50 protein-coding genes (2 of these 50 only partly in view) are annotated in these 57,481 nt (G+C 65.3%); 13 read left to right on the plus strand and 37 right to left on the minus strand.

Annotated features, from left to right (window positions below):
* On the minus strand, positions 1-45 hold the beginning of the coding sequence (gene purL / locus ACQR1B_RS10940; RefSeq protein ID WP_434830926.1) for a phosphoribosylformylglycinamidine synthase subunit PurL. 2,166 nt of this gene lie to the left of the window's left edge; only the first 45 of its 2,211 coding nucleotides appear in the window; the start codon lies at positions 43-45; its stop codon lies beyond the left edge, outside the window.
* A gap of 198 nt (positions 46-243) precedes the next feature.
* Between purL and ACQR1B_RS10945 the strand changes: the two genes are divergently transcribed.
* Positions 244-726, plus strand: a complete 483-nt coding sequence (locus ACQR1B_RS10945; protein WP_434830925.1) for a PaaI family thioesterase — start codon at positions 244-246, stop codon at positions 724-726.
* A 165-nt stretch (positions 727-891) separates the two neighbouring features.
* On the opposite strand, the gene ACQR1B_RS10950 is transcribed toward ACQR1B_RS10945, so the two are convergent.
* From ACQR1B_RS10950 to purC, 6 genes are all read right to left on the minus strand, one after another.
* A complete protein-coding gene (locus ACQR1B_RS10950) occupies positions 892-1,629 on the minus strand; it encodes a tetratricopeptide repeat protein (protein ID WP_434830924.1) in 738 nt (245 codons plus the stop codon).
* Positions 1,630-1,865: 236 nt separating this feature from the next.
* A complete protein-coding gene (locus ACQR1B_RS10955) occupies positions 1,866-3,176 on the minus strand; it encodes a DUF1236 domain-containing protein (protein ID WP_434830923.1) in 1,311 nt (436 codons plus the stop codon).
* 116 nt (positions 3,177-3,292) lie between these two features.
* The gene (gene purQ, locus ACQR1B_RS10960) at positions 3,293-3,994 is read right to left on the minus strand and encodes a phosphoribosylformylglycinamidine synthase subunit PurQ (protein ID WP_434830922.1); all 702 of its coding nucleotides are present in this window, start codon (positions 3,992-3,994) and stop codon (positions 3,293-3,295) included.
* The gene (locus ACQR1B_RS10965) at positions 3,991-4,245 is read right to left on the minus strand and encodes a hypothetical protein (protein ID WP_434830921.1); all 255 of its coding nucleotides are present in this window, start codon (positions 4,243-4,245) and stop codon (positions 3,991-3,993) included. Before ACQR1B_RS10965 ends, purQ begins: the two co-directional genes overlap by 4 nt.
* A gap of 3 nt (positions 4,246-4,248) precedes the next feature.
* A complete protein-coding gene (purS, locus tag ACQR1B_RS10970) occupies positions 4,249-4,491 on the minus strand; it encodes a phosphoribosylformylglycinamidine synthase subunit PurS (protein ID WP_434830920.1) in 243 nt (80 codons plus the stop codon).
* A gap of 13 nt (positions 4,492-4,504) precedes the next feature.
* Complete coding sequence (gene purC, locus ACQR1B_RS10975) at positions 4,505-5,272, minus strand: phosphoribosylaminoimidazolesuccinocarboxamide synthase (protein WP_008974302.1); 768 nt, start codon at positions 5,270-5,272, stop codon at positions 4,505-4,507.
* A gap of 313 nt (positions 5,273-5,585) precedes the next feature.
* Here purC and ACQR1B_RS10980 point away from each other — a divergent pair, with 313 nt between their 5' ends.
* Positions 5,586-5,903, plus strand: a complete 318-nt coding sequence (locus tag ACQR1B_RS10980) for a DUF1476 domain-containing protein (protein WP_434830919.1) — start codon at positions 5,586-5,588, stop codon at positions 5,901-5,903.
* 79 nt (positions 5,904-5,982) lie between these two features.
* On the opposite strand, the gene cynS is transcribed toward ACQR1B_RS10980, so the two are convergent.
* The 7 genes from cynS to ACQR1B_RS11015 form a co-directional block, all read right to left on the minus strand.
* Positions 5,983-6,471, minus strand: coding sequence for a cyanase (gene cynS, locus ACQR1B_RS10985; protein WP_434830918.1), 489 nt, complete (start codon positions 6,469-6,471; stop codon positions 5,983-5,985).
* A 56-nt stretch (positions 6,472-6,527) separates the two neighbouring features.
* On the minus strand, positions 6,528-7,430 hold the full coding sequence (locus tag ACQR1B_RS10990) for an ABC transporter ATP-binding protein (RefSeq protein ID WP_434830917.1): 903 nt from the start codon (positions 7,428-7,430) through the stop codon (positions 6,528-6,530).
* A 288-nt stretch (positions 7,431-7,718) separates the two neighbouring features.
* Positions 7,719-8,558, minus strand: a complete 840-nt coding sequence (gene ntrB, locus ACQR1B_RS10995; protein ID WP_434830916.1) for a nitrate ABC transporter permease — start codon at positions 8,556-8,558, stop codon at positions 7,719-7,721.
* A gap of 181 nt (positions 8,559-8,739) precedes the next feature.
* The gene (locus tag ACQR1B_RS11000) at positions 8,740-10,125 is read right to left on the minus strand and encodes a CmpA/NrtA family ABC transporter substrate-binding protein (protein WP_434830915.1); all 1,386 of its coding nucleotides are present in this window, start codon (positions 10,123-10,125) and stop codon (positions 8,740-8,742) included.
* 96 nt (positions 10,126-10,221) lie between these two features.
* Positions 10,222-11,097: a sulfurtransferase gene (locus ACQR1B_RS11005; protein ID WP_434830914.1), complete on the minus strand. Its 876-nt coding sequence runs from the start codon at positions 11,095-11,097 to the stop codon at positions 10,222-10,224.
* Positions 11,098-11,144: 47 nt separating this feature from the next.
* Positions 11,145-12,266 carry an acyl-CoA dehydrogenase family protein gene (locus ACQR1B_RS11010; protein ID WP_434830913.1) on the minus strand — a complete coding sequence of 374 codons (1,122 nt, stop codon included), beginning with the start codon at positions 12,264-12,266 and terminating at the stop codon, positions 11,145-11,147.
* 34 nt (positions 12,267-12,300) lie between these two features.
* Entirely contained in the window at positions 12,301-12,843 is a 543-nt protein-coding gene (locus ACQR1B_RS11015) for an OsmC family protein (protein WP_434830912.1), read from the minus strand.
* 260 nt (positions 12,844-13,103) lie between these two features.
* Here ACQR1B_RS11015 and ACQR1B_RS11020 point away from each other — a divergent pair, with 260 nt between their 5' ends.
* A complete protein-coding gene (locus ACQR1B_RS11020) occupies positions 13,104-13,784 on the plus strand; it encodes a TetR/AcrR family transcriptional regulator (protein ID WP_434830911.1) in 681 nt (226 codons plus the stop codon).
* 29 nt (positions 13,785-13,813) lie between these two features.
* On the opposite strand, the gene ACQR1B_RS11025 is transcribed toward ACQR1B_RS11020, so the two are convergent.
* The 7 genes from ACQR1B_RS11025 to ACQR1B_RS11055 all read right to left on the minus strand — a co-directional run bounded on the left by ACQR1B_RS11025 (position 13,814) and on the right by ACQR1B_RS11055 (position 23,768).
* Complete coding sequence (locus ACQR1B_RS11025; RefSeq protein WP_434830910.1) at positions 13,814-14,029, minus strand: hypothetical protein; 216 nt, start codon at positions 14,027-14,029, stop codon at positions 13,814-13,816.
* 35 nt (positions 14,030-14,064) lie between these two features.
* Positions 14,065-15,183 (minus strand): DUF2336 domain-containing protein, encoded by a 1,119-nt coding sequence (locus tag ACQR1B_RS11030; protein WP_434831201.1) that lies wholly within the window; start codon positions 15,181-15,183, stop codon positions 14,065-14,067.
* 149 nt (positions 15,184-15,332) lie between these two features.
* Positions 15,333-16,751, minus strand: a complete 1,419-nt coding sequence (locus ACQR1B_RS11035; protein ID WP_434830909.1) for an HlyD family type I secretion periplasmic adaptor subunit — start codon at positions 16,749-16,751, stop codon at positions 15,333-15,335.
* Between the two features lie 10 nt (positions 16,752-16,761).
* On the minus strand, positions 16,762-18,879 hold the full coding sequence (locus tag ACQR1B_RS11040; protein WP_434830908.1) for a type I secretion system permease/ATPase: 2,118 nt from the start codon (positions 18,877-18,879) through the stop codon (positions 16,762-16,764).
* A gap of 433 nt (positions 18,880-19,312) precedes the next feature.
* Entirely contained in the window at positions 19,313-21,028 is a 1,716-nt protein-coding gene (locus ACQR1B_RS11045) for a C2 family cysteine protease (RefSeq protein WP_434830907.1), read from the minus strand.
* A gap of 442 nt (positions 21,029-21,470) precedes the next feature.
* Complete coding sequence (locus tag ACQR1B_RS11050) at positions 21,471-22,304, minus strand: hypothetical protein (RefSeq protein WP_434830906.1); 834 nt, start codon at positions 22,302-22,304, stop codon at positions 21,471-21,473.
* 264 nt (positions 22,305-22,568) lie between these two features.
* A complete protein-coding gene (locus tag ACQR1B_RS11055) occupies positions 22,569-23,768 on the minus strand; it encodes a TrmJ/YjtD family RNA methyltransferase (RefSeq protein ID WP_434830905.1) in 1,200 nt (399 codons plus the stop codon).
* A 301-nt stretch (positions 23,769-24,069) separates the two neighbouring features.
* Between ACQR1B_RS11055 and ACQR1B_RS11060 the strand changes: the two genes are divergently transcribed.
* The 4 genes from ACQR1B_RS11060 (at position 24,070) to ACQR1B_RS11075 (ending at position 27,087) form a co-directional block, all read left to right on the plus strand.
* On the plus strand, positions 24,070-25,284 hold the full coding sequence (locus ACQR1B_RS11060) for an NADP-dependent isocitrate dehydrogenase (protein ID WP_434830904.1): 1,215 nt from the start codon (positions 24,070-24,072) through the stop codon (positions 25,282-25,284).
* Between the two features lie 100 nt (positions 25,285-25,384).
* The gene (locus ACQR1B_RS11065) at positions 25,385-25,888 is read left to right on the plus strand and encodes a DUF3455 domain-containing protein (RefSeq protein ID WP_434830903.1); all 504 of its coding nucleotides are present in this window, start codon (positions 25,385-25,387) and stop codon (positions 25,886-25,888) included.
* A gap of 217 nt (positions 25,889-26,105) precedes the next feature.
* Positions 26,106-26,663 carry a DUF3990 domain-containing protein gene (locus ACQR1B_RS11070; RefSeq protein WP_434830902.1) on the plus strand — a complete coding sequence of 186 codons (558 nt, stop codon included), beginning with the start codon at positions 26,106-26,108 and terminating at the stop codon, positions 26,661-26,663.
* A 31-nt stretch (positions 26,664-26,694) separates the two neighbouring features.
* Complete coding sequence (locus ACQR1B_RS11075; RefSeq protein ID WP_434830901.1) at positions 26,695-27,087, plus strand: hypothetical protein; 393 nt, start codon at positions 26,695-26,697, stop codon at positions 27,085-27,087.
* 65 nt (positions 27,088-27,152) lie between these two features.
* On the opposite strand, the gene ACQR1B_RS11080 is transcribed toward ACQR1B_RS11075, so the two are convergent.
* From ACQR1B_RS11080 to ACQR1B_RS11095, 4 genes are read right to left on the minus strand one after another with little or no spacing between them, the layout of a single operon-like run.
* Positions 27,153-28,445, minus strand: a complete 1,293-nt coding sequence (locus ACQR1B_RS11080) for an NAD(P)/FAD-dependent oxidoreductase (protein WP_434830900.1) — start codon at positions 28,443-28,445, stop codon at positions 27,153-27,155.
* 17 nt (positions 28,446-28,462) lie between these two features.
* Positions 28,463-29,194: an amino acid ABC transporter ATP-binding protein gene (locus ACQR1B_RS11085; protein WP_434830899.1), complete on the minus strand. Its 732-nt coding sequence runs from the start codon at positions 29,192-29,194 to the stop codon at positions 28,463-28,465.
* Positions 29,191-29,844, minus strand: a complete 654-nt coding sequence (locus ACQR1B_RS11090) for an amino acid ABC transporter permease (protein ID WP_434830898.1) — start codon at positions 29,842-29,844, stop codon at positions 29,191-29,193. The genes ACQR1B_RS11085 and ACQR1B_RS11090 overlap by 4 nt, the downstream gene beginning before the upstream one ends.
* A gap of 7 nt (positions 29,845-29,851) precedes the next feature.
* Positions 29,852-30,610: an ABC transporter substrate-binding protein gene (locus tag ACQR1B_RS11095; protein WP_434830897.1), complete on the minus strand. Its 759-nt coding sequence runs from the start codon at positions 30,608-30,610 to the stop codon at positions 29,852-29,854.
* 164 nt (positions 30,611-30,774) lie between these two features.
* Between ACQR1B_RS11095 and ACQR1B_RS11100 the strand changes: the two genes are divergently transcribed.
* Positions 30,775-31,434: a helix-turn-helix domain-containing protein gene (locus tag ACQR1B_RS11100; RefSeq protein ID WP_434830896.1), complete on the plus strand. Its 660-nt coding sequence runs from the start codon at positions 30,775-30,777 to the stop codon at positions 31,432-31,434.
* A gap of 6 nt (positions 31,435-31,440) precedes the next feature.
* On the opposite strand, the gene ACQR1B_RS11105 is transcribed toward ACQR1B_RS11100, so the two are convergent.
* Together ACQR1B_RS11105 and ACQR1B_RS11110 are read right to left on the minus strand one after the other, a co-directional pair.
* Positions 31,441-33,099: a copper resistance D family protein gene (locus ACQR1B_RS11105; RefSeq protein WP_434830895.1), complete on the minus strand. Its 1,659-nt coding sequence runs from the start codon at positions 33,097-33,099 to the stop codon at positions 31,441-31,443.
* Between the two features lie 16 nt (positions 33,100-33,115).
* A complete protein-coding gene (locus ACQR1B_RS11110) occupies positions 33,116-33,481 on the minus strand; it encodes a copper resistance CopC family protein (RefSeq protein ID WP_434830894.1) in 366 nt (121 codons plus the stop codon).
* A gap of 337 nt (positions 33,482-33,818) precedes the next feature.
* Between ACQR1B_RS11110 and ilvD the strand changes: the two genes are divergently transcribed.
* Complete coding sequence (gene ilvD, locus ACQR1B_RS11115) at positions 33,819-35,657, plus strand: dihydroxy-acid dehydratase (RefSeq protein ID WP_434830893.1); 1,839 nt, start codon at positions 33,819-33,821, stop codon at positions 35,655-35,657.
* Between the two features lie 510 nt (positions 35,658-36,167).
* Here ilvD and ACQR1B_RS11120 read toward each other — a convergent pair.
* Entirely contained in the window at positions 36,168-37,076 is a 909-nt protein-coding gene (locus ACQR1B_RS11120) for an amino acid ABC transporter substrate-binding protein (RefSeq protein WP_434830892.1), read from the minus strand.
* A 192-nt stretch (positions 37,077-37,268) separates the two neighbouring features.
* Here ACQR1B_RS11120 and ACQR1B_RS11125 point away from each other — a divergent pair, with 192 nt between their 5' ends.
* Entirely contained in the window at positions 37,269-37,556 is a 288-nt protein-coding gene (locus ACQR1B_RS11125; RefSeq protein ID WP_434830891.1) for a DUF3303 domain-containing protein, read from the plus strand.
* Between the two features lie 186 nt (positions 37,557-37,742).
* Here the strand turns inward: ACQR1B_RS11125 and ACQR1B_RS11130 are convergent, their stop codons facing one another.
* The 3 genes from ACQR1B_RS11130 to ACQR1B_RS11140 form a co-directional block, all read right to left on the minus strand.
* The gene (locus ACQR1B_RS11130; protein WP_434830890.1) at positions 37,743-38,942 is read right to left on the minus strand and encodes an adenylate/guanylate cyclase domain-containing protein; all 1,200 of its coding nucleotides are present in this window, start codon (positions 38,940-38,942) and stop codon (positions 37,743-37,745) included.
* Positions 38,943-39,146: 204 nt separating this feature from the next.
* The gene (locus ACQR1B_RS11135) at positions 39,147-40,490 is read right to left on the minus strand and encodes a carbohydrate porin (RefSeq protein WP_434830889.1); all 1,344 of its coding nucleotides are present in this window, start codon (positions 40,488-40,490) and stop codon (positions 39,147-39,149) included.
* A gap of 518 nt (positions 40,491-41,008) precedes the next feature.
* Positions 41,009-41,716: a hypothetical protein gene (locus ACQR1B_RS11140; RefSeq protein WP_434830888.1), complete on the minus strand. Its 708-nt coding sequence runs from the start codon at positions 41,714-41,716 to the stop codon at positions 41,009-41,011.
* 122 nt (positions 41,717-41,838) lie between these two features.
* Between ACQR1B_RS11140 and ACQR1B_RS11145 the strand changes: the two genes are divergently transcribed.
* The gene (locus tag ACQR1B_RS11145) at positions 41,839-42,213 is read left to right on the plus strand and encodes a hypothetical protein (protein ID WP_434830887.1); all 375 of its coding nucleotides are present in this window, start codon (positions 41,839-41,841) and stop codon (positions 42,211-42,213) included.
* A 545-nt stretch (positions 42,214-42,758) separates the two neighbouring features.
* Here the strand turns inward: ACQR1B_RS11145 and ACQR1B_RS11150 are convergent.
* The 4 genes from ACQR1B_RS11150 to ACQR1B_RS11165 form a co-directional block, all read right to left on the minus strand.
* Entirely contained in the window at positions 42,759-45,719 is a 2,961-nt protein-coding gene (locus ACQR1B_RS11150) for a bifunctional [glutamine synthetase] adenylyltransferase/[glutamine synthetase]-adenylyl-L-tyrosine phosphorylase (protein WP_434830886.1), read from the minus strand.
* A complete protein-coding gene (locus tag ACQR1B_RS11155) occupies positions 45,716-47,176 on the minus strand; it encodes an ATP-binding protein (protein ID WP_434830885.1) in 1,461 nt (486 codons plus the stop codon). Before ACQR1B_RS11155 ends, ACQR1B_RS11150 begins: the two co-directional genes overlap by 4 nt.
* Complete coding sequence (locus tag ACQR1B_RS11160; RefSeq protein ID WP_434831200.1) at positions 47,160-47,840, minus strand: winged helix-turn-helix domain-containing protein; 681 nt, start codon at positions 47,838-47,840, stop codon at positions 47,160-47,162. The genes ACQR1B_RS11155 and ACQR1B_RS11160 overlap by 17 nt, the downstream gene beginning before the upstream one ends.
* Positions 47,841-48,098: 258 nt before the next feature.
* Positions 48,099-49,685, minus strand: coding sequence for a Do family serine endopeptidase (locus tag ACQR1B_RS11165; RefSeq protein ID WP_434830884.1), 1,587 nt, complete (start codon positions 49,683-49,685; stop codon positions 48,099-48,101).
* 1,301 nt (positions 49,686-50,986) lie between these two features.
* Between ACQR1B_RS11165 and ACQR1B_RS11170 the strand changes: the two genes are divergently transcribed.
* Together ACQR1B_RS11170 and ACQR1B_RS11175 are read left to right on the plus strand one after the other, a co-directional pair.
* Entirely contained in the window at positions 50,987-52,504 is a 1,518-nt protein-coding gene (locus tag ACQR1B_RS11170) for an AAA family ATPase (protein ID WP_434830883.1), read from the plus strand.
* 24 nt (positions 52,505-52,528) lie between these two features.
* Positions 52,529-53,386: a DUF4435 domain-containing protein gene (locus ACQR1B_RS11175; protein ID WP_434830882.1), complete on the plus strand. Its 858-nt coding sequence runs from the start codon at positions 52,529-52,531 to the stop codon at positions 53,384-53,386.
* 516 nt (positions 53,387-53,902) lie between these two features.
* On the opposite strand, the gene ACQR1B_RS11180 is transcribed toward ACQR1B_RS11175, so the two are convergent.
* On the minus strand, positions 53,903-55,912 hold the full coding sequence (locus ACQR1B_RS11180; RefSeq protein WP_434830881.1) for a HAMP domain-containing methyl-accepting chemotaxis protein: 2,010 nt from the start codon (positions 55,910-55,912) through the stop codon (positions 53,903-53,905).
* 842 nt (positions 55,913-56,754) lie between these two features.
* A protein-coding gene (locus ACQR1B_RS11185) for a methyl-accepting chemotaxis protein (protein ID WP_434830880.1) crosses the window boundary here: on the minus strand, positions 56,755-57,481 show its 3' portion. 617 nt of this gene lie beyond the right edge of the window; 727 of the gene's 1,344 nt are visible here — the last part of the coding sequence; its start codon lies beyond the right edge, outside the window; its stop codon occupies positions 56,755-56,757.

Below are 57,481 nucleotides of genomic sequence, written 5' to 3' on the forward strand. Positions count from 1 at the left end.
GTGGGCCGCGACGAGCTCGGGGGTGATCTGCGGTTCATTGCGCATGGAGAAATGCCTTTGCCCCGTGGGCCGCTGGTCCCTTAAACCCTGCTTCATAGATACAGAGGCCAAGTGCGAAAAGGCCTTTTACGGCCCTATTCCGCCCTGTCCAGAGCTTTGGCCCGGCACCGCCGGGCGGGATATTTGCAGATTGGCGACCGATCGGATTTAAGACGGTAAATCAACAGTTAAAGGCCCCGACACGTGCACGACCTGTCCCGTTCCGCCTTCGAGAACCGCCCCGGCATCCACATCGCCACATCAGGCGAATTCGCCGGCTGGCGGACCTGGATGCGCGACAGCTACGAATCCCACACCGGCCCGTTCTGGCACCGGATGGAGGACGACGGCTCGATCCGCTGCGCCTTCCGGGTCGAGAAAAAGCATCTCAACGGCGCCGGCAACGTCCATGGCGGCTGCCTGATGACCTTCGCCGACTACTGCCTGTTCGCCTTCGCAGCCCCGATCCTGCAGGGCCCGGGCGTCACCGTGTCGTTCTCGTCCGAATTCCTCGATGCAGCCCGCGAGGGTGAATTGATCGAGGCCACCGGTGAGGTCACCCGTGCCGGCGCCTCGCTGATCTTCCTGCGCGGCATGCTGCATTCCGGCCCAAAGCCGCTGTTTTCGTTCTCGGGCACGATCAAGCGCGTGAAGCGGCGGACGCCGGAGACGGCAAGCTCGCCGTAGCCGATGGAGGGGCCGTAGGGTGGGCAAAGCAGCCGCCGCAAGGCGGCAGCGCGCCCACCGTCGCGCAGCGCGCTTGGTGCGAGACGGTGGGCACGGCGCCACTACGAGCTGGCACGAGGATGGGCCACGAATTCGCCTTTGCCCACCCTACGGCACCTCGCTTTGTCACCCCGCAATCTGTTTCTCTGCGAGCGTGATCCACTCGGCCTGGGCCTTGCGGACGTGACGCGGCGCGCGCTTCATCTGGATCAAGAGCTCGGTGAACACGACCTTGGCTTCGTCGATCCGGCCGACCAGCTTGAGCAGCAGGCCGTAACGCGCCTTCGCCTCGCTGCTCGGCGAATAGTCCAGCAGTGCCCGATACTCTTCCAGAGCCTCGTCGGTGCGGCCGGCCTCCTGCAGCGCCCGCGCATACAACAGATGCGCCTCGGCGGAGTTGTAGTCCGGCCAAGCCTTTTGCAACTCGTCCAGCGTCGCCAGCGCATCCGCCGGACGCCGGCGCGCGAACTGCGCCTTGGCCTTGCCGAGCGCGAACAGCGGCTCATGGCCCATCGGCAGGCTCAGGATGTGGTCGTAATGCTGCTCCGCCTCGTCATAACGGCCGACCACGACGCATTCCTCGGCGAGCGCGGCGCGGTTGGCGATCGTGTCCGTCACCGCGACGCGGTCCGACAGCTCGCGATAGTATTTCTCGGGATCGAGCTTGCTGGCAACGCGCTTGCGCGCCTTCTGGACGTCGTGGCTGCCGAGCCATTCCGGCACCAGCTCGACCACGATATAGGCCAGCGCGCCGATCAGCGGCACCATCAGGATGATGAACGCCCAGGGCTGCAGCCGTCCCGTGCGCGAAGCATGATAGATCAGCGAAATGTCGAGCAGCAGAACGACAAGTGCAACAGGCAAGGCAGACCCCCACTCACGGCCGGAACCGACACGCCGACGTTGATAGCGCGGCCGGCATTGGCCGACAATCCCGCTGCAGCGCAGGCCCAATCGCCGATGCCGGTTTGACGCATCCCGACGACGGTTGGTTCAAACACGACATGAATCGTGTTCGCTGGTCGGACGGCAGCCCGCACGAAAACAGGCGGAAGCGCGCTGCGCTCCCGCCTGTCGAACCTTGGCCTGCAGCAACGTGATTATTGCTGCTGGTCGATCACCTGCACCACCTTCTGATCGCGCGGATCGATCAGCACCACCTGCTCGCCGATCGCCAGATACTGGTAGTTCGCGAGCTCGGGATTGCTGCGAGCCAGCTCATCGGGCACGCGGCGCAGGCTGAGGCAGCTCGGGCCGGACGACGAACTGGACGTCGTCGAGCCGACCGTGGTCGTCTCCGTCGCCGCGCGGCGGAGGATCTGGCGCTGATCGTCGGACAGAACGATGCGGGTCGAGCTCACGCCATAGCCCCCACGGTCATAGCCCCGATCGGCGCGCATGCCGTTCTGCGGAATGACGTCGACGATCTCGCGGCTGCGCGGATCGATGATCGCGATCTCGTCATGCACCACCGTATAATCGTAGCCGCGATATTCGGGTACGATGGTCACGATCTCCGACGGCAGCGGACGCGGCCGCACGCGTTCCGGCAGACGCTCGCCGATGTTGATGCGGATGTTGACGTCGGTGCGGGCGCGGTCGAAATCACGATCGCGCCGCAGCTCGTCGACGACGCGCGTGCGCTGCTGATCGTTGACCGACGCCGTGGCGCCGGGACGCTTGCCGTCGGCCGGCGTCTGGTTGACGGCCTGCCCGGCCGCATCCGGCTTACGCGCATCGGTGCCGGCGGGACCGGCTTTGGGATCCTGCTGCGCCGTCGATTTGGTGTCGGCGCCGTTCGGCTGTGTGGCCTGCTTGCTGCGGTCGGCGTCCGGCTTCTCGACGGTCTTGCCGGACTCGCGATTGCTGCGATCGTCCTGGCTCTGGCGGGCCTTGTCGCCGCCGTTGCGCTCGGCCTCGCGATCGGACTTCCGATCCGTGGCCCCGGACTTGGTCTCAGCCGCGCGATCCTCGGCCTTGCGCTCCTCGGTGCGGCCCTGCTGCTTCTCGGCAGCCTTGTCTTGAGCCTTTTCCTGGACCTTGCTCTTGCCGTCCGCCTGCTTGTCCTCGGCGCTCTCCTTGGCGTCACGAGCGCGCTCGGCAGCAGCCGGCCCGCGGTCGCCCTTGGTCGGCTGGGCGCCTGGCTTGCTGTCGGGCGCGGCGCGCTCCTGGGCCGTTTCGCGTCCCGCTGCGGGCGACGACTCGCCGCGGCGCTGCTCCTGTGCACCCTGCTTGGTTTCCGCTGCTGCAGCGCCGCCCTTGGCCTCGGCAGCCGGGCGAGCCGCTTCGCGCGGAGCCGCTGCGGCAGGCCCGCCCTCGCGCTTCATCTCGGATTGTGCGGACGCAGCACTCGCGCCGGTACCGATCGCCAGAATGATCGCGGCCGTTCCCAGCCAATGTTTCGTCGTCATCTCAAATCCTCCTTGGTTCCCAGCCCCTTGGGAATTCGGGCGGACAACGCCAACTGCCGCCCGGCGTTGCCGGGCGGCGCGAGAAAAAAGCTGCGGAACGATTCTTGAGGAAGCGATCAGGCCGCGCGGTCGAGATGGGCGACGAGGCCGGCGAACAGGCCGCGGCCATCGGTGCAGCCCATGATGTCCTCGACGTGATTCTCGGGATGCGGCATCATGCCGAGCACATTCCCGCTCTCGTTGACAATCCCGGCGATCGAATGGGCGGCACCGTTGATGTTGCTGAGGTCGCCAACCTCGCCGTCGGCCGAGCAGTAGCGATACAGCACGCGTCCGTCGCCATTGAGCCGCTTCAAGGTCTCCTCATCCGCGGCATAATTGCCCTCGCCATGGGCGACCGGCACGCGGATGACCTGGCCGGCATTGTAGCCGCGGGTGAACGGCGAATCCGAACTCTCGACCCGCAGATGCACGTCCTTGCAGATGAATTTGAGCCGGTCGTTGCGCATCAACACGCCCGGCAGCAGGCCGGATTCGCACAGGATCTGGAAGCCGTTGCAGACGCCGAGCACGAGGCCGCCTCGGGCTGCGTGATCGCGCACTGCGTCCATCACCGGCGCCCGCGCCGCGATCGCGCCACAGCGCAGATAGTCACCGTAGGAGAAGCCGCCGGGGACGACGACGAGGTCGGTCCCCTTCGGCAGCGCCGTCTCGGCGTGCCAGACCATCGCCGGCTCATGGCCGGAGATCATGCGCAGGGCCCGCGCCATGTCGCGTTCGCGGTTGATGCCGGGGAAGACGAGGACGGCGGATTTCATAGCGTAGGAACATCGTTGAGTTCGAGACGCCGCTCGATTCGGTCGAGACGGCCCTCGTGGCGAACCAAAGTGGCGTGAATGCCAGAGAGCTCCTGGTGAATTCCAGTGATCTCCTGGCGGAGAGCGATCTGAGCAGTGCGCGCGGCCTGTTCTGCCAACTTGAGCTCGTCGATTTTGCCGTCGACTTGTGCAAGCCGCGCCTGGATCGACTTCAGAACCTCGTACATGAGCTCGTTGGTAATCGCGGCCATCGCCTACCCCAACAGCTCCACCCGGTAATTCTCGATCACCGTGTTGGCGAGCAGCTTGTCGGCGGCGGCCTTCAGGGCCGCCTCCGCCTGGGCCTTGTCGGCGCCGGCAAGCTCGATGTCGAACACCTTGCCCTGCCGGACCGACGCGACGCCGTCGACGCCGAGCGACTTGAGGGCGCCCTCGATCGCCTTGCCCTGGGGATCGAGGATGCCGGATTTCAGTGTCACCGTGACACGCGCTTTCACGTCTTGATTCCTCTTAGCTCTTGACCAGGACCGGGCCGGAGCCGGCCGGACGCTCGTTTTCCATCAGGATGCCGAGTCGCTTGGCGACCTCGGTATAGGCCTCCAGAAGGCCGCCAAGATCACGACGGAAGCGGTCCTTGTCGAGCTTCTCGTTCGACTTGATGTCCCACAGCCGGCACGAATCGGGGGAAATCTCGTCGGCGACGATGATCCGCATCATCTCGTTCTCGAACAGCCGGCCGCATTCCATCTTGAAGTCGACCAGGCGGATGCCGATGCCGAGGAAGAGACCGGTCAGGAAGTCGTTGACGCGGATGGCGAGCGCCATGATGTCGTCGATCTCCTGGGGCGTGGCCCAGCCGAACGCGGTGATGTGCTCCTCCGACACCATGGGGTCGTTGAGCTGGTCGTTCTTGTAATAGAATTCGATGATCGAACGCGGCAACTGGGTGCCTTCCTCGATGCCGAGGCGCTGCGACAGCGAGCCCGCCGCGACGTTGCGCACCACGACCTCGAGCGGGACGATTTCGACCTCGCGAATCAGCTGCTCGCGCATGTTGAGGCGGCGGATGAAGTGGGTCGGCACCCCGATGTCGTTGAGGTGCTGAAACAGGTACTCCGAGATCCGGTTGTTGAGGACGCCCTTGCCTTCGATCACCTGGTGCTTCTTGGCATTGAAGGCGGTGGCGTCGTCCTTGAAGTGCTGGATGAGGGTGCCCGGCTCGGGACCTTCGTACAGGACCTTGGCCTTGCCTTCATAAATGCGACGCCGACGGCTCATTGGGATGTACCGTGTTTTGTTGAAATCCATGAAATTGGTGGGCTCCGGATGACTTTGGACAGGACCACGACGGAGCTGCCGCGAGGGCCTGGATCCGACGGAAACAGAACAGGAACCGGGCCTGTGGGCAACCTATCTCATTGGTGTCCCGAGCACAATCGATCCAGACCTGGGGAGCGGGGTTTTACCGCCCTTCGCTGCGGCCTCGTGCCCGTTGTATTGGCAAGCCGTTCCAATTATTTAGGCGTGCGGACACCGCCTCGCAACCGCCTCCCGCGGTTAACCCTTTTCGGCAACACTGGAAGTTCCGGCCATGACGACGTTCGACAAGCGTGAAGACGCCTTCGAGAGGCAATTCGCCCATGACGAGGAATTGAAATTCAAGGCGGAAGCCCGCCGCAACAAGCTCCTCGGCCTGTGGGCGGCCGAAAAGCTCGGCAAATCCGGCGCTGACGCCGATGCCTATGCCAAGGAGGTCGTCGCGGCCGATTTCGAGGAGGCCGGCGACGCCGATGTGCTCCGCAAGGTGCTGGGCGACCTCGCCGCCAATGGCGTCACCGAGGCCGAGATTCGCGCGAAAATGAGCGAGCTGCTGGCGACGGCGGTGGCCCAGGTCAAGGCGGGATCGTAAGACGCGAATAGCGAGCGGCGAGTGGCGAATAGTGGAGACCCTATTCGCTACTCCCTATCCGCTACTCGTCCCTCGCCTACTACTCTTCCTTGAATCCATACTCCGGCACGTTGCCGCTGGCGCCGTAATATTTGTACGGCAGGAACTTGCCCGACATCGTGATCTTGACGCGGTCGCCCTTGGCGTTGGGCAGACGCTCCATCACCATGTCGAAATCGATCGCCGACATGATGCCGTCGCCGAACTCCTCCTGGATCAGCTCCTTCCAGGCCGGGCCGTTGATCATCACGAGTTCGTAGAACCGGTAGATCAGCGGATCGGTCGGCGGCATCTGCACGCCCTCGCCGCGCATCGGCGTCTCGTTGAGCATCGAGATTTCGCTCTTCGACAGGCCGAACAATTCGCCGGCATTGGCGGCCTGCGGCTTGGTCAGCTTCATCTGGCCGAGCACGGCGCCGACGATCAGCACCTCGGAATAGCCGCCGATCTGCTCGCAGATGTATTTCCAGCTCCAGCCCTTCTCGCGCTTGATGTCGAGCAGCTTCTCGGTGAGGTCGGATCGCTTCATGCTTGGTCTCCCTTGATGGGTCTTCGTTGACGATGTTGCTCAGAGCCGGATGACGGTCAGCGGGCGATCGCCTGCGGCGCGTCGCTGCCGGTTGGCTTGGACGCGACGATGGTCGGCTCCGTACGCCCGATCTTGACCACCGGTACCTTGCGTGGATCGTGATCCGGCGTCTCCGAGGTGAACGTCTTGCTGCGGCTGACCAGGAAGTCGATGATGTGGTTGCGCAACGCGTAATACAGCGGATGGCGATGCAGGTCGAAGCGCAGCCGGTCCTTTGGCAGCGGGTTCTCGACGATCTCGGCCAGCACTGCGCCCGGACCGTTGGTCATCAGCACGATCTTGTCGGCGAGATAGATCGCTTCATCAACGTCGTGGGTGATCATGAACACGGTCTGCCCGGTCTCCACGCAGATCCGCCGGACCTCGTCCTGCAACGTGCCGCGCGTCAGCGCGTCGAGCGCCGAGAACGGCTCGTCCATCAGCATGATCTTCGGCGTGATCGACAGCGCGCGAGCAATGCCGACGCGCTGCTTCATGCCGCCTGAGAGCTCCGACGGCCGCTTGTGCTCGGAGCCGGCGAGGCCGACCAGCTCGATATATTTCAGCGCATGCGCCTTGACCTTGGCGCGATCCCATTTGCGCCATTTCGACGAGACCGCATAGGCAACGTTGCCGAGCACCGTCCGCCACGGCAGCAGCGCATGGCTCTGGAAGATGACGGCGCGGTCGAGACTCGGCCCTTCGATGGCCTGGCCGTCGACCACGACCACGCCCTCGCTCGGCGCATCGAGCCCGGCCAGGATGTTCAGCACCGTCGTCTTGCCGCAGCCGGAATGCCCGATCACGCACACGAACTCGCCGCGCGCCATGCCGAGCCAAAGGTTCTCGAAGATGGTCGTGCTGCGCGTGCCATCATAGCGCTTGGCGATGCCCTCGATCGAGATGAACTTGTCGGTCATGGCAAGGCCGCTCCGTTTCCTCTCCCTCCAAGGACAGGTCTATCACCTACGACGCTCGGAGTTCTGTGAACGCCTGTCTCTCCGCCGTCATGGCCGGGCTTGTCCCGGCCATCCACGTCGTTCGGCATTCCGGGAAGGACGTGGATGCCCGGGACAAGCCCGGGCATGACGGAGTTACGAACAGGCAGGGGCGCGCGTCGAGATTGCCCCGTATCCTTCAAGGCGACAGCCTTGCCCCAGGTGAGGAGAAGCGCAGAGGCCGCATGGGTTCGAGCGGACATCATCGCCCTACTCCGGAAACGTCACGAGCCGCGAGACGCGGGCCAGGATCTGATCCAGCACCATGCCGACGAGGCCGATCAGCAGGATCGCGATGATCACGTTGGTGATCGAGAGGTTGTTCCACTCGTTCCAGACGAAGTAGCCGATGCCGGTGCCGCCAACGAGCATCTCGGCGGCGACGATCACGAGCCACGCAATGCCGATCGAGATCCGCATGCCCGTGAGGATGGTCGGCGCCGCCGCGGGCAGGATCACCGTGAAGGCGCGGCGGAAATTGCCGACCTCCAGCGTGCGGGCGACGTTGATCCACTCCTTGCGCACGCTGGCGACGCCGAAGGCGGTGTTGATCAGCATCGGCCACACCGAGCAGATGAAGATGACGAAGATCGCCGACAGGCTGGAATCCTTGATGGTGTAGAGCGCGAGCGGCATCCAGGCCAGCGGCGAGATCGGTTTGAGGATCTGGATGAACGGATCGAGCGCCTTGCTCATCAGGGGCGACATGCCGATCAGGAAGCCGAGGGGAATGGCGACCGCCACCGCGATCAGATAGCCGAGCATCACCCGCCCCAGCGAAAACGCGAGCTGGATGCCGAGCCCCTTGTCGTTTGGACCATTGTCGTAGAACGGCCGCTTGAGATGCTCCCACAGCTTGGCGCCGACATCGAGCGGCCCGGGCATCGCCGATTTGCCCTGCGTGGCCGTCATGCCCATCAGCTTGGCGTATTCCGGACTCATGCTGGCGGCCGTGCCCGTGCCGCGCGTGGCGAGATGCCAGGCGCCGAGGAACACGACGAGCAGCACGATCGAGACGATTGAGGCGCGAAAGCGGAGTGAGGCGGTCATCAGCGGCCCCACCCACAGCTGTCGTCCCTGCGAACGCAGGGACCCATAACCACCGAACTTAGTTGATGGACAAGAAAGTCGCCACCGCCCCTGCCCCAAGACAGGTCACGGCGTATGGGTCCCCGCGTCCGCGGGGACGACACCGTTGATGGGGTCGGCAGCGTCACCCTCTTCGCCCCCATCACGACGCCTTCTTGATCTTGAAGCTGGCGACGTAGTCGTCCGGCTTGGTCGGATCGAACGGCTTGCCCATCACCGAGAACGACTTGTAGGAGTCCTTCGGCGGCGAGAGCCCCATCTCGGTCATGACCTTGCGGGTGTCGGTGGCGAGATAGATCTGTTCGGCCACCGCCTTGTAGTCGACGTCGCCCTTGATCTGGCCCCAGCGCTTCATCTGGGTCAGCATCCACACCGCGAAGGACTGCCAGGGGAACGGATCGAAATCGACGCGCTTCGGATCGGTCTTCACGCCACCGAGACCGTCGGCATACGTGCCGGTCAACACCTGCTCCAGCACCGTGACGGGCGCGTTGATGTAGTTGGCCGGCGCGATCGCCTCCGCAATCTGTTTGCGATTCTCGGCCTTCGCCGCATAGGCGGTGGCGTCGACGATGGCGCGGGTCAGCGCCGCAAAGCTGTTCGGCGCCGTCGTGATGAACTCGCGACTGGCGGCGAAGCTGCAGCAGGGATGGCCGTCCCAGATCTCCTTGGAGAGGATGTGCAGGAAGCCGACACCGTCATAGATCGCGCGCTGGCAGATGTTGTCGGGCGCGAGGAAGCCGTCGATGTTGTCGGCGCGGAGGTTCGCGACCATCTCCGGCGGCGGCACCGAGCGCAACTGCACGTCGGTGTCGGGATCGATGCCGTGCTCGGCGAGATAATAGCGCAGCAGGTAGTTGTGCATCGAATAGTCGAACGGAATGGCGAACTTCAGGCCCTTCCAGTCCTTCGGATCGCGCTTGTCCTTGGACTTCATCGACAGCACGATGCCCTGCCCGTTGATGTTCTCGATCGCAGGCACGGTGAACGGGATCGGCTGCGCACCGAGACCCAAGGAAATCGCGATCGGCATCGGCGCCAGCATGTGCGCGGCGTCATATTCCTTGTTGATGGTCTTGTCGCGGACCACAGCCCAGCCGGCGGTCTTGACGACCTCGACGTTCAGGCCGGCCTTGGCATAGAAGCCGAGCGGCGCCGCCATGATGATCGGCGTCGCGCAGGTGATCGGGATGAAGCCGACCTTGAGGTCCTTCTTCTCGGGCGGGCCTGCTTCGGCGAAGGCCTCGGTCGCCGTCTTCAGCGGGAAGAATTGCGAAACGGCGGCGAGCGCGGTAGCAGCACCGACGGTTTTCAGGAAAGCACGCCGCGTCGCGGCTTCCGGAAACACCGCACGCAGCACGGCAGAGGCCACGACGTTCTCATAACGCTTCTCATGGGACTCGACGACCGGCTCACAGCGCAGCGCCAGCATGGCGTGGTCATGTTCGGCGGGGCTCTGATGCTGACCACAGATACAACCGGCATTCACGCGTGAACCGGCATCGAACGGATCATCGAAAATCGACATGTGCTGCGCCCCTTTGTCACACCTGCGCTATCCGCGCCTTCAAACTGCTCATCCGGCCGCATTTTTCAGCGGCCGGACGTGCATATCATGCAGCTTTTATGCCGCCTTGCTGGTCATCGCCGGCATCGGGAGACCTTCCTCGATCGGCAGCGACGGGTCACGCGACCACTCGTTCCACGAGCCGAAATACATCCGCACATCCTTCACACCGGCATTCTTCAGCGCGAGGAACGTGTTCGAGGCGCGCGCGCCCTTGAAGCAGTACAGATACACCGGCGTGTCGATGGTGATGCCGACGGTGGCGCATTCGGCGAGGATCTCGTCCTTCGACTTGAAGCGCGGGCCTTCGGCGGTCGGCTTCATCATGCGGTACCATTCCAGCCAGACGGCGCCGGGGATGCGGCCCTTGCGCGGGCAGAAATCCTTGCCGTAGGGCGAGGAGGAGTCGCCGATCCACTCATCGACATCGCGCACGTCGAGGATCGCGATCGACGGATTGCTGACGGCGGCCAGCATGGCCTTGGCGTCGATCAGGATGCTGCCCGCCTCCGGCACGATGGCGAACGAGGCCTTGGCCGGCGACGGCACGTCGGTGGTCACGGGCATGCCCGCAGCGACCCAGGCTTCGTAGCCGCCATGCAGCACCTTGACCTTGGGATAGCCGAGCATCGTGAGCAGGAAGTAGCCGCGGCAGGACTGGCCGAAGCCGGAGTTCATCGACTGCTCGTAGACGACGGCGGTTTCGGCACCCGACAGGCCGGCCGCGCCGAACGCGTCGGCGAACTTCGTCTTCAGTTCTTCGATGCCCTCCGGCGTCGACGTGGCGAGATAGGTGAAGATCTCGTGGACGTTGACGGCGCCGGGAAGATGTCCCGCACCATAGGCATCGGGATTGCGCGTGTCGATGATGACACACGGTTCTTTCTTGATGAAGTCAGCGAGTTCGCCGGCAGTAATCAGAACGTCCGTCATGGCAGGCCTCTCCTGGTGGATGTGTTGGTTTGCCGTTCTCGCCGGCGTCAGCCGTCGGCGAGCATCTTGCGGAGCTGCTTGGTCGCGGGGGTCACGATCGCGACGAAATAGGCCTCGCGCAGGCGACGTTCGGCGCGATTGCCCTTGATGTAGCCGCGGGCTCCGCAATGGAGCATCGCGGCATGAGCCGCAGCGACGCTGGCCTCGCCGGCACGAAGGCGCAGCGCGACAACCTTGCGCCAATAGGTCTCATCCGTGTTGTACGGATCGCTGGCGAGGATCGCGGTCTCCTTGGCGAGTTCGTCGGCGAGCGCATGAAAGTCGACCGGCTGCTGCGGCAGATAGCGGTTGACGTGGCCGAGGGGCGCCTCGACCTCCTGCATGATCTTGATGCAGTCCCTGATCAGGCCGAGCGCCATGCCTGCCTGCAGCAAGATGAAGCCGGCGCGGATCCTCTTGACGAAGGGACCAGCCGGATCGGCGAGGATCAATTCATCCGGCACGAACAGATCACGGAACTGGATGCCGTAGGTACCGGTTCCGTCCATCGCCAGGAACGGCTGGCACGGCTGCAAGGTCACCGCCGGCTCCGAGCAGTCGGCGATGAACATCACGATCTCGCCTGGCGCATCCTCGCGTTCGAAGATCGTGCCGAACATGTGGTCCGGCCCGAGATTCGAGACCCAGGGCAGCGCGCCGCGCACGACGTAGCCGCCCCCGACCTTACGGCCCTTCAGCTTGAGCTTCTCGATGCCGAAGAAGCTCTTCATCGGGTTGGAAAGCCCGGTGCCGCCGAGCAGCCTGCCGCTCGCGGCATCGTCGAGCAGACGATCCTTGAGCGCCTCGTTGCTCGAATTGGCGATGTACCAGACGAGCGTGCTCTGGCACCACGCCATGAACGCCGAGGCGCCGCAGACCTCGCCGATCGCACCGATGGCGTCGATGGCGCAGTTGAGGTCCGCGACACCATTATCCGGCACGTGGCTGCTCCACGCACCGACGTCGCCGAAGCGGCGGAGCATTTCGGCCGGATACACCGTCCCGGCGTCGATGCCGCAGGCCAGCGGCGCGAGCTCGTTGCGCGCGATCGCCGCGACCTGCTCCACGGTCGACGGCACGGGCATCACGCCCGCCCCATCGACCGCCAGATGCTGTCCGAGTGAACCCATCACGTCCTCCGCTACTCCAGGCGGTCAGCCCGGTTCAGATGCCGACTTCGAGATTGACCGGGCGCGTGAAGGTGTTCGCGACCGGCGACCACTTCTTCACATGGTCGACCAGGGCCTGGATCTCTTCCGGCGGGACGCCCTCACATTCCATGTCGACCTTGACGCGCACGTCGGTGAAGCCGACCGGCTTCTCGGAGACGTCGCCGGTGCCCCACACCGCGGTGATGTTGAGATCGCCCTCGAGCTCCAGCTCGAGCTTGTTGACCGTCCAGCCGCGATGCACGGCGTTGGCGTGCAGGCCCACCGCGAGGCACGAGCCCAGCGCGGCAAGCGAGGCCTCCGACGGATTCGGCGCAGTGTCGTCGCCCAGCAGCCCCGGCGGCTCGTCGACGATGTAGGGCGCGAGGTTGCGGATGTAGTTGGCGTGGCGGAACTTGCCCTCGGCCACGGTCTTGCACTTCAGGGTCTTGATGACCTTGGGATTGGCCTTGCCGTTGGCGATGAGCTGTTCGAGCCCGCCTTTGTCGATGGGTGCGAGGCACCCCGTCAGCGCCGTCTTCTGAACCACAGCGGTCATCTCTTTTCTCTCCCTGGGATCGAGGATACCGAACGGTCTGTTTCCTGCACGAAGCGTGCCAGGGGCGCTGAAATTCAAAAGCCGGAATGTTCCTCGCGGTTTAGGGAAAGATGGCAAAATGCGGCCGTCCCTCGCCTGCCCAAGCGCGATGCAGAATGCTGCCATGTCAGATCAAAATGAGCGCAGCGCTGCCTCATCGGCATCAGCGGTCTTGCTGACTCAGGCGCACAGCGATTAAGCTTGCACGCATGGGCAGATCCATGGGCAAGTCAGCTGCGGGCAAACAGACGGCGAAGAAGCAGGCGATCGCGCGACCGGTCGCCGCGGGCGATGATGAATCCGCGCGCGGCCGTCTGCTGGGCGCCGCCACGCATCTGTTCTGCAAGAACGGCATCAACGCCACCGGCATCGATGCCATCATCAGCGAAGCCGGCACCGCGAAGACCACGCTCTACAAACTGTTCGGATCGAAGACCGCGCTGGTCACCGCCGTGCTCGAGAGCGAAGGCAAGCAGTGGCGGGAATGGTTCATCGGTGCGATGGAGAGCGGCGGCGGCGATGCCGAGACCAAGCTCACGCGGATCTTCCCGGCGCTGAAGAGTTGGTTCGGCGAGGAGCGCTTCTACGGCTGTCCCTTCATCAACGCGGTCGGAGAGCACGACAAGGACCAGAAGCAGTTCCGCACCATTGCGATGCGCCACAAGAAGGTGGTGCTGGCGCATATCGAGAAGCTGGCCCGCGAGATGGGAGCGATCGATCCGGAAAGCTTCGCGCATCAGCTGGCACTGCTGATCGACGGCGCGATCGTAGCGGCGATGGTGTCGCGCAATCCGGAGGTCGCGGACATCGCGGGGATTGCGGCCGGCGCGTTGTTCGAGCCGGCCAAGCACAAGACCGGAAAGCGCGCCGGCAAGGCCGATCCGCAGCTTGCCGCCGTGTGAGCCCGTCTGCGAGCGGTGTACCCGTCCGTCTAACGGAAGTAGTCCGTGACCAGTTTCACGTCGGCCTGATCCGCGACAGTGCCGTTCAGGTTCGAATCGATGACGCGGCGGCACGCGGCAACCACGGCCTCGTCGCCGAGCTCGTTGGCCGCTTCGAGCACGTGCCAGGCCGCATCGATCGCCGCACGATCCGCCGGCGCATCGCGACGGCCGGACGCCCGTTCACGGCGAAGACGAGGTCCCATGCCATTCATCCGCGATCACCTCCCTCACTGCAGACTCAATGGGCGGCGGCACGCGGCGCACGCGCCGGGCCGCCCTTGCCGGGATTCTTGCGGGACTGATAGAATTCGAGCACGCTGCGCGAGGTCTGCGCCTGGAGCCTGGCATAGTCGCGCTCCATGTCCTGCAGCTCGCCTGCCGTGATGCGGTTGTCGCGGGCGCCGAGAAAGGCGAGCGCCATCATCGTGTCCCAGCTGAAGCCGAGCGCCTTGGCCAGCATCAGCAGCATCTCGCGGTTGCGGTCGAACAGCGCGCGCTCGACGACGTCGACCGGCAGACCCGACAGCAACGCGAGACCGATCGTCACCTCGTCGATCTTGTGCGCCGTGGCATAGCCGGCAATGCTGCTCTCGTGCAGATTGCCCATCCGGTGCTGGATCGAGACGGTGCGCTTGGCGACGAAGTAGTTGCGCGAGCCCGGACCGAACTTCGACTGCAGATCGCCGGCGATGTTGGCAACCGAACTCTCGATCTCGCCGACGAGCTCCGGCCGTTCCCCCGCCAGCCGCCGGCCGACGTCGTCCGACGCCTTGGCGATCAATTGCTGGAACAGGTGACGCGGGATGTCGAGCCGCCGGCCGAGGTGCTCGGCAAGGATCGAATCGTTCTCGGCACGCTGCACCATGTGCAGGAAGCCGGCGCCGGAGAACTGCGCGCCGTGATTGCGCGCCACCGCCGTGGCGACGGCACGATTGCCGCGCGTGGCCAGCACGTCGGTCACGGCCGGGCTCAAGCTCTTGCGCTCGGCGATCGCGAGCAGATGGTCCTGGCTCTTGGTGCTGGCGTTCTCGACCAGCGTGGCGTCGTCGAGCCGTTCGGACTCGCGCAGCACCGGGCCGGCGACCCAGATCTCGTCATCGAAGGCGAGCTTGCGGATCACGCTGGACGGCGAATACTCGATTTTGGCGAGGCGATCCGCGAGCTTGGCGCGCGCTTCGACCTCGATCTCGTCGGCGAGCCGGCCGATCACCTCGCCGAAGGTCGCGATCTCCTCCTCGCAATAACGTCCCGCGATCAGAAGATCGGTCGCATGCCACAGTGCACGCTCGCGGCTATCAGCGGTTCCTCGCGCGATGGCGTCTTCGAGGTCCCGCAGCACCGATCCAGTTTCGTTCATCATGAAAACCGCAAACTTTCTAAGAGGAATGGCAATGCCGGAACATACCGCTCGAACGCGAGTGTTCCGTAACCCGGCGCGCGAGGATTTGACCGGGCCTTTTCGTTCAAATGCGCAAAGACCCGTTAAGCACGGCAGACCTGTCTCCCTCAGCGCTCGCGCATCGCGTCGTGGACGTGCTCGCGCAGGGGCGCCAGCAGGAAGTCGATGATGCGCCGCTTGCCCGTCAGGATCTCGGCCTTGACCGACATGCCCGGCACCAGCGCGGCCGACCGGCCGTCGACCTCCAGCGTGCTGCGATCGAGCGCGATGTGGACCATGTAGCGCAGGCGCTCACTGGCCTCGACCCGGTCGGTCTGGTCGGCCTGGCGCTCGGCGCCCTGGACGCCGTTGGGATTGACCGGCGCGGCCTCGGCGTCGCGGTCGACGGCGGTCACCTTGCCGCCGAGCAGGCCGTAGCGCGTGAACGGAAAGGCGTCGATCTTGAGCTCGACGCGCTGGCCGGCCTCGACGAAGCCGACGTCGCGGTTCTCCACCACGGCCTCGACCTCGATCCTGTCGTCGTCGGGAACGACGGACATGAGCTGCTGCGCCGGCGTCACCACGGCGCCGGCGGCGGCAATGTGCATCTGCTGCACCGTGCCGTCGATCGGCGCGCGCAGGGTCTGCAGTTCGGCGCGTCGCGTCGCCTTGGCGAGCGCCTCGCCTGCGCCCCGCGCACGCTCGCGCGCCGTGGACAGATCGCGCATCGCCTTGTCGCGGATGTCGGCTTCTGTGGCTGTGATCTTCTGGTCGAGCCCGGCGATGGTGGCATCGAGCGCGATGATCTTGGCCTTGTTGATCTCGAGCTCGGAGCGGGTCTCGACCAGCAATTGCTGGCTCTCCAGCCGGGCGATGATCGAGGCATTGCCGATCTCGCTCGCCTTAGTGCGGATGTCGGCGCGCTGCGCCACCATCGGCAGCGTCTGCTCGTATTTGGCGGTCGTCTGCTGCAGCGCCTCGCGCTCGGCGACGTGCTGCGCCCGCTCCTGCGCCAGCGCCGCGAGCTGGCTGGCGCGCATGGACGCTTGCGCGGAGAGCTGCGCCTGGGCACGGGAACGGTCGAGCGGCGCAGCGCCGATCACGACGTCGAAGGGCGCCGTGGTCACGCCGTCGAGAAACGCCGCCAGCCGGACCTCGTCGAGCAGGCTCGCGATCAGATCGCTGCGGGCACGATCGGCCTCAGCGGTCACCGCCGTCTTGTCGAGTTCGATCAGTGCATCGCCGGCACGCACGCGCTGGCCGGGCTGCACCATGATCGCCTTGACGCTCGCCGTCTCGAACGGCTGAACCACCTGGGTGCGGGTGTGCGAAATCACCTTGCCGCTGGCGACCGCGACGATGTCGACCTTGCCCAGCACCGCCCAGCCGAGTGCCGCGAAGGTGACCGTGCACAGCGCCAGCGCAGTCATGCGCCCGAGCGGGTTGGGCGGTGTCTCCGTAATTTCCAGTGCGGCTGGAAGGAATTCGCGCTCGGACGCGCCGGCGCCGAACGACAGGCCGCGCAGAAGGCTCGCAGGTATCGTCATTGCCTTCTCCTCAGCGGCCCGCGGACTGGATCCGGTGCAGCGTCGCATAGCGGCCGCCGCCGGCCACCAGTTGCTCATGCGTGCCGTCTTCGATGATGACGCCGTTCTCGATCGTCAAGATTCGGTCGGCGCTGCGCACGGTCGAGAGCCGGTGCGCAATGATCAGCACGGTGCGGCCATCAACGATGTCGCGCATGTTGGCCTGGATGATGCTCTCGGATTCGTAGTCCAGCGCCGAGGTCGCCTCGTCGAAGATCAGGATGCGGGGATCGCCGACCAGCGCGCGCGCGATCGCGATGCGCTGGCGCTGGCCACCGGACAGCGACACGCCGCGCTCGCCGATCTTGGTGTCGTAGCCCTGCGGCATGCGGCAGATGAACTCGTGGGCGCCGGCGAGCTTCGCCGCCTCGACGACCTTCTCCATCGGCAGCGCCGGATCGGCGAGCGCGATGTTCTCGCGCACCGAGCGGTTGAACAGCACGTTCTCCTGCAGCACCACGCCGATCTGGCGCCGCAGCCAGGACGGATCCAGCACCGCGGTGTCGATGCCGTCGACCAGCACGCGGCCGGCTTCCGGCTGGTACAGCCGCTGCGCCAGCTTGGCGATCGTGCTCTTGCCCGAGCCCGAGGGGCCGACGATGCCCACCACCTGCCCTGCCCCGATCTTCAAGGACACCTCGCGCAGCACTGGCTGGGTGTCGAGGCCGTAGCGGAAGGTCACACGCTCGAACTCGATCGCGCCTTCCAGCGGCGGCAGGTTCTGCTCGGCGCCGCCGCTATGCGCCTCGACCGGCGTGTTGAGGATGTCGCCGAGCCGCTCGACCGACAGCCGTACCTGGTGGAAGTCCTGCCAGACCTGCACGAGGCGCAGCACCGGGCCTGAGACCTGGTTCGCGAGCATGTTGAAGGCGACGAGCTCGCCGACGGTCATCTTGTTCGCGATCACGAGCCCGGCGCCGACGAACAGCGTGATGGCACCGACGCCCTTGTTGAGCAGGCTCGCGGCCTGGCTCGCCCAATTGCCGATCTGCGCGGCCGAGAACGAGGCGCCGACATAGCTCGCGAGCTGCTCCTCCCAGCGCCGCTGCATCAGCGGCTCGACCGCCATCGCCTTGATGGTCTCGACGCCGGTGACGCTCTCGACCAGGAAGGCCTGGTTCTCGGCGCCGCGGCGGAATTTTTCGTCGAGCCTCGTGCGGAATGCCGGCGTGGTGGCGAGCGACAGCAGCGCATAGACGGGCAAGGTCGCGCAGACGATCCAGGCGAGCGTCGCGCTGTACAGGAACATCACGCCGATGAACACCGCAGCGAAAGCGAGATCGAGCACCAGGGTGATCGAGGACGAGGTGATGAACTGCCGGATCGTCTCGAGTTCGCGCACGCGCGCAACGCTGTCGCCGACGCGGCGGCTCTCGAAATAGGCCAGCGGCAGCCGCATCAGGTGCCGGAACAGCCGCGCGCCGAGCTCGACGTCGATCCGGTTGGAGGTGTGGGTGAACAGATAGGTGCGCAGGCCCGACAGCACCGCCTCGAACAGCGCGATCAGCGCGAGGCCCGCGACCATCACCTCGAGCGTCGACAGGCCGCGATGCACCAGCACCTTGTCGATCACGACCTGGAAGATCATCGGGGTCGCCAGGCCGAACAGCTGGATCACGAAGGATGCCAGCAGCACCTCGATCAGGATGCGTCGGTACTTGCCGATCGCGGCGACGAACCAGCCGAAGTTGAAGCGGCGAGCCGTGTCCGACAGCTCTGCGCGCTTGGCGATCAGGATCAGCTTGCCGGACCAGATGGCTTCGAACTCGGAAAACGTCAGAAGACGCGGTCCCGCGTCGCTCAGCCCCTGGATCAGAACGCCGGTCTCCGTCACCTTGCCCAGCACGGCAAAGCCGCCATCACTGAGCACGGCGAGCGTCGGCATCGGCGTGGCCTTCAGCCGTGCCACCTTAGAGATGACGAGCCTGGCCTTGACAGGAAAGCGCGCGGTGGCGCGCAGGAGATCATCGACGGAGAGCGCATCGCTGCGGCCGGCCTCGTGCTGGATGCGGCCGGGATCGGCGACGATGCCGAGCAGATGCAGCGACAGCGCCAACGCCCATGCACCCTGATCCGTACACGCCTGCATCGACTGATCCCGCCTCGTGGTTCGACGTCCCCGCCGCCACCCTCCGAGCCCGGCGTTCGCATGGCGTTAAGTCGGATGCTTAACGGGGGATGCACGCGGGTCCGTGTGGCTACGGGTTGTCGCGACAGATGGGCCTCATGGTTCGAGACGCGCCGCGCATGACGACCTTGCGTCGCATCGGCCTCATCGGCGCGTCGCTCCTCACCATGAGGGTCAAAAGCCGACGCCGACACCCCACACCGGGTCATGAACACGCCGACCGGCGTGCTCGTGGAGAGGATCAGGCACCGACCGCGGCGCGGCATTCCGGCTGAGCGTCCGACTCGCGCGCCTCGCCCTGAGGAGCCCGCCGGAGGCGGGCGTCTCGAAGGGCGAGGCCCGCTACTCAGGCCTCAAAGTTGGAGACAGCACTGCGCGTTGCCTCCGCAGACCGTCACGCCGCCATCGGCATCGCCAGCGTGCGCTGCTGCAAGGTCTGGCCCTGCGTGAACGCGACGCTCGACGAGCCGCCATCGGTCAGCGAGGCGATCGCCTGGACGAAGCCGGAGGCTGCGCCGGAGAGATCGTTGACGTCAGACGTCAGCTTCAGGCCGGACGACGTCGTGGTCGTCGTCGCCGCCAGCTTCTTGGCATCGCCGACATTGTCGATGGTGATGGTGTCGCCCGCCGCCAGCAGGGTCGCAAGGCTGACCTCGAAGGTGGTCTGCCAATATTGGCCGGCCGCGGAGCCCCAGGGGTTGCGGACCTGCAGCATGCCGTTGGCGCTGTTGTAGCCGTAGATCGACATCGCATGGCTCGCCACCAGCGTGGTCTTGCCGGTCGAATCCTTGGCGTTGGTGTAGGACGACAGGATGACGTCGTCTCCAGCAGCGAGGCTGGCCGCGATGGTCGCCAGCACGCTCGATGTCGCATTTCCGGTCGTATAGCCTGTCACGCCGAACGACGAGTTGTAGACCACCTTGCCCCAGGAGCCGCCCATGGCGCGGAAGTCGGTGATCTGGGTGGCGCCGGTGATCGCCTCGAGCGCGATCTCGGGAGCGCCGCCATTGCCGATCGTGGTGTAGGAATTGCCGTAGTTGATGGAGTTTCCGGTATAGACGCCGCTGGCCTGCAGCTCGGCATAGGCCTTCTCGGCGAGGCTCGCCCAGATCGCGGTGCCGCCATTGTTGAAGATGTTGCCGCCATTGGCGAGCGCGGTATTCACGGTAACGTACCGCGCGGCGCCGTTGACGTAGAAGCGCACGCCATAGCTGCCATTGCCGTTCACGGTGAACATCGACGAGATCACCGACTGCTCCTTGTAGGCGACCTCGGCGAGGCCGGCGAGCAGATAGCAGTCGCCCAGGTAGCCCTGGTTGATGTCGTTCATGCTTGCGCCGGCGGCCGCGAACAGCGGCTTGGTCGAATTGCTGTAGGACACCGAGAACTGGGTATTGCCTAGAATGACCCTGGACGACGGCAGGTCGGTGCCGAGGAACCATTTCCCGATGAGCTCGGCGAACTGCAGCTCGGTCGCGCCGCTGGCAAGGTTGCCGAGCGCGACAGAGCCGGCAGCACCGCCGGTCCAGGTCGCGTTCGCGGCATTGCCGTTGACGAAGGCCTGGGTGATATAGGTCAGGTAGCTCGACGTCGACACGCCGTTGTTGAGATTGGCGGCGATGGTCTTGAGATCGGCGAACTGGCTGGCGCTCAGCCTGGTCTTGGTCGCGGCCAGCGAGGCGTCGATGTCGGTAAAGACCTTGAGCAGGCCGGCATAGGTGACGGTGCCGTTGGTGATGGCGGCCGTCATGTCGGCCTTGATCGCGGCATTGGTGAGGGTGTTCACCCAGGCCGGCACCGTCGTCTTGGTGGCCGTCGTTCCGGCGACCGTCGTGGTGGTGGTCGTCTTCACGCCCGTGGCGGCGATCGATGTCGTGGTGGTCGCGGTCACGGTTGCAGCCACGCTGCAGAAATTGCCGAAGACGGCGATCGCCGCCGATGAATCCGCGGCCGGGGCGGCAGGCGGCGCCGCGGCGGCTGCCGTCGCCTGATTGGCCAGCCAGAGCGGGGTGAGGTCGGGTGTGAGCCAGCTGTCGTTCTCGAAGAATCCGGTCTGGTCGCTCGTATTGTCGGTCTGCGGCTTGCGTAGGCCCTGCAGCTGGATCGGCATTGGTCGAGGCTCTCCGTGAACGATGGGGTCTTTTCCTGATCGGCATCGCGATCAGTTGCCATCGTTCGCAACAGCCGTTGCCGCGAAGCTGCACGATCCGTTCGAATTTTAGAAACTTGTCTCGATCAGCAGTATGGCTTCACCGTCAGGTCGGTAGGAGTTTACGGATCGGCAGCAAATGATACGGAGGCCGTATTGGTACGGGTTCGCTCGTCGGGGCTGGGCGCGCGCTGCCGCCGATGTCCCCACTGCTTCGGCTTACTCCGTCACTCCGAGCGCAGCGAAGCAATCCAGACTCCCGCCTACGACTCTGGATTGCTTCGCTGCGCTCGCAATGACGGGGAGATAGCTTACGGACACCCGCGCATGTGCGCTGTTCGGGACCAGCCGGCTCGATCGAAAGGCTCTGCCGGGCCCGGATGTCACGTGCCTCCGATGGAGCTCACGGCATGACGTGGAGAACGCGCGCCTCGGCCTCCGCAACCGGTCGCTCGCGCGACGTCCAGGCGCACTCGGCGAGCGCCCGGTCGATCAGCCGCATGGCATCGGTCTCGCGGCCCCGGTCGAGCATCAGTTCGCCGGCAAAGAAGCTCGCCTCGCAACGCCGTGTCCTGCGCATGGCGGGCGAACCGCGGTCGGCTGCTGCAAGCACCGCCTCTGTCGTCTCTTGCCCGAGGAAGAGGCGAACGATCGGCGCCGGCCATTTGCTCATGTCGAGCCGCTTCGCCCGGTCGGCGAGTTCGCTCGACAGTCCGGCGCGGCGGCGCGCCAGGTCCAGCCATAAGGCCGCATCGGCATTCCGGGGATCCATCTCGCCGAGCCGTCTGAATTCCTCCTGCGACTGCTCGAGCAGACCGGCCTGGAAACTTGCAATCCCCAGTGCGCGATGGGCTTGCGCGCGGAGACCGTCGCGCACCGAGCCTGACGTCGGCGCCGGTCCGCTGTCGCGCGGACGAGTGTCGGCACGATTGAATGCCGCGAGAAAATCGGCCGAGGACTGCTGAACGACGGCCTTGTAGTCGTCGATCGCGTGGTCGACGTCGCCCTTGCGAAGGTAGGCTGCGGCACGCGCGAAACGGGCCTGGAGCACGTGCGGCGCAGCCGGCTTGCCGCGCTCGATCACGTCGGTGCAGCCGGTAATGCGCGCGTCGATACCGGGATCGGCCGCGTTCGTGCAGCGCTGCACGGCCGCCGATTGCGCATGCTCCGACAAGACGAAGATCGAGCCGATGATCAGCAGACACCCCACAAACGAGCGCCATCGTCGCGTAGTCATGAATTGCCCCCTTGGTATTTCGTTGTGCAGCGATGTTACCAAGGCCGATCCGGCAAACCACAACTTGAAATTGCGTTCGCGAAACATCGTTCAGCCGGTGTAAACGGGATCGCAGACTCGCGCGCCCTCATGCGCGATCAGCGTTCTCCAGCCTTGCAAGCCGCGTGATGCTTCAATCGGCGATTGTGGCGCCTGGTTCAGGCCTGACCAACGCCTCGCGGGCAAAGCGCCGACGGGTTGCGGCTGATTTAACTGGATGATCGCCTACTTCGCCTCGGCGATTAGTGCCGCCAGCAGCGTCAGCTCCGCCTCCAGGTCCGTCTCGACGTCCGCCGCCTTCACCTCGGTGACGCGATAGTCGCGGCTTTCCAGCCACGCCCGCCGTTGGACGCGGTCTGCAACGACGCCCTCGCTTTCCTCAGTCCCGACCAGCTCGATCGCGAGGCGGTGGATGAAGGAGACGAAGTCCGGGATGTGGCGGCCGACCGGGGTCTGGCGCTTGAACTGGCCGGCGAAGCGGCGGTCGCGCGAGAGCGCGTGCCACAGGATGCGCTCGGCATCGGTCGGATTGCGGCGGAGCAGCCGCGCCAGCCCGCGCAGCGAGCCGCGCGAATCCGGCAGGTTGGCCACCGTGCCCTGCTCGGCGATCAAGGCGCGCAGCCGCGTCGCCTGCTCACTGTCGAGCACGCCGCCCTTGGCCGGTCCCTTGCGCCCCTCGGCGATCGCCATGACCACTCCGTGCAGGGTGTGGATGTCCTGCCGCGACGGCTCCATGCGGAAGAAGATGTTGCGCAGATTGACCAGCATGGTCTCGCGCTTCTCGGCGGGCCGCAGGAATTCGACCCGGTCGAGCTCGCGCACCAGGTTCTCGAAGAATGCCTCCATCTGGTTCTGGGAGGCCCGCTCGGAACGCTCCGGCATCGCGAACGGCAGCGCGCCTGATGTCACCAGCTTGAACCACTCATAGCCCATCAGCAGCACCGCCTGGGCGAGGTTGAGCGAGGCGAAGCCCGGATTGACCGGATAGGTGATGATGCGGTTGGCGCGGGCGACCTCCTCGTTGGTCAACCCCGCCCGCTCGCGGCCGAACAGAATCCCAGCGCGGCCGCCCGCGGCGATCTGGCCCTGCATCTCCCGGGCGGCCGCCTCGGGCGCCATCACCGGTTTGGCCTGGTCGTGGGCCCGGGCGGTGGTCGCGAACACCAGGTCGAGGTCGGCGATCGCCTCCGGCAGGGTGTCGAACAGCCGGACATGGTCGATGATGTGGTCGGCCCCGGCCGCGGCCCGCTGGGCTGCGATGTTGGGCCAGCCGTCGCGCGGATTGACCAGGCGCAGCTCGGAGAGCGCGAAATTGCCCATCGCACGCGCCGCCATGCCGATGTTCTCGCCGAGCTGCGGCTCGACCAGGATCACCACCGGGCCTGCGATCTCCAATCTCACCTTCGTCTTGTCGGTGCCCGACACGATCAATCCTCAACTGCCACGTCACATGAAAAGCGCCAGCGCCGCGCCCTGCCCGCTCCGTTGGCCCGGCTGGCGAGAATTCTCAAGCAAAATAATCGGCTTAGCCAAGAATTTTACGGTTTGCACGAAACTGCAGCGGCTGGCCTCGCCGCCATTGCCCAACGCATGAGCGGGCTGCGAAAATCAGCACCGGGCGCATACCGGGTGCGCTTCCGCCCGCGGTGCAGCAGTGCTATGACGCGCTCGATTTCACAAGCGCTTCCCATTCCTGGCGCGCTGTTCCCAAGAGGCCCCATCGATCATGGCAAAAATCAAGGTGACCAACCCGGTCGTCGAGCTCGACGGCGACGAGATGACCCGGATCATCTGGCAATACATCAAGGACAAGCTGATCAACCCGTTCCTTGAGATCGATCTGCAGTATTTCGACCTTGGGATGGAAAGCCGCGACAAGACCAACGACCAGATCACGATCGACGCCGCCAACGCCATCAAGAAGGTCGGCGTCGGCGTCAAGTGCGCCACCATCACCCCGGACGAAGCGCGCGTGAAGGAGTTCGGCCTCAAGGAGATGTGGAAGTCGCCGAACGGCACCATTCGCAACATCCTCGGCGGCGTCGTCTTCCGCGAGCCGATCATCTGCAAGAACGTGCCGCGCCTCGTCCCCGGCTGGACCAAGCCGATCATCATCGGCCGCCATGCCTATGGCGACCAGTACCGCGCCACCGACTTCAAATTCCCCGGCAAGGGCGTCCTGACGATGAAGTTCGTCGGCGACGACGGCACCGTGATCGAGAAGGAAGTCTTCAAGGCGCCGGGACCGGGCATCGCGATGGAGATGTACAATCTCGACGAGTCGATCTACGACTTCGCCCGCGCCTCGCTCAACATGGGCCTGTCCAAGAACTATTCGGTGTACCTGTCGACCAAGAACACCATCCTGAAGGTCTATGACGGCCGCTTCAAGGACATCTTCCAGGAGGTGTACGAGAAGGAGTTCAAGGACAAGTTCGAGGCCAAGAAGATCACCTATGAGCACCGCCTGATCGACGACATGGTCGCGGCGGCGCTGAAATGGTCGGGCGGCTATGTCTGGGCCTGCAAGAACTATGACGGCGACGTGCAGTCCGACACCGTGGCCCAGGGCTATGGCTCGCTCGGCCTGATGACCTCGGTGCTGATGACGCCGGACGGCCAGACCATGGAGGCCGAGGCCGCCCACGGCACGGTGACCCGCCATTTCCGCGAGCACCAGAAGGGCAAGGAGACCTCGACCAACTCGATCGCGTCGATCTTCGCCTGGACCCGTGGACTGTCCCACCGCGCCAAGCTCGACAACAATGCCGAGCTCGCCCGGTTCGCCTCCACCCTGGAGAAGGTCTGCGTCGACACCGTCGAGGCCGGCTACATGACCAAGGACCTCGCGCTGCTGGTCGGCGCCGACCAGCGCTGGCTGTCGACCACCGGCTTCCTCGACAAGATCGCCGAGAACCTGACCAACGCGATGGCGGCGTAAGTTTCCCCACTTCCGCCGATCACCCCCACCAGGATATGACGGGTCGCGCCACAAGCGCGGCCCGTTTCCATATCCGCCGCCGCCATCGAGGAACCCACCCATGCGCCTGATCCCGACGCCGTCGCTGCTGCTGCTCTGCGCCCTGACCGGCTCCGCCCATGCCGCCGAGACCACGATCCCCGATGCCCTGGTCGCGGCCGGCGAGAAGCCGGTGCTGACGCTGCATGCCGAGGGCGCGCAGGTTTACGAATGCAAGACGGACAAGGACGGCAAGCTCGCCTGGGCGTTCCGCGAGCCGATCGCCACCCTGTTCGAGAACGGCAAGACCATCGGTCGCCACTATGCGGGGCCGAACTGGGAGCATCAGGACGGCAGCGGCGTGACCGCGCGAGTGGTCGGCACCGCGATCGGCGCCACCGACAACGACATCCCCTGGCTGAAACTTGCAGCCACCGCCCACAAAGGCAGCGGCGTGCTCTCCGAGGTCACCACGGTGCAGCGGATCAACACCGTGGGCGGCAAGCTGGAAGGGGCTTGCGAGACGGCCGGGCAATATCGCAGCGTGGCCTATTCCGCGGACTACGTGTTTCTGCGGAAGGAGTGAGCGAACGCCCAGCCTCGCTCCGGGCCGAAATCGGACCGTGCAGACCGAGGCGGGCGAGCAGCGCGGGGTTGTCGGGAGACCTCGACAACCTCAGGTTAGTCGGTCATGTGAATTGTGGGGCTCGGGCGGTATCCATTTTTCCCAGTTTTGATGTTCAGTTCGGCTTGGCTCATTTGTCGTGGAACACCATTCTTGAACTCGGGTTGGTAAGGCTGCCGTGCCGCTTTGGTCAAACAAGGATCTTTACGTTTATCACGGCACGGACAGCCGCTCGGTCGGCGCGACGTCGGCGACATCCGGGAGCATCCTGACCTTCAAGGTGAACCTCTCGCTGTGCCGCCCCTTCACCGACTTCGGGCAAGGCTTCTACGTGACGACGAACCTGCATCAGGCCAAGCAATGGGCGAACACGCGGACTCGGGCCGTCAATCTCAGCTTACCGGTGTCCGCGTCCGCAAGCGTTGCAACGATCCTTCAATTTCGGCTCAGTCGAGACTGGCTGGCGGGTTTGGAAGGCCTGACATTCGTTCTGGACGCCGCAGACTTCTGGGCCTTGGTCGACGACTGCAGGAGCGGATTTCCGCCGCACCAAAGAACCGGAACCAAGACTGCTTACGAGGTCGTCTACGGACCGGTAACGCTCTGGCCTCAAAAGCTCATCATCAAGGATTGCGACCAGATAAGCTTCCACACGCCTAACGTGGTCAATAGCTTACCTGACCCGGTGTTGTACGAGAAGGCGAATGACAGTGACCCGAAGCGCACTTTGTTCTAGAGTGCCGCGGTAAGCTTGTTCGAGGTGGAACATGCCATCCCAACAGAAGGCCGCCCCGTTGCGTAGCGCTGGGAAGATTGCAGACCTCGGTCCTGACTACCCTCCGCTATATTGGAGCTGGGTCGAAGAGTGTCTGCGCGAGGTCTTTCACAAGTCGAAGGCCGAAATTCAGCAGACCTTGCAGCGGTCTCGCAAGGGATTTGGCAAAGCTCCCGACGATGAGGCGCTGATGCTCTATCACACCTCCCCGCTTCAGCTGGCCGCCATCTTGGCGGGGGCGGCCGATCGGCCGCTGACGGCGGACGAGTTGCTTGCCTATGCGAAACTCCAGAACCGCCGACGAGCGGATCGACCGAGCCCGGACGAGATCTTGCAGGCGCACGTCTCGGATCCGCGGCAAAGCCTACGAACGGCCGGTCAATAGGCGGCTTTGCACCTCCTCGCCGACGGCCAAGATAATTCTGCTGGACGAGCGGCGCCCAACCAAGCTCAAAGCCCCAGCCGATCCCTTACCCGGCCGGCGATCACGGCGCCGGTCACCGCAACCGGCCAGAGGGCATGCAGCGGGATCGGCTTGATGCCGGTGACGGGCATGTCGATCTCGGTCGGCGCGCCGCCGACCAGACGGCGCGCCAGCTGCGCGCCCATCGCGGTGGATAGCGCCACGCCGCGTCCGTTGCAGCCGAGCGAGATCAGGATGCTTTCGGCCGGCTCATGCACGTGCGGATAGTGGTCCTTGGTGATGGCGAGCCGGCTGTTCCAGCCGTGGGTCCAGGCTGCGCCCTTGAGCTGCGGCCACAGCCGCTCGGCATAGCGCATGAGATAGGCGACGTCGGCCGGCGAATTGATCCAGCGCATCGGGCCGCGGCCGCCCATCAGCAGGCGGTTGTGCTGGTCGATGCGGTAGTAGACCGTGATGTGGCCGCTCTCATACAGCACCGATCGCGTCGGCATGATCGCGCGCACGACCTCGTCCGGCAGCGGCGCGGTGGCTGCGATCGAGGAGAACACCGGGATCACGGTGCGGCGGAGCTCCGGCCAGAGATCGTCGGTGAAGCCGTTGGTCGCGATCAACACCTTGTCGGCGTGCACCACCGCGCGCGGCGTCTCGATGCGCCAGCGCAAACCCTCGCGGCGCAGCGACAGCGCCGGCGTCTCGCCATGAACGGCCGCGCCCGCCGCGATCGCCGCGCGCGCCAGCCCGCGCGCATAGTTGAGCGGATGCAGATCGCCGCCGCGCGCGTCGAACATGGCGCAGACATAGCGGTCGCTGCCGGTGACCTCGCGCAGCTTCTCACGGTCGAACACCGCGACCGGCATGCCGCGGCGGATGCACTGCTCGGCGGTGCGTTCGATCGCCGCCGCGCTCGCCTCGTGATAGGCCGCCCGCAGCGTGCCCTGCTGCCGCGCCTCGCAGGGAATCTGGTAGCGGCGGATCAAATCGTGGGTGAAGTTGGTCGTGCCGTAGGCGAAGTCGATCATGCGGCGACCGAGCTCCGGGCCGAAATCGGCCTCGATCTGATCCGGGTCGTGCTTCAGGCCCGGGTTGGTGTGGCCGCCATTGTTGCCGGAGGCGCCCCAGCCGGGCTCCTGCGCCTCCAGCACCACGCAGTCGGTGCCCTGCTCCGCCAGATGCAGCGCGGTCGAGAGACCGGTGAAGCCGCCGCCGATGATCGCGACCGAGACGGTCCTGTCGGCGTCGAGCGGCGGTGTCGCGGCCGGCGCAACGGCCGTGTCGGCATAGACCGAGGGCGGCAGCGGAAGGCGAACGGGGCTGGTCATGGCGGATCTCGCGAAACTCACAGCGGATGCAACACGCGCCGCAGGAAATCCTGCGTGCGCGGGTGCTGCGGTTGATTGAGCACGGCCTGCGCAGCCCCCTGCTCGACGATGACGCCGCCGTCGATGAACAGCACGCGGTCGGCGACCTCGCGGGCAAAGCCGATCTCGTGGGTGACGACGACCATCGTCATGCCGTCGTCGGCCAGCTTGCGCATCACGCTCAGGACGTCGCCGACCAGTTCGGGGTCGAGCGCCGAGGTGGGCTCGTCGAACAGGATCGCCTTCGGCTGCATCGCGAGCGCGCGCGCAATCGCAACGCGCTGCTGCTGGCCGCCCGAGAGCTGCGGCGGATGCACGTCGGCCTTGTCGGCGAGCCCGACCTGGGCCAGCAGCGCCCGGCCGCGCTCCAGCGCTACGGCGCGCGGCTCCTTCTTCACGTAGAGCGGTCCCTCGATGACGTTGTCGAGCGCGGTGCGATGGGGAAACAGGTTGAAGCGCTGGAACACCATCGAGACCTGGGTGCGGACCGACACGATCGAGCGCGCTTCGCGGTCGACGCGCAGGCCTTCCACGCTGATCGTTCCGCGATCGTAGCTTTCGAGCCCGTTGATGCAGCGCAGGATCGTCGACTTGCCCGAGCCGGACGGCCCGATGATGCAGACCACCTCGCCCTTCTCGACCGAGGCCGTGATGCCCTTGAGCACCTCGACCTTGCCGAAACTCTTGTGCACGTCGGACAGCTCGATCATCGCTTGCCCGCCCGCTTCTCGAAGTGCCGGACCAGCAGGATCAGCGGCACGCTCATGGTGAGATACATCAGAGCCACGAGCGTGAAGACGCTGGAGTTCTTGAAGGTCGAGGACGCGATCAGCTTGCCCTGCAGCGCGAGCTCGGCGACCGTGATGGTCGAGGCCTGCGAGGAATCCTTGAGCATCATGATCATGACGTTGCCGTAGGGCGGCAGCACGATGCGCACCGCCTGCGGCAGCACCACGCGGCGCATGGTCGTCCACCAACCCATGCCGATCGATTGCGCCGCCTCGATCTGTCCCTTGTCGATCGCCTCGATGCCGGCGCGGAAGTTCTCGGCCTGATAGGCCGAATAGGCGATGCCAAGTCCGAGAATGGCGGCCTGCAGCGCCGACAGGGTCACGCCGAAATCGGGCATCACGAAGTAGAGATAGAACAACAGCACGATGATCGGCACGCCGCGGATCACGTTGATCAGGCCCGCGCTCAAGCCCGAAAGGACGCGGATGCCGGAGACCCGCATCATCGCCCAGACGAGCCCCAGCGCGGTCGACAGCAGCAGCGATCCCAGGGTGACGACGATCGTCAGAACCACGCCGTTGAGCAGGATGGGAAAGAATTCGACGGCGTCGTGCCAGAACCTGCTCATCGCCCGCTCAACCCTTCAGGCCCCATTTGTCCAGGATCTTGTCCACGGTCCCATTCGCCTTCAGCTTGGCCAGCGAGGCGTTGATCTTGCCGAGCAGTTCGGTATCGCCCTTGCGCACGCCGATGCCGACCGAGCCGACCGTGACGGGCTTGTAGCTGGCAACGAGGCGCGCCTCGGGAAATCCGCCCTGCTTGAGATTGTAGGCCAGGATCGGATAGTCGGCGAAACCGGCCTTGAGGCGGCCGGTGTTCACGTCGCGCAGGATGTCGGGAATGGTGTCGTAGGCCTTGACCTCGGAGAACAGCCCGGACTTCTTCAGCGCATCGACGAACGCGGTGCCGACCTGCGCGCCGACCACCTCGCCCTTCAGATCCTCCTGCGAGGCATAGGCCTTGGTGTCGGCCTTCGGCACGATCAGGCCTTCGCCGTAGGTGTAGATCGGGTCGGAGAAATCGACCACCTCCTTGCGCGGCGGGGTGATGAACATCGCCGCCGCGATGATGTCGATCTTGCTCGAGGTCAAGGACGGGATCAGCGCCGAGAACTGCATCGGCTCGATCTGCACGGCGACGCCCGCATCCTTGCCGACCTCGGTGATCAGGTCGACCATCACGCCCTGGATCTGGTTGGTCTTGGTGTCGAGGAAGGTGAAGGGAATTCCGGTCGGGGTCGAGCCGACCTTCAGCACCTGCTGGGCCGACGCCGGCGCGACGGCGGCCAGCGCGAGCGCCGCCACCGCGGCCTGGACAAAACGCTTCAACGACATCGCATCCCCCTTCTGGTTAAACCAATCCCGGCGCGTGGCATCCATTGCGATGGCAGCCGTTGCAGGTCGCGCCGTTTCAGCTTATTTTCACCAATATGAAAATTTGGACATACTTTGGCGGATGATGCAAGCTGTTTTCATGCACATGAAGGAAGCGGCCTGACGTGAGTGACGGCACGAGATTGCGCAAACCGCGCGCATCCAAGCCTGCGGCAAACGGTAAGGCGCCGTCCCGGCCGGCCGCCGAGTCGGCCGAGCCGCCGGTGGATGTCGCGGTCGGCCGTCGCATCCGCGATCTGCGGCGCCTCAGGAAATTGTCGCTCGAAACCGTCGCGGCCGAGACCGCGCTGTCGATCGGCTTCCTCAGCCAGGTCGAGCGCGGCCTGTCGTCGCCGTCGCTGCGCGTGGTCGCGACGCTTGCCGACGTGCTCGGCGTCGGCATCGCGGCACTGTTCGGATCCGGCGCGGGCGGCGATGCCGCCGCGGACTCGGTCGTCACACGCGGGCCGCAGCGCCCGGAGCTCAAGCTCTGGCGCACCGGCGTGTCCAAGCAGTTGCTCAGCGCGGCCGGCGGCGACAGCAAGCTCAATCTGTTCCTGGTGCATCTCGAGCCCGGCGGCTCGACCGGCGACGAACTCTACACCCATGACGGCGAGGAAGCCGGTCTCGTGCTCGAAGGCGAGATGCTGCTGACGGTGGACAGCGAGACCTGGTCGCTCAAGGAGGGCGACAGCTTCCGCTTCGCCAGCCGCAGGCCGCACCGCTTCTCCAATCCGGCCGACGACGCCAAGGCGGTCGTGCTGTGGGTGAACTGCGTGACCTGAGCGGGCTCACGCCTCGCGATAGTCCAGCAGGATCAGGCCGACCAGCACGAACGCCACCGGCCAGACCCAGGCCGCGGCGCGGCTGATGCGGCCGTCCATGCGCAGTTCCAGCCAGCGCGCCCAGCCGGCGGTGATGCCACAAAGCGCCAGCGGCGTGTGGCTCATCTCGATCAGCAGCTGGTCCTTGACGTTGGCGATCGCATGCGAATGCGTCATCAGCAGCGCGCCGCCGGCGGCGACCGTCAGCGGAAACACCAGCGCGGCCCGGCCCGCCTGTTGGCCGCGCAGCCGCACCCGCCATTCGAACAGGCCGAACAGGATGATCAGCACCACGAACAGCCGGTGCTGCGCCACTTCGGGATCGCGCAGCGAAGCAAAGAAGCCGATCGGACCGAGCGGCCAGGCCATCTCGTCGGCGCGCAGGAACAGGAAGGCCGCCATCACCAGGAACAGCAGCGGCCAATGCCGCGCGAAGCGTCCCCAGGAGAAGCGCTCGATCAGCGCCAGCACGCCGATCAGCACGACGAAGATGCCGGCCCAATGATGGTTGTATTCCGACCAGGCGATGTCGGCGGCGCTGCGCGGCAGAATCACGCCCTCGCCAGGCACATAGGCCTGCGGCGCGGTCACACGCTGGGCGTCGGCGGCGTCGATTCTCGCCTGCAGCTGCGAGATCGTCAGCTGATCCACGGACGGGCTGGTCAGGCGAGGCCATTGCGGCGCGGCGCGCTCGACGATCTCCGGCCAGCTCAGGCGGTCCTGGCTGAGATCGATGCCGGGCGGCAGCGACGTCAGCGAGCCCGCGGTCAACAGCACCGTCAGCCCGATCCCGAGTTCGACCTCGACGAAGCGTTTCATCCGCAGCAGCGGTGCTGCGCCATCGCGGCGGCGCAGCCGCTCCACGGCGAGGAAATTGCCGGCGCCGAGTGCGAGCAGCATCACGAGCATCGCGACCTTGGCCGAGGTCATCACGCCATAGGCGGTGCCGTAGATCGCTGCGAACGAGCCGAGATAGGCAATCGCCATCACCGTGCCGCCGAGCACGATCGCAGCCACCGAGGCCATCGACATCAGCGAATAGCGCCGTCCTATCAGCCGCTGGTCTTGATCGGAGTTGCAGCCGTTCAGCGCCATCAGGAAATACGGCAGACCGCCGATCCAGACGCCCGCCCCCAGCATGTGCAGGAAGTCGGCCGCCAGCAGCGGCCAGCGCACGTCGAGCCGGCTCGCCGCATGGGTCAGATTGAGTTGCAGCAGCAGCGCTGCGGTGGCCAGCGCCATCAGCGCCACCACGCGCCATCTGGCCCAGGTGCCGGTCCGGGCGAGCGCGGCGATGCCGAGCGCGCAGGCCGCGACCGCCACGCCGGAGCGTGCGAAATCCGCCCCGGCCGCCTCGCGCAGCGACAGATCGAGCGTCCCGGTCAGCGCCGCCATGTTGACCGCGAGCGCGGCCAGCACGGCGGCGAACCAACCGAGCGCGCTGCGCCGCAGGACGCGTTGGCTTCGCTTGCCGACCACGATCGCGTCAGCGGAGAGCTTTTGCTGCAGCGGCCGCAGCAGCAGCAGCTGAAACGCCAGCCCGCCGATGGTGAAGGATTGCGCCAGCAGGGTCAGCCCGCGCAATACCACCGAGAGATAGCCGAAGATGTCGAGGAACAGCGCCATGACGACGGAGCGACAGCTATCGCACGTTGAACGGGATGTCGCCGCGGGTGATGTGGCCGTCGACGCTGAGCACCTGCCATTGCAGGTGCCACACCCCGGGGCTGAGCGGGCGCGCCTGCGCGTCGATCTCGTCGGCCGGCGCATCCGCGGCGGCTGTCAGCGCCTGCTCCGCGCCGTCGGGCGCGCGCAGCTTCAGGCGCGAGCGCGCGTGATCGATACGGCTGTTGAAGCGCAACCGGATCGCGGTCGCATCCTTGTCGATGGTCGCACCCGAGGCCGGCTGCGAGGACACGATGATGGCATGGGCCGATGCGGCACCGGGAACGGTCAGCAGCAGCGCGGTGAGGGACGGCAGGACGCGGAATCGGATGACGGACGGCATGGGATCAATCGACGGCGGGCGGGAAGAGAACTTCACCGTTTTATTGTATGGTACTCCCGTGTTCCGCAAGTAACCAAAAAGTCGTGACCGCGCGCCGGCCGGGAGGCGACGCCTGCGGCTGAGCCGAGAGCGAGTCCCTCGCATCGCCTGCAACGGACCTGGCGGCTGTCTCCTTGGCCGGCCCTGCCCTCCCGGCATCCCCGAACAGCGAAATTCAGGGTCGAATCGTCAAGCACTTCGCTGTATGCCTCGCCGCGTCATTGCCGTCCGCTGCCGGGATCGTCTCCTGCGCCCGCCGGCCAACGTCGTCCGTCGAGGAATGCCTAAGGAAACCGCCATGCCCGCCTATCGCTCCCGCACCTCCACCCATGGCCGCAACATGGCCGGCGCCCGCGGCCTGTGGCGCGCCACCGGCATGACCAACGAGGATTTCGGCAAGCCGATCATCGCCGTCGTCAACTCCTTCACCCAGTTCGTACCCGGCCATGTGCATCTGAAGGATCTCGGCCAGCTGGTGGCGCGCGAGATCGAGAAGGCCGGCGGCGTCGCCAAGGAGTTCAACACCATCGCAGTCGACGACGGCATCGCGATGGGCCATGACGGCATGCTCTACAGCCTGCCGTCGCGCGAGCTGATCGCCGACAGCACCGAATACATGGTCAACGCGCATTGCGCCGACGCCATGGTCTGCATCTCCAACTGCGACAAGATCACCCCGGGCATGCTGATGGCCGCGATGCGGCTCAACATTCCGGCCGTGCTCGTCTCGGGCGGACCGATGGAGGCCGGCAAGGTCAACATCGCCGGCAAGCTGCGCAAGGTCGATTTGATCGACGCCATGGTGACCGCGGCCGATGACAAGGTCTCGGACGCCGACGTCGAGGTGATGGAGCGTTCGGCCTGCCCGACCTGCGGCTCATGCTCGGGCATGTTCACCGCCAACTCGATGAACTGCCTCACCGAGGCTCTCGGCCTGTCGCTGCCCGGCAACGGCTCGGTGCTCGCGACCCACGCCGACCGCCGCGGCCTGTTCGTCGAGGCCGGTCATCTGATCGTCGATCTCGCCCGCCGCTATTACGAGCAGGACGACGCCTCCGTGCTGCCGCGCAACGTCGCCAACTTCAAGGCATTCGAGAACGCGATGAGCATGGACATCGCGATGGGCGGCTCGACCAACACCGTGCTGCATCTGCTCGCCGCCGCGCATGAGGGCGAGGTCCCGTTCACGATGACCGACATCGATCGCCTCTCGCGCAAGGTCCCCTGCCTGTGCAAGGTCGCGCCCGCCGTGGCCGACGTGCACATGGAGGACGTGCATCGCGCCGGCGGCGTGATGGGCATCTTGGGCGAGCTCGCCCGCGCCGGCCTGCTTCACACGGAATTGCCGAGCGTGCATTCGACGTCGCTGGCGGCGGCGCTGGAGCGCTGGGACATCCGCCGCACGGCGAGCGACAGCGTCAAGAACTTCTACATGGCCGCGCCCGGCGGCGTGCCGACGCAGACAGCCTTCAGTCAGGACCGCCGCTACGAGGAGCTCGATCTCGATCGCGAAAAAGGCTGCATCCGCGATCTCGCCCACGCCTACTCCAAGGACGGCGGCCTCGCCGTGCTGACCGGTAACATCGCGCTCGATGGCTGCATCGTGAAGACCGCGGGCGTCGACGCCTCGATCCTGAAGTTCTCGGGTCCTGCGCGCGTCATGGAGAGCCAGGACGCCGCGGTCGAGGCGATCCTCACCAACAAGATCAAGTCGGGCGACGTCGTCGTCATCATCTATGAAGGTCCGCGCGGCGGCCCGGGCATGCAGGAAATGCTGTATCCGACCAGCTATCTGAAGTCGAAGGGCCTCGGCAAGGCGTGCGCACTGATCACCGACGGCCGCTTCTCCGGCGGCACGTCGGGGCTGTCGATCGGCCACGTCTCGCCGGAAGCGGCCGAGGGCGGCCTGATCGGCCTCGTGCAGGACGGCGACCGCATCGAGATCGACATCCCCAACCGCAGCATCCATCTCGCGGTGTCGGACGCAGAGCTCGCGAAGCGCCGCACGGCGATGGAGACGAAGGGGGATCAGGCCTGGAAGCCCGCGAAGCGCGCCCGCAAGGTCTCGACCGCACTCAGGGCCTACGCCGCGTTCGCGTCCAGCGCCGCCAAGGGCGCCGTGCGCATCGTGAAGTAGTTCATGCAGGAGATGACGGCCTCTTCCGATCTGCGAGATAGCAAGCGCATGTGACGAACGGAGTTTTGCTCTCGCTATCTCAACTTCGTCATGGCCGGGCTTGTCCCGGCCATCCACGTTCTTCGGCGCGCTGAGCACGACGTGGATGCCCGGGACGAGCCCGGGCATGACGGTCAACTAACCATAGGAGTTGCGCGTCGCGAGTGCCCGCCCCTCGCCATGAGCACGCGGCTGATGCCCAACCTGCAGCGCCGCCCCCGGAACGTGCCCCTCTCCATGAACACGCCTCTTGGCGCGTTCATGGTCGGTATGCAGGACCGCCTTGGGTGCCAGAACCTCATGGTGAGGAGCGCCGCGCCAATCAGGCCAATGGCCAAGCAAGGTCATCGTTCGCGGCGCGTCTCGAACCATGAGGCCGCACAGTCGGGGCCTCGCCCTTCGAGACGCCCGCCTCCGGCGGGCTCCTCAGGGTGAGGGTGAAGACGGAACCCAGACGAGAGATTTCGCCCATCAATACGCCTTCGGATCCCCGCTATCATTTGGATGCGCAAACGCCTTCTGCAGCACCGGCGTCATCGGGAAGTTGAAGTTGACGCCCTTGGGCGGCACCGGGCTCATGAACCATTTTGCGTACAGCGTCGCGATCTCGGGGCTCGTGTAGAGCTTCGTCGTGGCGCGGTCGACGACGGCCTTGAAGGCGGGATCATCCTTGCGCAGCATGATGCCGTAGGGCTCGGGCAACGAGAACTGGTCGGGCGAGATCGCGAAGTCCGACGGCGTCTTGGCGCTTGCGACGAGACCTGCGAGCAGGATGTCGTCCATCACATAGGCGTCGGCGCGGCCGTTCTCGACCATCAGGAAGCCCTCGGCGTTGTCCTTGGCGGCGACGACGTTGAGGCCGAGCTGGCGGGCGGTGTTGGCCTCGTAGAGCTGCTTGATGTTGGTGGTGCCCGAGGTCGAGGCCACCGTCCTGCCCTTGAGATCGTCGATGGTCTTGAGCCCGCTCGCGGCCTTGGCGACGAAGCGGCTGGCGGTGAGGAAGTAGGTGTGGGAGAACGACACCAGCCGCTGCCGCTCGATATTGTTGGTGGTCGAGGCGCATTCGAGGTCGATGGTGCCGTTGGTCATCAGCGGAATGCGCGTGGCCGACGACACCGGCATCAGCTTCACCTCGAGTTTGTCGAGCTTGAGCGTCGCCTTGATCTCGTCGACGACCTTGCTGCAGATGTCGAGTGCGAAGCCGAGCGGCTTCTGGTTGTCGTCGATATAGGAGAACGGGAGCGAGGTCTCGCGGTAGCCGACCGTGATGGCGCCGGTCTCCCTGATCTTCTGCAGAGTGCCGGTCAGTTCTTCGGCGAACGCGGGTGCCGCCAGCATTGTTGCAACCAGTGCGACCGCGACGAGACGTGCGTACTTCATGGATCTTCCTCAGCAGGAGTGCGAGTTGCCTAACCAAAGCAAGGACTGCGCCAGGAAGCGGGCCGGCTTGCCCGAGCAGCCTTGCGGAGGCCGTCGTTTGGGCGTCCGCTCCGTCGTTCAAACATCTGCAGGCGGGCTGGCGGCCCGCCCCGATCCGCCGCACAATGCCCGCAAGGCACGACGGAGGCGCACATGCTGTTCATGGTGATCGAGCGTTTCAAGGACCGCGACCCGATTCCGGTCTACCGCCGCGTCCGCGATCCCGGCATCACATTTCCCGACGGCCTGAAATATCTCGGCAGCTGGATCGAGCCGAACTTCGACCGCTGCTTCCAGTTGATGGAATGTGACGACGCCCGTCTGCTGCAGCAATGGATCCTGTCCAACGCCCGCGACACCGGCATGACCTTCGAGATCGTGCCGGTGGTGACGAGCGCGGAAACGCGCGAGGTGGTGGCGCCGTATCTGGACGAGGCGTGAGCACGGGAGAACGCGCCCAATCAGTCGCGTAGGGGTGGGTAAAGCAGTCGCCCGCAGGGCGGCAGCGTGCCGACCGTCCATCAATGGACTTGCGGCTGCAATGGCGGGCACGGCGCGCGAGCGAACCGCACGAGAACGTTACATCGCGGCGCGCCTTTGCCCAGCCTACACCTACAACGAATTCCCCTACTCCTCGAACGAAAACAGCTCGATCGGATCGCTGAAGCCGCGCACCGGGAATTCGCCGACGCGCTCCAGCGCGAACGGCCCTTCGACGAGTTCGGCAAACGCCCGAGACATCAGCACGGGACGACCGACCTGCTTGGTCAGCGCCTCCATGCGCGAGGCCATGTTCACCGCCGGTCCGATCACGGTGAAGTCCAGCCGCGTGCGCGAGCCGATGTTGCCGTACATGACGTCGCCGACATGGATACCGATGCCGTAGCGCAGCGGCTCACGGCCGGTCTCGGCATGGCGCGCGTTCAACTCCGCCATCGCCTGCTTGGCGCCGGTCACGGCATGCAGCAGGTTGGCGCAAGCGTCAGGCTGGCTGAGCGGAAAGATTGCCAGCAGCCCGTCGCCGATGAACTTCAGGATCTCGCCGCCACGCTCCGTGATCGGCTCCACCATCGCGTCGAAATAGCCGTTGAGCAGATCGATGACGTCGTCGCGCGGCCAGTTGTCCGAGATCTTGGTGAAGTCCCGCAGATCGCAGATCATGATCGCCGCACTCACGGTCTCGCCGCTGCCGCGCCGCGTCGCACCGGCCAACACCATCTCACCGGCATGCGGGCCGACATAGGTCTCGAGCAAGGTGCGCGCCAGCCGGTTCTTGATGCGGATCTCGCTGACCAGCGCCAGCACCGGCGACAGCCGCTTCAGCGCCGCGATCTCGGTATCAGCGAAGCCGCCGCGCTGGTCGGTCGCAAAGGTGACGCAGTGTCGCTTGCCGAGCGTGTGCAGGATGGGCCAGGCGACATAGTCGGTGAGACCTTGTGCGCGCATGTCGTCATAGACGCCATGCTGCCGGCCGAGCGCCGGATCACCCGCGAGGTTCTCGCGGATCTCGTCGGCCCCGTCATAGACCTCGCTCACCGGGCTGCCGATAAACTCGGAGCGCGACCCGACATCGTAGTCGACGCGGTTGATCTCGGAGCTCTCCATCCCGTCGCTCCACACGATGCGCGCGCCGAGCCATTGCGGGTGATTGATTCGCACGTGCAACGAGGCCCGCTTCACGGGCACTCCGGCCTGCCGCAGCCGGATGCACATCTGCGCGAAGATGTCGTCGATGAAGCGTTCGTCGTGGGTGCCGCTGGTGAGCCAGTCCACGACCTCGTCGCCCAGGCGCTGGCCGAGGGTGAGATGGACGTCGGTTGCGGTCATGGCGGTCTCCTGGGCGGGCTCGGCAATACCAGGAGATGTCGTGGCGCAGCGCAGAAGAGTCAACCGATACCAAGGCATCGCGCCCCCGCCCGGATAGGCAGGTCCGAGCAGGAACGCGCGCCGAGGGAACTACGGAGGTCTTGCTGCCCTCCCAATGCCGCAAGGGGCGGATGCTGCACATCCGCCCCTTGCCTGATGGACCGCTCAGAAGTGGACCACGGTACGGACGCCGAGCACCACCGCATTGCCGGTCTTCACGCCTGCGCCGTTGAAGCCGCGCCCGCCGGGATTCATGACGTACTGGGCGTCGAACTTGAGGTTCATCCAGCCGGTCGCCTGCCAGCCATACCAGGCCTCGAACGGCACTTCATTGCCGCCGGCGTTCGGTGTGAGTGCCGCCGAATTCACGTGCGTCGTGCCGACCGCGAAGCCGACCTCGTCCTCGGGGCGGAACGAGAAGGTGCCGGTATGCTTGACGCCCCAGGAGATCTGATAGTCCTGATACGACGTGCGATGATCGGCGACGCTGGTGTTGAAGAAGGTGTACCAGCCTTGCGCCTTGGGACCATCGACGGTCAGGCGCTGCAGGATCGATTCGTAGAAGCCGTAGCGGCCCCGCTGGCTGCTGAGATTCTGATCCCCGACGCCGGGCCCGCCCGCGACGACGCCGATGATGCCCGGCAGGCCGCCGTCGATCGTCGACGCGCTGTCATACCAGCCGCCGAAGCGCCAGGTGCCGTTGAGCGGACCGCTCGGCTCCCACACCACTTCGACCGGAACCAGCACGCCCGCCGCCGCGCTGGACCGCGGAATGCCCGGCGCCAGATAGACCCCCGCATCCGACGTCGTCAGATAGTTCGGGTTGGCATCGTAGACGCCGACCGAGAGCTTCCACTCCTTGGTGAAGTTGTAGTGCACCACGCCGGCCCACTGGCTCACCGGCCAGTTGTAGATGTAGCCGCCCTGGATGTTGCCGGGCTGACCGCCGCAGAACGTCAGGTTGATGAACTCGCACTGGCCGAAGAAGAAATCGGAGCCGACCGGCAGCCGGCCGCCCTTGAGCACGAGGCGGTCGTTGAACAGCTTCTGCTGATAGTAGAATTCGGTCAGGCGCAGGATGTTGCCGCGGCCGAACACCTCGTTGGTCAGTTGCAGCGCCGGGATGCCGGCCTCGCTGTTCAGGTTCTTGCCGAAGCGGTCGACCAGCGTGATGCCGATCAGGCCGCCCTGGATGCCGGCGAGCTTGGCCATGTCGAACCTGGCCTCGAACCACAATTGTCCGGCATTGGCCGAGGTGTTGCGGGAGCCGCCCGACAGATTGGTGACGGCTTCGTCGCCGAGCGTGAGCGCGAGCGAGATGCCCTGCTCCTTCAATCTGGTCCGGCCGAGATCGCCGAACAGATACGGCCGCGTCCAGAAATCATCGACCCCGACATAGGGAATCGGAGCCTTGGTCGGCATATCTGCAGCAACAGCCCCGCTCCCCAGCATACAAGACAACGCAACCCCTACGCCGCACATCCGCGCGGTCGTCGCAAAACCACTCATTTTTCCTGCTCCTCGCAGCGTCCCCAGGCTCTGGCTGTTTTTCTGACGCGACCGGCCCAAAGCCTCGTCCCGGCGCGCTTCCCCTCGGCACAATCCCGGCCGCCGCTCATTCAAGGAGCGAATTCGTCAACCTGAGATTGGAGGGGAACCTTAGCAAGCGCTGAGATGCCCTTGAATAGTCATACTGTATTGATGAGTCGGTATATCAGTAACTGTGACATCAGGGTCACATACTGCGTCGCGGAATATGAGATTGCGGTCGTCCAAGGGGCGGCTGCGGAGGTGACAATCCAAGAGCGAGCAAATGTCCCCCAAGCCTCGCCAAATCGAGCGCCGCCCTTCCATCGCCGATCGCGCGGTGCCGTTGCCTGATCCGCGCTCGTCATCGACTCATCAGAGAAGGCGCCGCATGGAGCTGTAGGTCTCCGAATCGTCAGAAGCACGATGGGCCAGCCTTGCCGGCGGGATGATGGCTAACGTCTAGGCCAGACGGACCGCTCCCTGAGCATAAACACCGCTCAGCGGGGCAGCGTGCTTCGCAAAGCGTTCAGATCGGGCGAGTCGATTCCGGCTTTCAGGCAGGCCTCCGAGACACGTCGCGCCAACGCAGCCAACTCGCGTCTCATGTCATCCATGCCCGTCACCACCTCGCAAGACAGCCCTCGCCCACGGCGATCCTCGACACAGATCAGTCGAAGATCTTTCCCCTGCGGCACGGCACTGATCCAATATGGACCATCCATGAAGAAGAATTTCTCCGTGTCATGCTGCGTGACGATTTTCTCGAATGCCCGAGTCCACCAACTCGCGATCACCGCGACGAAATCATTCCAGCCTTCGGCCGGAAATTTCAGGCCATTGCCGAAGTCGAAATAGACGACGGCCGTGATCGACCCCATCTGGCTCTGATGAAGCGTGTCGGACTCGAAGACGATTTTCATGAGAGAGCTGCGGCGTTCCGACATGCAATCAGGAACTGAAACGAGCAAGGAACGCTTCAATCTCATCGTCGGCCGCATACCAATCGGGACCCCGCTCGCGATACAACAGCGCGAGGCCGAGCAGTTGCAGGGGCTGTCACCGACGAGATGGAGCTGTCCCTGCTTCGCGATCCACAGTTCGTCATTGCCCGGGATACGACGATCGACCTCGTATCCGAGCTTGATGAGGGTCAGATAGGCCGGCACTTCAGTGTTTCCAGCCGCCCCGATTCTCTGCTCCGTCACTGTGCTCTCCATGTCTCTGAGCGGTCGCCTACAACCAGTGCATCAGTCGAACAGGCTTGGCCTGATCCAACGCGCATGGTGCCCCCCCCTCGGATCTCGACCATGTCGATCGACACTATATCGTGGATGACCTGCGCCCGAAAACGAAACTGATGCAGCCCGCGACGAAACTCCTCGACGGACTGACCGATAGCAGGACACTCCGCGAGCAACTCAAAGGTGCGCACCGTTCAGGATGCATATGGCTCCGCTTGATCAACAGCGAACGCGGTCTCAGTCTGGTCAGAGATCTGCGCCAACTCTGTCCGCCTCCGAGAAAGAGTGTTCTCCGGAGTTGGGTCGCTCATGAATTCTTGCCCAGTCTCGACGAGCAGCGGCCCTACCATGTGCGCAACGAAATTGATCTCCATTGCCCCCGGATCGCCGCGCGGCTAACGGCGCATTTCATCCGCGACTTCAACACCATCGCCCATATCAAGAGCCGCGCGCAAAAATAAATCGCTTCCGAAAATCAGCAAATCATGTCTATTCTCTCCGCGTTCCGGTCCGGATGAGGGGCGTACGCGTCGTCACGACACGTTGGGCCGGCAATGCGGTGGACGTGAGGGCATCAGCGCGCCTTTCGGTGCGGACGAATGATGCGCTCGCGGACGTGAAGTCGCGTGGTCCTGACACCCCGAAGCTGGTGTCCAGCGCAAGGCGCGTTGAGCGCATTGTCGCGAACGGTGGCCAACAAGCCGGTGCACCGAGGAGATCGCGTATAAGCGTTAAAACCTCCGCGCAGGGAATGCCGGTTGATCGGCTTTGCCTGTGGTACCTGCCGCCTGCATTTTTTCAGCAGGCGGGCCATGGGTGAGGCCTTCACCCGGCATTCCCTGCGCCCTCATCATCTTTCGAGGGCGAACACCTGCCGCATGTCCCGGGCACGACCGCGCCGCGGAGGCGCCATCGCGCGCCCTGCGGTTTGACCGGTTGAAGAACGACGGAGTCCGAGTTCGTGCAGCCATGCGCCGTGATGCCGCTCTCGCCGTCGAACCAGCGCTCACGGTTCGAGCAGCGCCGTGAACACGCGGCGCACCTCGCTCTGCGTCTCGCGCACGCGCGCTTCCAGCGCCGAGAAGTCCGGCGCATCGCCGGCGCGCGCCATCACCCTCAGCAGATCGTCGCCGGCCTGGTCGGGCTTGAACTTGTCGCTGACGCACAGCCGCAGGATCTGCGTGAGGTCGTGATAGAGCCGCGCGGCCTGGCGCAGGATCACGGCTTCGGCCCGCGGCAGCACGCCGAGCCGCTCGGCATTGTCGAGCACCGCGAGCGAGCTGACGTCGAGAATCTCCGGACTGGTCGCGGCATGCACGAGCTGCAGATATTGCGCGATGAAATCGATGTCGACCATGCCGCCGGCGGCATGCTTGAGGTCCCACAGATCCGCCTCGCCCTTCTCGGCGGCGATCGCGCGGCGCATGTCGGCGACGTCACGGGCGATCGCAGTCGCATCGCGGGCACGCCGCAGCGCGGCCTGGATGATCGCCTCGATGCGCGCGCGGAACGACGGCGAGGCCGAGATCACCCGCGCCCGCGTCAACGCCATGTGCTCCCAGGTCCAGGCCTCCTGCTCCTGGTAATGCGCAAAGGAATCGATGTGCGAGGCAAGCGGGCCGGCGCGGCCCGACGGACGCAGCCGCATGTCGATGTCGTAGAGCACGCCGTAGTTGGTGCGCGAGGTGAAGGCCGAGATCAGCCGCTGCGTGAAGCGGGCGAAATAATGCGCGCCCTGCAGCGAGCGCTCGCCATCGGAATCGGGATCGTCGGCATCGAAATCATACAGCAGGATCAGGTCGAGATCGGACGACGCCGTCATCTCGCGGGCGCCGAGCCGGCCCATCGCGATGATCGCGGTCTCCTGGCCCTTGATGCGGCCGTGCTGGGCGACGAAGCGCTCGGTGACGAGGTCGTGCACGGTGTGCACGATGCCCTCGGCGACGTCGGCAAAGGCGGTCGCGGCCTGCTGCGCCGACACGGTGCCGGAGAGGATGCGCGTGCCGATCAGGAACAGGCTCTCCTGGCCGAACATCCGCAGACGGTCGAGGAATTCCTCATAGGTGCCGGCGTCCGCGAGCGTCGCGGCGAGGCGCTGCGACAGCTCGCGCCGGTCCGGGATGGCGCCGAAGAAGCGCGGGTCGATCAGGCCGTCCATCAGCCGCGGCTGCCGCGCCAGCATGTCGCCGAGCCGAGGCGCTGCGCCGAGCACGAGCGCCACCAGCGCCACGAGATCGCGGTTCTGCCCGAGCAGCGTGATCAGCCGGCCGCCGAGCTGCAGCGCCTGCAGGAAGCGGTCGAAGGCGACGACGGCGCGATCCGGCTCGTCGGCCTGTGCGAGCCCGACGATCAGCGCCGGCAGGAAGTCGTTGAAGGCGGTGCGCGTCGTGTCGGTGCGGAACACGCGGTACTCGCCCGCGAGCCATTGCTGCAGCGTCTTCGCGACCATCAGCGGATCGCGAAAGCCGAGCGCCATGAGATGTTCCATCAGCCGCGGCTCATCGGGGCCGGCGCCGTAGTTCACCGCAGGCAGGCTGACGGTCCCCGTGGGATCGCCCTCGAACAGCCGGGCATAGTGGCCCTGCACGACGTTGAGGTGGAACAGCAGATCGGCCGCAAAGCCCTCGCGGCTCCCATAGCCGAAGAAGCACGCGAAGCGCCCGACACCCTCCGCGTCGTCCGGCAAGCTGTGGATCTGCTCGTCGGCCATCATCTGCAGCCGGTGCTCGACCCGGCGCAGGAATTGATAGGCTACGCCGAGCTCGTCGCGCGCCTGCGCCGTAATCCAGCTGCTGGCAGTCAGCACGTCGAGCGCCTGCAGGGTCGGCCGCACGCGCAGCTCCGGATGGCGGCCGCCGGCGATCAGCTGCTGGGTCTGGGCGAAGAACTCGATCTCGCGGATGCCGCCGCGGCCGACCTTGACGTTGTGGCCCTCGACCGCGATCTCGCTGTGGCCACGATAGACCTGCATCTGCCGCTTCATGTCGTGGACGTCGGTCAGCGCCTGGAAGTCGAGATGCTTGCGCCAGACGAAGGGGGACAGATCGGCCAGCATCGCCTCGCCCGCGGCGACGTCACCGGCACAGATGCGAGCCTTGATCATCGCGGCCCGTTCCCAGGTGCGGCCCTCGCGCTCGTAGTAGTGCAGCGCCGCCTCGGTCGACATCGCGACCTGCGTCGAGGCCGGATCGGGCCGCAGCCGCAGGTCGACGCGGAACACGTAGCCGTCGGCGGTGCGGCTCTGCAGCAGCCGTGCCAGCGCCTGGGTGACGCGCACGAAGAACGGCTGCGGCTCGATGTCGCGCGCCAGCGAATTGGCGTCGGGATCGAAGAACACGATGAGGTCGATGTCGCTGGAGTAGTTCAGCTCGCCCGCGCCCATCTTGCCCATCGCGAGCACGAACAGCCCGCAGCCCTGCTCCGGATCGTCGGCATCGGCCGGCGCCAACCGGCCGCGCGCGGCCTCCTGCCGCAGCAGATGCCGCAGCGCCATCTGCACCGAGGACACCGCGACGTCGGTCAGCGCCGCCGTCACCTGCATCACCGGCCAGACGCCGCCGATGTCGCACAGCGCGATCAAGAGCGCCGCCTCGGATTTCAGCCGCCGCAGCAGGCTCATCACCTCGGCTTCGCTAGCCGCGGCGAACACCTCGCGGCCGGTGCGCGCGATCAGCTCGGCCAGATGCGCCTGCGGCGCGCAGCGCAGCAGGCGGTCGAGGCGGTGGCCGTCGGCGCGGACGAGGTCGAACAGATAGGGCGAGCACTCGGCGATGCCCAAAACGATGGTCCGCGCCCAGCCGTCGGCGAGCAGCGCGCGGAGCGATGCGGCCAGGGCTGGCTCGAGCTCGGCGAGCCAATCGTTGAGGCGATGTTCGGCTTTGTCGGGCGCACGGACATGCGGGCCGGCAACGAAACATCCGGCCAGACCGCTCTGCCCGTCCGCGTTTCCCGGCGCGGAGGAGGTCATGCGGCCTTCTGTGGCACATCCTGTGTCGGCGCCGCAAGCTTCGAAGACTGGCCCGCCGCGGCCGGCAGCACCAGCGTAGCGATGAGCCCGGGCCTGGCATCGCCCAGCCTGAGCTCTCCGCCATGCAACGTCGCCACCGCCGAGGCGAGGCTGAGGCCGAGGCCGGAACCGGGCAAGGTGCGGGACGCCTCGAGCCGCACGAAGCGCTCGACGGCGTGCTTGCGCTCCGCCTCGGGGATGCCCTCGCCGCGGTCGGTGACGCTGAGCAGAACCTGCCCGCCCTCGCGCCGCGCTTCGATCAGGATCTCGCGGCGGCTTGCCCCCGCCCCCGAATCGAGCGGCAGCGCCGCCGGCTTGCCGTATTTGATCGCGTTCTCGACGAGGTTGGCGAGCGCCTGGCTGATCAGCTCGCGATTGCCGTGCACCGGCGCGGCGGCCGCCTTGACGCGCAAGCTCATCCCGTCGTCTTCGGCGAGCGGCTCATACAGCTCATGGATGCCGCCGGCGACCTCGGCGACGTCGAACTCGACCATGTCGCCGCGCGCCTGCCCCGACTCCGCCCGCGCGATCATCAGCAGCGCATTGAAGGTGCGGATCAAGCCATCGGATTCCTCGATCGTGCGTTCCAGCGCCGCGCGGTACTCGTCCTCGGAGCGCGACTTCGCCAGCGCCTCCTCGGCGCGGTTGCGCAGCCGCGTCAGCGGCGTCTTGAGATCGTGCGCGATGTTGTCGGAGACCTCCTTGAGGCCGGTCATCAGCGCCTCGATGCGCTCCAGCATCGCGTTCAGGTTTTCCGCGAGACGATCGAGCTCGTCGCCGCTGCGGCCGACCGGAAGACGCCCGGAGAGATCGCCGTCCATGATCCGGCGCGTGGTGCCGGTCATCGCATCGATCCGGACCAGCACGCGCCGCGCGACGAAGATGCCGCCGCCGATGCCGAGCACGACGACCACCAGCACCGACCACTGCGCCGCCTTGGCGACGATGCCGAACAGCCGGCGGCGCTCTTCGAGGTCGCGGCCGATCAAAAGCCGGAAACCGCTCGACAGCTGCGTGACATAGACCAGCGCACGATGGTTCTGATCGCTGGAATCATCGAGCCGGCGATAAAACGTCTCCGACCAGCCGGACGAGCCCATCACGCCCGGTGCCAGCGCGTCGACATTGCCGGCGACCTGTTGTCCGGTGGGCGTGGTGAGCAGATAGAGGTTGGCGCCGGGGCGCAACGCGCGGCTCTGGATCGTGCCGACGATCCAGCGCAGGCCGCCGCGGGTGTAGATGTCGGTCAGTTCGCCGATCTCGGCGCTGACCGTGGTCGAGATCTGCTCGGTGATGAGGCGGCGGGTGTTCCAGGCGAAATAGCCGAGCAGCGAGGCCGCGAACAAGGCGAACAGCAGCAGATAGACCAGCGTCAGCCGGAACGCCGTGGTGCGGATCAGCTTACCGAAGGCCGTCACGGATCATGTACCCCGCGCCGCGGATGGTGTGGAGCAGCGGGCGCTCGAAACCCTTGTCGATCTTGGAGCGCAGCCGCGAGATGTGGACGTCGATGACGTTGGTCTGCGGATCGAAATGATAGTCCCAGACGTTCTCCAGCAGCATGGTGCGCGTCACCACCTGCCCCGCATGCTTCATCAGATATTCGAGCAGCCGAAACTCGCGCGGCTGCAGGGTGAGCTCGTCCTTGCCGCGGGCGACACGGTGCGACAGCCGGTCGAGTTCGAGATCGCCGACCTTGTAGGTCGTCTCCTCCGCCGGCCCGCCATGTCGGCGCGACAGCACCTCGACGCGGGCGAGCAGTTCGGCGAAGGCATAGGGCTTCGGCAGATAATCGTCACCGCCGGCGCGCAGGCCCTTGATGCGGTCGTCGACCTGGCCGAGCGCGGATAGAATCAGAACCGGGGTCCGGTTGCCATTGTCGCGCAAGGTTCCGATCAGCGACAGGCCGTCGCGCTTGGGCAGCATGCGGTCGACCACCAGCACGTCGTAATCGCCGCTCTCGGCCATGGCGAGGCCCTCCTCGCCGTCACTGGCGAGGTCGGCGACGTGTCCGACCTCGCGGAACGCCTTGACCAGATAGTCGGCGGACTCGCGGTCGTCTTCGATGATCAAGAGGCGCATTGCGGAAACGGGGACGGTCACGGTTGGTGTCCATCTACATGGCCCGGCCGCGGTTTCCGTGCAAGGCGGCCCGCACCCGGGGGGTCACAGACAGGAGAGTGGGCGGTGAAGCTGGGGGACTTCACCGCCCGAGTTCCTTCCGACGGAGGGGGGCATTGTTCCAACGGAAGGTGCGAAGGGAGCGGGACTTGCGCCCGCCCCCAAGGAGAATCGCCGACGCGGGGGCACAGGCCGGCGATCCCCCATCTCGTGAAGGCGTCAGCCCTTGGCCAGCGGCACCGCGACGAAGCGCGACTGTCCGCCGCTCTTCACACGCATCAGCACGCTGTTCTTGTTGTCGGCCTTCGCGGCATTGATGGCTTCGCGCACGTCGCCGGCCGAGGTCACGGACTTGCCGGCGACTTCGAGGATGACGTCGCCTTCCTTGAAGCCGCGATCGGCCGCGGCGCTCTTCGGATCGACCTCGGTCACAACCACGCCGTCCTTGCCGGCGCCGGCGACGCTCGAAGCCGGCGCGACCGTCATGCCGAGCCGCGGCACGTCGGCGCCGCGGGTCGGGCTGCCGCCATCATTGCCGCCGGTATCGGCCTTGGCCTCGATCGTGTTCGGCAGCTTGCCGAGCGTGAGGTCGATGGTCCTCTCCTGGCCCTTCTGCAGCACGTTGAGCTTGACCGACGCGCCCGGCGCGATGCCGCCGATGGTGCGGGCGAGTTCACGCGCATCCTTCACCGGCTCGCCATTGACCGAGGTGATGACGTCGCCGGACTGGATGCCCGCCTTCGCCGCCGGGCCGTTGGCCTGCGGCTCGGCGACCAAAGCGCCTTCGGCCTTCTTCATGCCGAGGCTGTCGGCGATGTCCTGCGTCACCGGCTGGATCTGCACGCCGATCCAGCCGCGGCTGACCGAGCCAGAGTCCTTGAGCTGGGCGATCACGCTCTTGACGGTGGAGGCGGGAATCGAGAACGCGATGCCGACGCTGCCGCCGGAGGGCGAATAGATCGCGGTGTTGACGCCGACCACGTTGCCGTCGACATCGAACGCCGGACCGCCGGAATTGCCCTTGTTCACGGGCGCGTCGATCTGGATGAAATCGTCATACGGGCCGTTGCCGATGTCGCGGCCCACGGCCGAGACGATGCCGGCCGTCACCGTGCCGCCGAGGCCGAACGGATTGCCGACCGCCAGCACCCAGTCGCCGATGCGCGGCTTGCCGTCGGCGAGCTTGGCGAACGGGAAGTTCGAGCCGCCCTCGACCTTGATCAGCGCCAGATCGGTGCGCTGGTCGGTGCCGATCACCTTGGCGCTGTAGGTCTTGCCGTCGTCGGTGGTGACCTCGACCTTGTTGGCGCCGTCGACCACGTGATTGTTGGTCACGGCATAGCCGTCGGCGGAGATGAAGAAGCCCGAGCCCTGTCCGGTGACGGCCCGGCCGCCGCGGCCGCGCCCGCCCGGCATGCCGGGAATGCCGTTCTCACCGCCGAAGCGGCGGAAGAAGCGCTCCATCGGCGAGCCCGGCTGGAACGGCGAATCCTCATCGGCGCTGTCGTCCTTGGCGACCTTCTCCTGGATGTTGACCTTGACCGAGATCACCGACGGCTTCACGCGCTCGACGATGTCGGCAAAGCCGATCGGCCGCGCCACCTTGCTGACGTCGTTCGCCACCTGCGCATGCGCCGAGGTCGAGAACAGATCCAGCGGCGTGCCCGACGGCGCGAAGCCATAGGTCGCAAGGCCGAGGCCCGCGACGACGGAGGCCATCAGCGCGAACTTGCGCGCCGAGAACAGGCCACGCCGCGGCTGGCGATAGGACGGAAGCGAGGACAGGTCGATCGGACGGTCGGTCATACGGTTTCTCCGCAAGCGATTTCGGTCTAGGGCTAAATTCTGGGTCCCGGGCTGTGCGCCCCGTTCGCTGGTGAACATGGGACCTGCCGCCTTACGGCGTGCTGGCTGCGGCGTTAAACTTCTGTAATGGACCGTGGCGAAGACTGCGGCAGAATGGCGCAATCGGCTAACCGCGGACGAAAACTGTCTGTGGGTCAGTGACTTGCGGCAGCAGCCGCCCGCCCGACGGCGACCATGAGTGTGGCCCGTCCGACCAAAGTCGTAGCGCATCCCGCGATCCTCTCGGGCGGGTTAGCCGAAGGCGTAACCCGCCGCATCGGTGCCCCGACCACCGCCGCAGCGGATGACGCCGCGCTCGATCCGCCCTCCCGCCCCGTGCCCGAATTCAGCCCGCGATGTCGGAAACAGGCCTGCCACGGGAAGCCACCCGCCCCTGTCCATGCGGCGCAAACTCCCACCCCACCCACACCCGTCATTCCCGCGACGGCGGGAATCCAGTACGCCGCGGCCTCTCGATCAACGACGGCCGCCGCGGAGGACTGGATCGTCCGCCTTCGCGGACGATGACAGCGGAGTGCGGCGCAAGTCGCGCGCCCCAACCCCTGTCATCGCGAGCATCTCCGTCATTGCGAGCGCAGCGACGTGTCCGCCGAAGCCCATCGGGCGCGGGCGGAAGCAATCCAGACTCTTTCCGCGGAGGCAGTCTGGCTTGCTTCGCTCCGCTCGCAATGACGCCCGCAGAGATATCCTGATCCACACTCTCAAACAGCTGATGGAGATGAGCACGATCATCCTCGCGGCGCAGTCCGCGCCCGAGCGATGCCCGACGTTTCGCCCTCATCGGAGCGAGGGCGCAGGGAAGACCGGGAGCTCGCCGCCCCCATGGCCCCCGTGCGAATGAAAAGCACGGGGTAGGAACCACAGGTTCGGCTGGGACATCCCGGCCCTCCCTGCGCGATGGTGTTACGATTATACGTGCTCTCCCCGGGGACCGGCCTCTTGACCCCGTCGCCAGCGGATCATCACCACCGGCTTGGCCTCAGCACCGGGAGGCCAGGACCACACGATTTCACGTCCACGGTCCGCCGTTTCGTCGGCGAGGCAAAACCCCGCTGCGGCAGCCCGCATCCATCGCATTCCATCCCGACGTCCGTGACGATCGCGATACGCCCCCTCGGCGGAACGGAACGGGGCGGAAGATAGAGGTGATTTGGGGTGGAAGGCAAGAGAATTTTTGATTTTCGGAATGTCTTGACGGGTTTTCGGAAGGTGGTGGTGATTTGGGCGACGGGTAGCTTAGGTTGAGCAACCATTTTACTCCGCCGCCCGCCCCCGACTATTCAACAAAATGGCGCACCGCTTTCGAATTGGCTATTAGACGCACAGGAATCGCCGTTAAGATAAGGGAGAAGCACAAAACTCCGCTCATCTTTGGGGGGGCAGCCGGAATGCAAGTCAAACGTTTCAAAGCATCAAAGATACATGGATACCTAAATTTCAATATACACTTCCGAAGTGACCTCACCTTCCTTACGGGGATTAACGGCAGTGGAAAAACTAGTGTAGTCCAATCCATCATCGCGCTGATCTCTCCTTCCTTTTCTGTACTCGCCAACCTCGAATTTGCATCTATCGAGGTCGAGGTTTTTCACGACGGAAAAGAGATACTGATACGAGCGGTTCGACAGCAGGACGGATCGACAAAACTATCCAGCCCTGGAGTGCACGAGACACTATCGCTTCGCCCCTTCATCGCTGACCCAGACGAGCCCCCCTATCGATCCACCGAAAAGGAATTAGAGTACTATCGAGATCTAACAGGCGCGGTCGCTAACCATCAACTGATGCAACTAATCAACAGTCTTCCCACACCTATGTTTTTGGACCTCGACCGCAGAGCAAGAGCCCTGCAAGAATACCGCAGCACCACCTCCGCCAGGCATAGAATTCCCCGACGCGGTCGAAACATCTTCTCGTTCTTTCTTTCGCAAAGCCTCAACCTTGCTGCAGAACTCGCGGAAACATCATACCGCGAAAACGTCATCGCAGTTTCCAGAATCGGTGATGAATTGCGTCGCCAGCTAGTACTGGACCTATTGGTATTTGACACCTCAGCAGAGCTACCACTTCACTTCGCCCTTCCTACCCGCGACGAACTCGCAACCCTAGCCGCCTTCAAGAAAAGCATAAATGACCTGCCATCGATCCTTCAGATACCGCAATCCGAGATAGATCGCAGACTTGTTCCATCCCTAAATGCCTTGGAGAAATTTTCTTCAGCGCTGCCACCGGGAACGAAGCTTCAGCGGCTATTCGATGACGGATCGGCAAACAGCGAGCAACTTAAAGCAGTAGTTGGATGGTCATCCACCAGGCCCCAACTTAATAAGCTCGTCAAAATGGTTGAACGACTCAAAGACTACACAGCAAAGAAGGAGCAGCTAACTGAAAAAATCAACCGATACATAGAAATCCTAAACGGCTTCTTCAGGGACAGCAAAAAAACGGTTTCGTTTGGAACTGACGGATATCTGCAGTTCACAATGCCACCAAGCGAAACGCCCAAGTCAGTACTAGCATTGTCCTCGGGTGAGGCACAGCTATTTGTCATTATGACCCACTTGTTCTTTAACCCTTTGGCTCAAGAGGGAAACGTATTCATAGTCGACGAACCCGAACTATCGCTGCACATTCAATGGCAAGAGCTATTCGTTAGCAGCGTGATCTCAGCAAACCCAGACGTCCAATATATAATGGCTACTCACTCGCCATCGATCATTCTTGAGAAGACAGAGAATTGCTTCGACTTAAGTCGATAAGCACGGGAAGGGAGGAAACAGTCAATGATAAGATACTCGCCAAAAAGCGCGAGAGCGATCGGCTATCTAAAGCAATTTTACAACGACATAGAAATTTACGTCGAAGACACTGCCTCCCCTAACACGCACCTATTAATCTGCCGCCGCATCTTAGGGCCGGAGGCACGCCTAACCAGCGTAACTCCTCTCGGAAGCAAAGAACAAGTCATTGCAGCCTGCCGTCTAGACCAGATCGAACCTAAACGAAAAAGACTCTATGTTATAGATGGCGACTTCGACCTTATCTTACGGCGTCCGAAGCCACGCCTTAGACATTTATACAGATTGCGAGCCTACTGCATCGAGAACCTGATTCTTAGTGAAACGGCTATCGAGGCAGTGTGCCTTCAAATCTCACCACTTAGCCAGCCACCAAAAGTGCACGCTCTGCTGGACTTACGGGCTTGGCTGACCACCCTTGCAAATAACCTGCGCCCTCTGTTCATCAGCTATGCGATATGCAACGAAATAGATCCCACAATCCAGACCGTCGGGGCTACGGTTTATTCGATGTGCATTAGCGAGGCAAAAGAACCCAAACTCGAAACAACTAAAGTATTTCGACGAATTCGCGCGATGTTGCGAAACTGTCGCGCTACCAGTAGCAGCACCGACATACGCGAAGTTCGTTCACGTGTGGAGGAGGTATTGTCAGGCGACATACGCGACTTGAAGTACGTCTCAGGTAAGGACTACATCCTCCCGTTGCTGTATCACAGGCTGAGGAATCTCTTCGAATTGCCAATTCGAGTCGAACAACTGAAGGTTCAGCTGGCTGCACAATATGAGCCATCGCAAGAACCATTCTATGCACGACGACTGCGGCGTGAAGCAGGCATTTGAGTAAACGGGCGCAACTTGGGTGAGCGCTCGCGCTCGACGGCGCGATCGTCAACGCGCAGACCGGCGCGCCGTCGATGCAGGCCTCGCTGGAAGGCCTGCGCACGCTGCTCGCGGCCCTGGCCACCCGCCTCGCTCCGGCGGCGCGATCCCGGTAGCGCGTCGGGCGGCTGAGCCGCAGGCGTAAGCCGCCGCTCTTTCTTGGCTGGGGATGGCGGATTACGCTGCGCTTATCCGCCCTACTCGTCCGGGTGCATGCAACACATCGCTCGCGCGGCCGCTCGGCTATCGCATATGAAGCTACGGGACTGTCTCAACGAAGACGCCTGGCAGTTAGTTACTCCGTCATGGCCGGGCTTGTCCCGCCTGCGCGGCCGAAGCCGCTTCGGCGCGGTCAAGGCCCGGGCATCCACGTCGGTCTCCGTATGCCGGACGACGTGGATGGCCGGGACAAGCCCGGCCATGACGATGTGGAGATGGACGAGCGTCCCACTGCTATCTTCAAACGCGAGAGCCCGCTCACGCCGCCTGCAGCGAGCCCAGGAACCGGCTCACCTCGTGCTTCAGGCGGCTGCTGTCGGCCGACAGCGAGCGGGCCGCCGTCAGCACCTGGCTCGACGCCGACCCCGTCTCCGACGCGCCCCGCTGCACATCGTCGATGTTGCGCGACACGCGCTGGGTCCCGTTGGCGGCGTGCTGGACGTTGCGGGAGATTTCCTGGGTGGCGGCGCCCTGCTCTTCCACGGCGGCGGAGACGGCGGCTGCGATCTCGGAGAGGCGGCCGATGGTGCTGCCGATTTCCTTGATCGACACCACCGATTCCTGGGTGGCGGCCTGGATGCCGGAGATCTGCTGGGCGATCTCGCCGGTGGCCTTCGCGGTCTGCTCGGCGAGCGCCTTGACCTCGGAGGCGACGACGGCGAAGCCGCGGCCGGATTCGCCGGCGCGCGCCGCCTCGATGGTGGCGTTCAGCGCCAGCAGGTTGGTCTGGCCGGCGATCGTGCTGATCAGTTCGAGAACGTCGCCGATGCGCGCGGCCGCCTTCGACAAGGTGCCGACGCGGTCGTTGGTGCGGTTGGCCTGCGCCACCGCCTCGCCGGCGATGCGCGAGGATTCCTGCACCTGGCGGGAGATTTCGGTGACCGAGGACGACAGCTGCTCGGCCGCGGAGGCCACCGTCTGCACGTTGGCGGAGGCCTCCTGCGAGGCAGCGGCGACTTCGGTCGAGAGGTCCTGGCCGCGTGCGGCCGTGCTGGTCAAGGTGCCGGCGGAGGCTTCGAGCTCGCGCGACGCGTGCGACACCGCATCGACGATCTCGCCCACGGCCTGCTCGAACTGGCGGGCGAGCCTGGACATGTCGGCCTTGCGCTGCTCCGACTGCCGCGCTTCGACGTCGAGCTGCTCGGCGCGCAGCCGCCCGGTCTCGGCCATGTTGTCCTTGAACACCTGGATCGCGGTCGCCATCGCGCCGATCTCGTCGTGACGGCCGCGGCCGGGAATCTCGACCGCGACGTCGCCGCTCGCAAGCCGCGCCATCGCCCGCGTCATCGACGCCAGCGGACCGACGATGCCGCGCGCGATCAGGAACGCGACCAGGCAGCCGAACAGGACGGCGGCGGCGCCGACCTGCATCTGCACCGACGTGGTGTGCGCGATGGCGGTCTCGGCGGTCGCGCGCGAGGCGTGAGACTCGGCATTGACGCTGGCTTCCGCGGCCTTGAGCGTGTCGACGCTCCGGGCGATCAGCGGCTCGATGGCATTGGTGTAGACGTCCTCGGACTTCAGCGTCGCGGCGGCGGTGGCCTCGAACGCGGTCTTGTTGAGCTCCAGCGAGGCCTTCACCGGCGCGATCGCCGACTGCACGCCGGCCGGCGGCGCAGCGCTCTCCAGCGCGGCCAGCCGCTGCTCGACATTGTCGACACCGGCGCGGAACGCCGAGGCCGACTTGGTGTCGCGCAGCGCCAGGAAACGCCAGGTCGCGATGCGCACGAGCTGGAGGCGCGCGTCGATGTCCGCGACCGCGGTCATGACCTCCGGCTCCTTCGAGCCGCGCGCGGCGATCGAGAGTTTTGCGGTCTTGGCGGCAAGGTCCTCGCCGCCCGGCAGCAGCGCCGCCCGGCCGGTCTTGATCTGCCTGACGGCGTCCTGCAGCTGATCGCGCAGCGTCTTCATCTGGGCGATGTCGCTGACGAGCTCGCCATAGAGCTTGCGCCGCTGCGCGGAGAGCGGGTCCTTCGCCGCCGCCTGCAGCAGCCCGGTCGCGGCCGCCTCGCGCTCCGCGGCCTCCTTGAGCGCCGGCTCGTTGGCATCGTGAATGTAGCGCAGATTGGCGCGCTGGATCGCCTGCAGATGATTGGAGATCTGCAGGATGCGCGCGGTGCCGTCGGACAGCGCCGACATGCTCGCGACCTGGTCGCGCACGGCCCACAGATTCCACACCGCAACGGCGGCCATGATGACGCTGACAACCACCAGCGCCGCAAAGCCGGCATAGAGACGCCCTCGGATCTTCAAACGGAAGCCCGCCATTCCCACTCCCCCAATGTCATTTTAGATGCGGGTCGCCGGGCGAAAGGAGATTGCCAGGCGGCCTGCACTCCGGAATCGATCGCCTGAGCGGCGAAATCAGCTAATTGTGTGCACGATGAGCTACATTTGCTAACAGATGGTTAGAGACTACCTACTCCTGATTGTTCGAACGACGAACATCGACCGTCCGTGCGACGCGAGCGGCCGCCACGCACACCGCTGTCGTCCCTGCGAACGCAGGGACCCATACTCCGCGGCGGGTGTTGTGAGACAGGACTGGTCCAACATCCCGCGCGACAACATCTCCCTGGGGTTATGGGTCCCTGCGTTCGCAGGGACGACAGCGGAGGGCTGGGTGACGGCTTGATGGGCGGAGAGTCCGTAGGGCGGCTTAGCCGCAGGCGTAAGCCGCCGCGCGGCAGTCGCGGCCGAAGATGGCGGATTACGCTGCGCTAATCCGCCCTACTCTCTCAGCTCGCTGGACGCCGGTGTGACGCGAGCGGCCACCACGCACACCGCTGTCGTCCCTGCGAAAGCAGGGACCCATACTCCGCGGCGGGTGTTGTGAGACAACACTGCTCCAACATCCCACGCGACAACATCTCCCCGGGGTTACGGGTCCCTGCGTTCGCAGGGACGACAGCGGAGGGCTGGGTGACGGCCCTGCGTTTGCAGGGACGACAGTGGAGGGCTCGGTGACGGCTTGGGGGATGGAGGGTGTAGCTCGGATGAGCGGAGTGATCAGACCGTAGGGCGGCTTAGCCGCAGGCGTAAGCCGCCGCGCGGCGGTTGCGGCTCGAGATGGCGGGTTACGCTGCGCTAACCCGCCCTACTCATCTCCCTCAGCTCGCCTTCACGCTGACGATGAACGCATCGACCTCGCGCTTCAGGGTCTCGGCCTGCTGCGACAGGTCGCCGGCGGCGTCGCGGGCGTCGGTGGCGAGGCGGCCGGTCTCGGCCGAGGTGGAGGTGATCTGGGCGATGTGGTTGGAGACGTCGGCGGTGCCGCGCGCGGCTTCCTGGACGCTCTTGGAAATGTCCTGGGTCGAGTTGCGCTGCTTCGAGGTGTCGACCTCGATGCCGGACATGATGGCGCTGATCTCGCTGAGGGTGGTGGAGATGCCGTCGATGGCGCCGCGGGTCTCGGCGGTGATGCCCTGGATGCTGGCGACGTGGGACGAAATCTCGTCGGTCGCCTTGCTGGTCTGGTCGGCGAGATTCTTCACCTCCGACGCCACGACCGAAAAGCCCTTGCCGGCCTCGCCGGCGCGCGCCGCCTCGATGGTGGCGTTGAGCGCCAGCAGGTTGGTCTGCGCGGCGATCGCCTGCACCAGCTGCACCACGGTGCCGATCTTCTCGGCGGCGTCCGACAGCGCGTGGATGGTGTTCTTGCTCTTTTCGGCCTGCGAGGCCGCGCCCTCGGCGCGCTGGGTGGCGTCGGAGACGCGGCGGCTGATGGTGCCGATCGAGCTGGTCATCTCCTCGGTCGAGCCCGCCACGGTCTGGACGCTGCGATTGGCGTGGTTGGCCGCGGCCTCGACCGCATTGGCCTTGGTGGAGGTGTCGTTG

The organism is Bradyrhizobium oligotrophicum (genome assembly GCF_051168495.1).
GTDB lineage: Bacteria > Pseudomonadota > Alphaproteobacteria > Rhizobiales > Xanthobacteraceae > Bradyrhizobium > Bradyrhizobium oligotrophicum_A.

Bases quoted from the DNA above. Each gene is read 5' to 3' on its own strand.
- ACQR1B_RS10955 (WP_434830923.1), bottom strand. From the start codon at position 3,176: ATGACGACGAAACATTGGCTGGGAACGGCCGCGATCATTCTGGCGATC.
- purQ (WP_434830922.1), bottom strand. From the start codon at position 3,994: ATGAAATCCGCCGTCCTCGTCTTCCCCGGCATCAACCGCGAACGCGAC.
- ACQR1B_RS10965 (WP_434830921.1), bottom strand. From the start codon at position 4,245: ATGGCCGCGATTACCAACGAGCTCATGTACGAGGTTCTGAAGTCGATC.
- purC (WP_008974302.1), bottom strand. From the start codon at position 5,272: ATGAGCCGTCGGCGTCGCATTTATGAAGGCAAGGCCAAGGTCCTGTAC.
- ACQR1B_RS10980 (WP_434830919.1), top strand. From the start codon at position 5,586: ATGACGACGTTCGACAAGCGTGAAGACGCCTTCGAGAGGCAATTCGCC.
- cynS (WP_434830918.1), bottom strand. From the start codon at position 6,471: ATGAAGCGATCCGACCTCACCGAGAAGCTGCTCGACATCAAGCGCGAG.
- ACQR1B_RS10990 (WP_434830917.1), bottom strand. From the start codon at position 7,430: ATGACCGACAAGTTCATCTCGATCGAGGGCATCGCCAAGCGCTATGAT.
- ntrB (WP_434830916.1), bottom strand. From the start codon at position 8,558: ATGACCGCCTCACTCCGCTTTCGCGCCTCAATCGTCTCGATCGTGCTG.
- ACQR1B_RS11000 (WP_434830915.1), bottom strand. From the start codon at position 10,125: ATGTCGATTTTCGATGATCCGTTCGATGCCGGTTCACGCGTGAATGCC.
- ACQR1B_RS11005 (WP_434830914.1), bottom strand. From the start codon at position 11,097: ATGACGGACGTTCTGATTACTGCCGGCGAACTCGCTGACTTCATCAAG.
- ACQR1B_RS11010 (WP_434830913.1), bottom strand. From the start codon at position 12,266: ATGGGTTCACTCGGACAGCATCTGGCGGTCGATGGGGCGGGCGTGATG.
- ACQR1B_RS11015 (WP_434830912.1), bottom strand. From the start codon at position 12,843: ATGACCGCTGTGGTTCAGAAGACGGCGCTGACGGGGTGCCTCGCACCC.
- ACQR1B_RS11020 (WP_434830911.1), top strand. From the start codon at position 13,104: ATGGGCAAGTCAGCTGCGGGCAAACAGACGGCGAAGAAGCAGGCGATC.
- ACQR1B_RS11025 (WP_434830910.1), bottom strand. From the start codon at position 14,029: ATGGGACCTCGTCTTCGCCGTGAACGGGCGTCCGGCCGTCGCGATGCG.
- ACQR1B_RS11030 (WP_434831201.1), bottom strand. From the start codon at position 15,183: ATGAACGAAACTGGATCGGTGCTGCGGGACCTCGAAGACGCCATCGCG.
- ACQR1B_RS11035 (WP_434830909.1), bottom strand. From the start codon at position 16,751: ATGACGATACCTGCGAGCCTTCTGCGCGGCCTGTCGTTCGGCGCCGGC.
- ACQR1B_RS11040 (WP_434830908.1), bottom strand. From the start codon at position 18,879: ATGCAGGCGTGTACGGATCAGGGTGCATGGGCGTTGGCGCTGTCGCTG.
- ACQR1B_RS11045 (WP_434830907.1), bottom strand. From the start codon at position 21,028: ATGCCGATCCAGCTGCAGGGCCTACGCAAGCCGCAGACCGACAATACG.
- ACQR1B_RS11050 (WP_434830906.1), bottom strand. From the start codon at position 22,304: ATGACTACGCGACGATGGCGCTCGTTTGTGGGGTGTCTGCTGATCATC.
- ACQR1B_RS11060 (WP_434830904.1), top strand. From the start codon at position 24,070: ATGGCAAAAATCAAGGTGACCAACCCGGTCGTCGAGCTCGACGGCGAC.
- ACQR1B_RS11065 (WP_434830903.1), top strand. From the start codon at position 25,385: ATGCGCCTGATCCCGACGCCGTCGCTGCTGCTGCTCTGCGCCCTGACC.
- ACQR1B_RS11075 (WP_434830901.1), top strand. From the start codon at position 26,695: ATGCCATCCCAACAGAAGGCCGCCCCGTTGCGTAGCGCTGGGAAGATT.
- ACQR1B_RS11080 (WP_434830900.1), bottom strand. From the start codon at position 28,445: ATGACCAGCCCCGTTCGCCTTCCGCTGCCGCCCTCGGTCTATGCCGAC.
- ACQR1B_RS11085 (WP_434830899.1), bottom strand. From the start codon at position 29,194: ATGATCGAGCTGTCCGACGTGCACAAGAGTTTCGGCAAGGTCGAGGTG.
- ACQR1B_RS11090 (WP_434830898.1), bottom strand. From the start codon at position 29,844: ATGAGCAGGTTCTGGCACGACGCCGTCGAATTCTTTCCCATCCTGCTC.
- ACQR1B_RS11095 (WP_434830897.1), bottom strand. From the start codon at position 30,610: ATGTCGTTGAAGCGTTTTGTCCAGGCCGCGGTGGCGGCGCTCGCGCTG.
- ACQR1B_RS11105 (WP_434830895.1), bottom strand. From the start codon at position 33,099: ATGGCGCTGTTCCTCGACATCTTCGGCTATCTCTCGGTGGTATTGCGC.
- ACQR1B_RS11110 (WP_434830894.1), bottom strand. From the start codon at position 33,481: ATGCCGTCCGTCATCCGATTCCGCGTCCTGCCGTCCCTCACCGCGCTG.
- ilvD (WP_434830893.1), top strand. From the start codon at position 33,819: ATGCCCGCCTATCGCTCCCGCACCTCCACCCATGGCCGCAACATGGCC.
- ACQR1B_RS11120 (WP_434830892.1), bottom strand. From the start codon at position 37,076: ATGAAGTACGCACGTCTCGTCGCGGTCGCACTGGTTGCAACAATGCTG.
- ACQR1B_RS11125 (WP_434830891.1), top strand. From the start codon at position 37,269: ATGCTGTTCATGGTGATCGAGCGTTTCAAGGACCGCGACCCGATTCCG.
- ACQR1B_RS11130 (WP_434830890.1), bottom strand. From the start codon at position 38,942: ATGACCGCAACCGACGTCCATCTCACCCTCGGCCAGCGCCTGGGCGAC.
- ACQR1B_RS11135 (WP_434830889.1), bottom strand. From the start codon at position 40,490: ATGAGTGGTTTTGCGACGACCGCGCGGATGTGCGGCGTAGGGGTTGCG.
- ACQR1B_RS11150 (WP_434830886.1), bottom strand. From the start codon at position 45,719: ATGACCTCCTCCGCGCCGGGAAACGCGGACGGGCAGAGCGGTCTGGCC.
- ACQR1B_RS11160 (WP_434831200.1), bottom strand. From the start codon at position 47,840: ATGCGCCTCTTGATCATCGAAGACGACCGCGAGTCCGCCGACTATCTG.
- ACQR1B_RS11165 (WP_434830884.1), bottom strand. From the start codon at position 49,685: ATGACCGACCGTCCGATCGACCTGTCCTCGCTTCCGTCCTATCGCCAG.
- ACQR1B_RS11175 (WP_434830882.1), top strand. From the start codon at position 52,529: ATGATAAGATACTCGCCAAAAAGCGCGAGAGCGATCGGCTATCTAAAG.
- ACQR1B_RS11180 (WP_434830881.1), bottom strand. From the start codon at position 55,912: ATGGCGGGCTTCCGTTTGAAGATCCGAGGGCGTCTCTATGCCGGCTTT.